Here is a 55,961-nt window from a genome sequence, read left to right on the forward strand (position 1 = left end):
GACGGAAGCGGAAGCTTCCGTCCCCGCCCTCTGCCATGTCTTCTTCGCCGTGCTCCTCCCGTGCCTCCCGCGTCAGGAGCGTGCCGTCGCCCGGCCTTCCGACGGCGTGGGCACGGCGCTCGGCGCTGCCGAGGGTGTGGATTCCCGCGCGGAATCCGGTGTGGATTCCCGCGTAGGGGGCACGGACGGCTCGGGCGTGGGCGACTTCGGCGGTTCGCGCGGCGGGGCGGGGCTCGCTGAAGCCGTGGGCGTGGGGTCGGCGGGAGCGGGGGCCAGCGGAACCGTCGGGCGCGGGGGTTGCGCGGGGGCCGTCCAGTCCAGCGGCAGTGCGATCAGCGCGGCGGCGGCAGCGGTCGCGGCGGCACCGGCCGCGGCGCGCAGCAGACGGCGGCGGGACGCCGCCCCGCGGACCGCCTCGTAGCGGCCCGGCGGCGGGCTCAGACAGTCGCTGCCCGGGCGCAGCACGACCAGCAGCGGATCGTCGTCGTCCCGCTCGAACCACGGATCGTCCCGGTCGCCATGGCCGTCCTCAAGGCGTGTGGTCAAGGCTTCTCCTCAGGTGGACGCGGAGCAGTTCGCGGGCCGCGTGGAGGTCGGCCTTGACGGTTCCTTCCTTGCGTCCGGTCAGCACGGACACCTCGCGGATCGGCATGTCAGCGTAGTAGTGGAGAAGGATCGGCACGCGCAGTCGCTCCGGCAGCGACTGCACGAGCAGGCGTACCGAGGGGTCCGCCTGCTCGGGGTGCGGGCGCACGGCGACCTCCGCGGTGACCCGGCGCACCGCCCGGCGCTCGCGCTCCAGTTTGCGCCAGTGGTCCCGTACGAGGTTGGCCGCCGTGACGTAGAGGAAGCCGCGGGGCTCCTCCACGGACGTCCAGCGGGCCCAGAGCCGGGTGAACGCCTCCGAGGCGATCTCGTGGGCCGTCTCGTCGTCGTCGACGAGCCGGCGGCACCAGCCGGCGAGGCGCGGATACAGGGCGGCGAACAGTTCGGACGCCGCCCTGTCACGGGACCGTTTCAACGCTCTCCATGGTCGTGAGGGTATGCGGGACTCGACGGCACTCAGCCGCTCACTCGCTCAGCTCGGCGAAGGCGATCACGTTGTCCCGGTACTCCTCGCCGACCCGCGGGCCGCCGCAGGTGATGAGTCGCAACTCCGGGCTGTCCACGTCCCCGTAGACGTCGTCCGTCGGGAAGTCGGCCTTCGCCACCGTCCGTACGGCGGTGACCGTGAACTCGGCCGCCGTGCCGTTCTCCAGACGCGCCTCGATCCGGTCGCCCCGGTGCAGCCGCGCGAGGTGGCGGAAGACGCCGTCGCCGTGGGTGCCGACCGTGACATGGCCGAGCAGGACCGACGGCCCGGTCTGACCCGGAGTCGGCGAGTGCCGGTACCAGCCCGCGCGGTCGTCGTCCGTGACGGGCGGTACCTCCACCGTGCCGTCCGAGGCCAGCCCCAGCCGCATCACCGGGGTGTCGACCCCGATGGCCGGGATACGCAGGCCGACCGGGACCGAACGCTCCAGAGGGCGGGGCGACTTCGCGGAGGAGTGCGCGGGTGGCGTCGTGGTCGCGGAACGTGCGGGAGTGCCCCCGTCGTCCCCTTGGGCGGTACCGCCGCCGCCGTTGCCGCAGCCCACGAGGAGTGCGGCCAGCGCGGCGGTGGCGAGGGCGCGCCCGCGGAGCGGAATCACGCCCCGGTCGCCGCCCGCCGACGGCGTACGACGAAGAGGACCGCGCCGCCCGCCACGAGCACGGCACCGGCGCCCGCGCCGATGAGTCCCTCGTCGGTCCCGGAGGACCCCGGCGCCGCCACTCCGGTGTCGGCCGCGCCCTCGGGTACGACGGAGACCTGGCCGTCGGCCGGTGCGGGGGCCGGTGCCTCGGCCGGCTCGCTGGCGGACGGCGTCGGCACCTCGCGCGGTTCGATGCCGGGACTCGGGGCGCTCGCGGCCGGAGGGGCCGAGGGGACCGGGGTGGGGTCGTCGGCGAAGGCGGGCGCGGTGCTCGCCAGTACGGCGGTGCAGGCCAGTGCCACGGCACTGAGGATGGTTCGGCGCATCAGGGGTCGCTCTCTCTCGTCGATCGGCGCGGTGCGTGCCGCACGGGGGTGCGGAGTGGATCGGACGGAGAGACGAGGCGACGGTGAGGCAGGTTGTAAAGAGATGGCAAAGTCGGCGGTCGGCAAGATCGGAGGCTCAGAGGCCTGCGGGCTCGCGGGCTCACGGGCTCGCGGGCTCACGGGCGTGATCGAGTCGGTCCGCTACCGCTGCCGCGTCCGCTTCCGGGCACACGCATGAGGGCCCGCACCTTGCGGTGCGGGCCCTCATGTGTGGTTCGCGCGCGTTACGCGGGAACGATGTTCTCCGCCTGCGGGCCCTTCTGGCCCTGCGTGACGTCGAAGTTGACCCGCTGGCCCTCCTGGAGCTCACGGAAGCCCTGGGTGGCGATGTTCGAGTAGTGGGCGAAGACGTCGGCGCCGCCGCCGTCCTGCGCGATGAAACCGAAGCCCTTTTCGGCGTTGAACCACTTCACGGTACCGGAAGCCATGTCTTTTACTCCTAGGCAGTGCTGGAGGTCCGCACCGTGCGGACCTTCACATCGCTGCGATGATCACCTGCCCGGAAAACCGGTAACACAAATGGCAACCACAACTGCAACTAACGTCCAGCCTAGCACGAAATGCATCGGCCGCACGGGAAAGGAAACGCACGGAAAAGCATCCCCGATTTGCCGCAGGTTAGTTTTTCCGGCGTCCGGCGAATATCTGTTTCGCCGGGGTCAGGTTTTCAGTCGCCGCGCCGTTCTCCGTTCCCGCCGGGCGGCCGCTCGGCCTCGCGGCGGAGCTCCTCGTTCATGCGCAGCGCCGCCTCCAGGTCGTCCTCCAGGCGGACGATACGACAGGCGGCCTCGATGGGCGTTCCCTGATCGACCAGCTCACGGGCGCGCGCGGCGCGGCGCAGTTGCTGGCGCGAGTAGCGGCGGTGCCCGCCTTCCGAACGCGTCGGGCTGATGAGCCTCGACTCACCGAGGGCGCGGAGGAAACCGGGCGTGGCACCGATCAGCTCGGCCGCCCTGCCCATGGTGTACGCCGGGTACTGGTCGTCGTCGAGCCGGTCGGCGGCCTGCGGCCGACCTTCGGCGTTCAGCCTGCTCTCCGGGGGCATGCATACCTTCCTGCGGACCGCTGGGGACACGGCCCGCCGCAGGGAATCCGGTTCCCCCGCACCTGAACTCTAGTCGCGCCCGTCGGATACCTGCCGCGGCGAACGTATATCCGCAGGGTTCCACCGGTCGTGCCGGGGCAGCCGACGGGTTGGTGTCGGCGTGTACCGGCGGTGCGGCCGGGCTCGGGTCCGGGGAGGATCGGACCATCGGACCACCGCTGGTGGCGTGACTGGAGGGGTGACGTGGCGAACGGTGTGGGGCCCGGTGCGCAAGAGGCGGGACGGCGGTGGGCCGCGGAACCGGACTTCTGGCCACGGGTCGCCGAGCAGCTCGGTACCGCCCTGGCCGTGATGGACACGGCCGGGCGGATCGTCGCGGTCAACCGGGCCGCCGAGCTGCTGCTGGACCGTCCGGCGGTGACGATGCGCGGTGCGGACTTCCATGACCTGCTCCACCGGGGCCCGGGCGGCGGCCGGATCCCGCGCGACCAGTGCCCGCTGCTCCAGGCGCTGAACCGGGGCACCGCCGCACGCGGCGAGGAAGACTGCTATCTGCGGGGCGACGGCGGTCTGGCCGCGGTGTCCTGGTCCGCGTCCCCGCTGACGGACGACGGGTCCCCGAGAGGCGTCGCCGTACTGTTCACCGACGCCGACACCGGCCCTGCGGCCGACCGCGGGGCGCGCCGGGAGCGCGCCGCCTACACGAGTGCCCTGGAGGACCTCACCGAGCGGCTGACCCTGGTCTCGGAGATCACGGACGTACTGGGGCAGACGCTGGAGACCGACGAGGCCCTGGCCCGGCTGGGCCGCCTCCTGGTGCCCCGTCTGGCGGACTGGGCGGCGGTGGACCTCCTGATCGACTCCGAGCAGGTCCACCGGGTGGCGGTGACCGGGCCCGCGGGCCGGGACGTGGTGCGGGAGGACTGGCTCGGCCGGCTCCCGGCGACCGGGACGGCGGGCCTGTCGCCGCTGGAGCGGGTGTTGAAGGGGGGCGAGCCCGTACTGCGGGGACAGGCGGGGACGGCCACCGGGCCGGAGTCCCCGCTTGCCGCCGGGCACAGCGACTTCCTGCGGTCCGTGGGCGCGACGTCCGTCCTCACGGTGCCGCTGGGCCCTCAGCGGCAGGTCACCGGCGCCCTGACCCTGGTGCGCACCAACCCGGCGCATCCCTTCGACGCGGGCGACCTGGAGGTGGTGGGCGACATCGGCCGCCGGGTCGGACTGGTCATCGACAACGCGCGCCGGTTCGGGCGCCAGCGCGCCGTCGCCGAGGCCATGCAGCGCAACCTGCTCGCCCCGCTGCCCCAGCCCGGCAGTATGCGGCTGGCCGCCCGCTACCAGCCCGCCCCGGCAGGCTCGCAGGTGGGCGGTGACTGGTACGACGCCTTCGAGCTGAAGGACGGCGCGCTCGCACTGGTCATCGGCGACGTGGTCGGCCACGACCTGACGGCCGCCGCGGGCATGGCCCAGCTGCACGGCATCCTGCGCTCACTGGCCTGGGACCACACCGAGCCGCCCGGCGTCATCGTCGACCGCCTCGACGATGCGCTCCCGGCCATCACGACCGTCTCCATGGCCACCCTCGTCCTCGCCCGGGTGGAAGGCCCGCGCACCGGCCCGTGGGTCCTGCGCTGGACCAGTGCCGGGCACCCACCGCCCCTCCTGCTGACCCCGGAGGGAGACGCGCGTTACCTGGAGGAGGGCCAGGGGCTGCTGCTCGGCGCCCGCCTGGGCACCGACGGCCACCGGCCGGACCCCGCGGTGCCGCTGCCACCGGGGTCCACGCTGCTGCTCTACACCGACGGGCTGGTCGAGGTACCGGGCAGCGACCTGGACACCGGTCTCGGCCGGCTGCGCCGCAACGCCCTCGCGCTCGCCCACGAGCCACTGGAAACGCTGTGCGACGAGGTGCTGGCCCGGATGCCGCCCGGCAGCACCGACGACATCGCCCTCCTCGCCCTGCGACTTCCGGCGCCGTGACGCGGGGCCGGCCAGTGGGCCGCCCGTGGGCGGCGGGCCCGGCCGTATGCCGCACTGCGCCCCACGCGGGGTACGGGACCGGAAAGTACAGCCTGCTGTACCTCGGACCGGGCGGCCCACGGGATCGGCCGGAGGGGCCCGGGTTCCATAGCCTCGGTGGCGGATCGAGAGCGAAGTCCCGGAGGAGGCCGCCATGACGTACCAGGACCCCTGCCGCCTGAGCACAACCCCGCCCCACACCCCCGCCGAGGGCCCGGACGCGGTCTCCAGCGGGGACGTCCTGCGTACGCTGCTGTGGGCCGTCGTCGTGGTCAGCGTGGTCGTCAACACGGTCGCCTCCGTCGCCGGTGCCGGCACCCTGGTGCACCTGGCGTGCGGCGTGGTGACCGTGCTGGCCGCCGGCGCCCTCGCCCTGCGTGGTCTGGGGCGCCGTCGATGAGCACCGCGGTCACGGTCGTGCCGATGTCCTGCCCCGGACTCCGGGGCGCCGGGGTCGGCCTCCCGCCGTCAGGGCCAGACGGTGGCACCCGCCCGGAAGACCTCGGGTTCGCTCTCCACCGGTAGTACGCACACCAGATGTCCCCCGGGCACTCGAAGCACGTGGCACTCCTGCCACCGTGCGATCCGCTCCGCGCCCAGAGCCGTCAACCGCGCGGTCTCCGCCTCGACGTCGTCGGTCTCGATGTCCAGATGGATACGAGGGGCGTCGTCGACCGCTTGGACAGCGGTGACCAGTCCCGGCAGGGCCTGATGGAGGGTGGTGAACTGCGGCTGCGGCGCGAACGGTTCGGCGTCGACGCCGAGGGCCGCCGACCAGAAGTCCGTCGCCCGGGCGGCCTCGGCCTCGGGAGCGTCGATGATGACGGCGTACGCACGGCTCCTGTGCATGTACCGGTCCCTTCCGTCGGGGGTGCGGCTTCTTCGGGTGAGACCGCGACGGGTCAGGCGGGGGCCGTCGTCCACCGCCGCAGCAGGGCCAGTCGCTCGTCCCTGGTCGGGGCGGCGTCCCCGGGCTCGTCCCGGCGCCAGATGAGGAGGTCCTCGACGGGGGTGGAGCCGTCGACGAGGCGGGTGAGGAGGGTGCGGGAGAGGTCGTACTCGTCCGGGGTGTGGATGCCGCCGGGGACGGCGGCCAGGGCGTCGGCCTCGACCGTGCCGTCGGCCCCGGTCTCCACCCGCACCGTGAAGGCGGGCGGCTGTTCGCCGTCACCGGTGACCAGGACGACCAGCGAGTCGAACGCCATCGAGGCCAGCCGTCGCGCCGTGGAGCGCACGGCCACGTCCCGTACGTCGATGCCGCGGACCTCGTCCCAGCCCCAGGACCGGCCCTGGCCGAGCCCGAGGATCTCCACCCGGTCCTTGGCCAGCCGTACCCCGGACGCCGTACCTGTGGGCGCGGCGCCCACGTACACGTGGTCCTCGGTGATCCAGAACAGGCCGACCATGGCCATGAGCGCCTCCCGCAGCGGTGCCGGCCCCGGTGTCGGTGCCGGTGTCGCTGTGGGAGACGCCCATGGTCATGCGGTAGTTCCCCGGGTCACGCCACCGGTGTCGTCGGGCCCACCAGTTCCGTCAGGACGTCCTCCATCGTCACGAAGCCCAGGACCGAGCCGGTCTCGCCGGTGACGGCGGCCAGGTGGCTGTCCTCGGTGCGCAGGGCGGTGAGGGTGTCGTCGAGCGGGGTGTCGATGCGGACCCGCGTGACCCGGTGCAGGGCCGCGCGCGGGAAGGGGCGGTCACGGTCGGTCAGGCCCAGGGTGTCCTTGATGTGCAGGTAGCCGAGGACGGTGCCGCCGGGGCCGGTGACCGGGAAGCGGGAGTAGCCCGCCTCGGCGGCCATGCGCTCCAGCTCCGCCGGGGTGACCGTGTGGCCGACCGTGCGCATCTTCTGGGCCGGGACCAGGATCTCGCCGACCGGGCGGGTGCCCAGCTCCAGCGCGTCGCGCAGCCGCTCGCCGTCGGCCGGGGTGAGCAGTCCGGCCTCGCTGGCGTCGACCACCATGCGGGCCAGCTGGTCGTCGGTGAAGACGGCGTCGACCTCGTCCTTCGGCTCCACCCGCAGCAGCTTGAGGAGCGTGTTGGCGAAGGCGTTGATGCCGAAGACGAACGGCTTCAGCGCCCGGGTGAGGGCGACCAGCGGCGGGCCGAGGACCAGCGCGGTGGTCGCCGGGGCGGCCAGCGCGATGTTCTTCGGGATCATCTCGCCGATCAGCATGTGCAGATAGGTGGCGAGGGCCAGGGCGATCGCGAAGGCGATCGGGTGGACCAGCGCGTGCGGCATGTGGACCGCCTCGAACACCGGCTCCATCAGGTGCGCGATGGCCGGTTCGGCGACCGCGCCGAGGACGAGGGAGGAGACGGTGATGCCGAGCTGGGCCGTGGCCATCATCGCGGAGATGTGTTCCAGGCCCCACAGGGTCATCCGGGCGCGCTTGTCGCCCGTCTTCGCGCGCGGCTCGATCTGGCTGCGGCGCACCGAGATCATGGCGAACTCGGCGCCGACGAAGAACGCGTTGGTCAACAGCGTCAGGGCGCCGATGAGGAGCTGTACGGCGATCATCGGGCCATCTCCCGCTGCTCGTGCTCCGGCTGTCCGGCCGGCACACCGGCCGGCGCGGGCGCGGTGACCCGCAGGCGGTCGGCGCGGTGGTGGTCGATGTCGAGGACGTCCAGGCGCCAGCCCTCCAGGGCGACGACATCGCCCTTGGCGGGGATGCGTGCCAGATGGGTGGCGATCAGGCCGGCCAGGGTCTCGTACGGCCCGTCCGGCGCGATCAGGCCGATGCGGGCGAGCCGGTCCAGGCGGAGCGATCCGTCGGCCTCCCAGGCCGCGCGGCCGTCCGCCCCGGCGGGGGCGGGCAGCAGGTCGGGTATCTCGACCGGGTCGTGCTCGTCGCGGACCTCGCCGACGACCTCCTCCACGATGTCCTCGACGGTCGCCACGCCCGCCGTACCGCCGTACTCGTCGATGACGACGGCCATGGTGCGGGTGGCGCGCATGCGCTCCAGGAGGCGGTCGGCGGGCAGGCTGTCCGGCACCAGGAGCGGCGCGGTGGCCAGCTCGGTGACGGGGGTGACCACGCGCCGGTCCGGCTCCAGGGCCAGGACGTCGCGGATGTGCACGGTGCCGATGACCTCGTCCAGGCTGTCCCGGTAGACCGGGAAGCGGGACAGGCCGGTGGCGTGCGAGAGGTTCGCGGCGTCGGCGGCGGTGGCGTGGGCCTCCAGGGCCTTGACGTCCACGCGCGGGGTCATGACGTTCTCCGCGGTCAGCTCGCTCAGGTGCAGGGTGCGGACGAAGAGTTCCGCCGAGTCCGCCTCCAGGGCGCCCTCCGCGGCCGAGTGCTGGGCCAGGGCGACCAGTTCCTCGGCACTGCGGGCGGACGCCAGCTCTTCGGCCGGTTCCAGGCCGAAGCGGCGAACGAAGCGGTTCGCCGTGTTGTTCAGGTGCCGGATGAAGGGGCCGAACGCGGTGGTGAAGCCGCGCTGCGGGCCCGCGACGACCTTCGCGACGGCCAGCGGGCGGGAGATCGCCCAGTTCTTGGGGACCAGCTCGCCGATGACCATCAGGACGATGGTGGAGACGACCACACCGAGCACGGTCGCCACCGTCGAGGAGGCGCCGCCCAGGCCGATCGCCTCCAGCGGGCCGCGCAGCAGCACGGCCAGCGACGGTTCGGCCAGCATGCCGATGACCAGTGAGGTCACGGTGATGCCGAGCTGGGCGCCGGAGAGCTGGAGGGTCAGGCCGCGGACGGCCTTCAGGGCACCGTCGGCACCGCGTTCGCCGGACTCGGCAGCACGCTCCAGGTCACCGCGCTCGACGGTGGTGAGGGAGAACTCGGCCGCGACGAAGACGGCGCAGGCCAGGGTGAGAAGGAGGGCCAGCAGGAGCAGCAGGACCTCGGTCACCGTGCCACCCCGCTTCCCTCACGCATATACGGCTCACGCGCGTACAGGGGGAACTGCGGGCCGGCCATGGCACGGCCGGTACTGGGAGGCTCCATTACGGAACGAGACTCCTTAACGGGGTCGGCGGGCGCCGGTACCAGCCGGCCGCCCGAGGTTTTCCCACTCATGGTAAAGGACGAGCAAAAGCATGGGGAGTCCCCAAATGTCCTCGGGCCCCTATGCTTCTACCCGCCTGTAGAGAACGGCCGTACGGTTCCGGTTGTTCCCCGCGCGGAAGTGCCCGTACGGACGTGCCCGTACGAACGTGAAGGAGATAACGCCTCGATGGTGTGCAAGCGGCTGCCCGGCTCCCCCGACGTGGGCGGTCCCACGGTGGACACGGTCCTCGACCCGGGCGCCGCCCGGCCCGGGGGCGTGCTGTCGGGCCAGGTCCGGCTCGTCGGCGGCACCGTCGACCACGACGTCGAGCACGTCGCGCTGGAGCTGGTGGCCCGCGTCGAGGCCGGACACGCCAGGGACGACGGGCAGGCCGGGCAGGCCGGGCACGGCGACGACGGGGACGGACGGGGCGAGGGGGACGTCGTCTTCGGCCGGCACACCGTCGGCAGGGCCTTCCGGCTCGCGGCGGGCGAGCACCACAGCGTGCCGTTCACCCTGTCGCTGCCCTGGGAGACGCCGGTCACCGAGCTGGCCGGGCGGCCGTTGGGCATCGCGCTCGGCGTGCGCGCCGAGCCGGCGTGCGCCGGCACCGGCGACCAGGGCGAGTCCGGCCCGCTGACCGTGGCTCCGCTGACCGTGGCTCCGCTGCCCGCCCAGGAGGCCATCCTGGAAGCCTTCGGGCGGCTCGGGTTCGGCTTCCGCTCCGCCGGCCTGGAGTCCGGCCGCATCGGTGGCACCGGGCAACGGCTCCCCTTCCACCAGGAGATCGAACTCACCCCGCCCCCGCCCTACGCCCACCAGGTCAACGAGATCGAGCTGACCTTCCTGGCCGTACCCGGCGCCCTGGAGGTGGTGCTGGAGGCGGACAAGCGCGGCGGCCCGTTCTTCGACGGCCACGACGCCCTCAGCCGTTTCACCGTCCCGCACGAGGGGTCGGCCGGACCCCAGGACTGGAACGCCCTCGTCGACGGCTGGGTCCGGGAGCTGGTGGAGCACCGGGAGTCGTACGGCTCCCACGCCGTGTACGGCCACGAGTCCGGGCGCCTGGCCGGCACCGGGTCCGACACCGGCACCGTCGTGGGGGCGGGGGAAGCCTGATAACTTCTACAGGAATGTAGAAGTCAGCTCCTCCCGACCCGTACGGAGTTCTCATGGCCCTGTGGGACCGCTTCAAGGAGTCCGCGTCGCAGATGCAGACTCAGCTCGTCGCGAAGAAGAACGACCTCAAGAGCGGCGCCTTCCGCGACGCGAGCATGGCGATGTGCGCGCTGGTCGCCGCTGCCGACGGGACGGTCGACGCGTCGGAGCGGCAGCGGGTGGCCCAGCTCATCGCCACCAACGAGGTGCTGCAGAACTTCCCCGCCGACGACCTGCGCCGCCGTTTCGAGGCCAATCTGGACAAGCTGACCGCAGACTTCGCCTTCGGCAAGGTCGGCGTCCTCCAGGAGATCGCCAAGGCGAAGAAGAAGCCCGCCGAGGCGCGGGCCGTGGTCCAGATCGGCATCGTGATCGGCGGCGCCGACGGGGACTTCGACAAGGACGAGCGGGCCGTCGTCCGCGAGGCGTGCTTCGCCCTGGACCTGCCGCCGCACGAGTTCGACCTGTGACGTTCGCCGGTTCTGCCGTAGATTCCGTGCGGGCCCGTGCCGCGGGTCCGCACCGTACGTCCACCAGGGGAGCGCCGTGTTCGGACTGAGCGAGCTCGCGATCATTCTCATCGTCGTCATAGCCGTTCTCGCCGCCAAGAAGCTCCCCGAGCTGACCCGCTCGGCGGGCAAGTCGGCCCGCATCCTCAAGGCCGAGGCCCGCGCGATGAAGGACGAGGAGCGGACGCCGCCGGAGGACCGGGAGGCGCCCCGGGTCATCCAGGGCGAGGCGGTGCGCCGCGATGACGCCGGGGACGGCGGCCCCGGTACGACGCCCGGCGCGCGGGGCACCTCTCAGGGCTGACCGGGCCGGGTGCAGGACGTCCGCCCGCGTGCAGGACGCCCGCCCGGGTTCAGTACGGTCCGCCCGTGTACGAGACGGTCCGCCCGTGTACGGGATGGTCCGCCCGTGTACGGGACGGTCCGCCCCGGTTCAGGACGGGTCCTCCGGCACGGCGGACAGCAGGCTGTGCACGACGGGGCCCGCCGAGCCACCACCGGTGACGCCCTCCTCGACGACGACGGCGACGGCGACGTTGCCGCGGTGGGCGACGAGCCAGCCGTTGTTGTCCTGGTCGTCGGAGACCTCGGCGGTGCCGGTCTTCGCGCCGATCTCCCCGGGCAGGTCGGCCAGGACGTGCGCGGTGCCGTCGGTGACGGTGTCCCGCATCAGCCCGCGCAGCTGGGTGACGACCTCGTCGGGGAGCGGCTCGGTACGGGTCTCGTCCGTGTTCCCGGCGGTGACGGACGGCTGGTGGAACTCGCCGGAGACCGCGGTGGCCGTCACCGACGCCATGATCAGGGGGTTGGCCTGGACCCGGCCCTGCCCGATCATCGACGCCGCCTTCTCCGTCTCGTCCTTGGGCTCCGGCACGGACCCGTCGTACGTCGGGATGCCGATGTGCCACTCCTGGCCGACCCCGAAGTAGGTGCGGGCGACCTCGCCCAGCTCGCCGTCGTCGAGCTTGCCGCGCAGGCTGATGAACGCGGTGTTGCAGGACTCCGTGAAGTCCTTCCGGAAGGTGGCGCCGGGGTACTCGGAGGTCTCGACGTTGTGGAACTCCTTCCCGACCGTCAGGTACTTGGGGCAGTCCACGACGTCGTCGGGCGCGACCGCGTCCTTGAGCAGCAGCGCGGTGCTGGTGACGATCTTCCAGGTGGATCCGGGCGCGTAGGTGCCGGAGGCGGCGCGGTTGAAGCCGCTGGAGGGGGAGTTGGCGAGGGCGAGGACCTCGCCGTTGTCGACGCGCAGGGCGACGAGGGCGGCGTTCTTGCCGTCGGCCTCGGCAAGGGCCTGCTCGGCCGCGGACTGCCAGGTGGCGTCCAGGGTGGTGCGGACGGGCTCGCCGTCCGTCGCCGGGTCGGGCTTCTTGCCGAAGGACGCCTCGGTGCGCACGGTCTCGCCGGTCGCCCGGTCGATCAGCTCGACCGCGCCGCGCGGTCCGCCGTCGGCGCCACCGGCGAGCCGGCCCAGGAGCGGGGTCAGGGACGGGTGGTCGCCGCCCGAGAGCGAGGTGCCCTCGCGGTCGGTGACCTCGGGCGGGGTCGTCTCCTCGCGCTCCAGCCGGAACTTCGCCGTGTCGCTCAGCCGCGGATGGACCAGGGACAGCCGCCAGTCCACCTTCCAGCCCCCGTCGCCCTGTTCGCGCAGCGGCAGTCGCGACTCGTAGGTCCAGGTGCCCAGGCCGGTGATCGGCATCTTCGCGGTGAAGGGGATGTCGAGGGTGCCGTCCTCGGCTTCCTCCCGCACGTCCCGCGCCGCCGTCAGCTCGGGCTTACCGATGTCGAGTCCGGCGGTGAAACTCTGCAGCACCTCCTGCGCCGTGTCGGGACTGGTGGTGCGGCCCGCCGCGCTCGGCAGCCGCCCGGCGGCCCAGTCGGCGAGGAAGGCGCGCGCCTGCTTCATCGCGGCGGGATCGGGGCCGTCGTCGCCGCGTGCGAAGGGTCCGAACCCGGCGGCGTACGAGCCGCCCGCGGCGATCGCGAGTACGACCCCCACCGCGGCGACGGCCCGCACGCCGTTGCGTGGGCCGCGGCGGCGGGGGGAGGTGAGGTAGGGGTCTTCGTCAGGCATCGGGAGGTCCTTTTCCGTCCGTGGCGGGTGTCCGTGGCGGGCTGTGCATGGGGGTGCGTCGTCTCGCGTCAGCGACCGGCGCCTGTGCCTGTGCCGCTGCCGCTGCCGCTGCCGCTGCCGGTGAAGAAGTCGAGGATCGTGTCGGTGGCGTTCAGGGCCTTGCTCGTGGGGCCGAATCCCTTGGGCGGGGGGACCGTCGAGCCCGGCCAGGTGTGACCGGCGTCGTCGACGACGAGCAGTTGGACGGTGGCCCCTCCACCGGTCTCCGGGGCGTTCTTCAGGCTCCAGACGGTGCGGTCGTAGCCCTTCTCGTCCTCCGTGACCGGATCGCCCGCGTCGCCCTCTGCGGCGAACGCCTCCGCGCTGTCCCGGGCCGACAGGCTCGGAAGGATCGGCTCCTCGGGGTCCGGCGGCGGGGAGGGCCAGCCCTTGAGGGGGCGTACGGGGTCGTCGGCGCCGTAGACGACCATGACGGGGACGGGGCCGGTCGGCTCGATGGCGGCGGCGCCCGCGGGCAGCTGTCCGGACACCGAGGCCGCTCCCGCCAGCAGGTCGGGGCGTTGGGCGGCGACGCGCAGCGCCATCGAGCCGCCGTTGGAGAACCCGGCTGCGTAGACCTGCTCGGGGTCGGCCCGCTCGGTGCGTACGAGGTGCTCGACCAGTGCCTCGGTGAAGCGGACGTCGAGGTCCGGGTCCGGGCGCCGCTCGGTCGCCTGCGTGCCCGCCCCCCAGCCGTCGTCGAGGCCCTCGGGGTAGGCGACGAGCATGCCGCGTTCCCCGGCGGCCTTCTCCAGTCGGCTCTTCTCGCGCATCTCCGCCGCGTCGGCGCCGCGGCCGTGGAAGGCGATGACGAGAGGCCTCGGGCCGTCGGCGGCGGCGGTGGGCCGGTGCAGGAGGTACTGGCGGTTGTGGCCGTCCACCCGCAGCTCCGCGCGGACGTCCGGCGCCTTTGAAGCCGTGTCCCCGGAAGCCCGGGAGGGGCTGCTCGCCGCCGGCGCCGCGTCCGGGCCCTCGGAGCCGGTGGCGCAGCCGGCCAGCGGAAGAGCGAGGGCGAGGACGAGCGCGGCGGGCCACCGGCGGAGGCGCGGGGAGAAGCCGGAGGCGGGGCCGGAGGCGGGGCCGGAGGAAGAGTCGGACGCGGGGCCGGAGGAAGAGCCGGACGCGGGGCCGGAGGAGGGATGGGATGAGGAGCCGGGGGTGGGGTGGGAGGCGGGGTGGGAGTGGTCACGGGAGGAGCGCATGACCCGAGGAGAGCAACCCTGTGCGGCCCCTGTCCAAGATTGATATGGATGTCGGTTCGATCAAACCCCGATATGATTACTGGTCGTGGACCTGGTGCGGCACCTGGAGTGCTTCGTGGCTGTTGCAGAAGAGTCACACTTCGGGCGTGCCGCGGCCCGTCTCGGCATGGCCCAGCCACCCCTGTCGCAGCGCGTCCAGCGGCTGGAGAAGGAGCTGGGCGTCCGGCTCTTCGAGCGCACCAGCCGCCAGGTGACGATCACCGAGGCGGGCACGCTGCTGCTCGCCGAGGCCCGCGAGCTGCTCGCCCGCTCCGACTCCTTCCTGGCCGCCGCGCGCCGCATCCGGGACGGCGAGACCGGCCTGCTGCGCGCCGCCCTGTCCCCCGACATCTCCGGCGAGACCGTCGCCGCGCTGCTGGCGGACTTCCGCCGCCGGCACTCCGGCCTGGAACTGGAACTGCACGAGCTGTCCACCGCCCAGCAACTCGCCGGGTTCGCCGCCCACGAGCTGGACGTCGGCCTCATCCACCACCCGTGCGACGTCACCGGCCTGGAGCTGGGCCCGGTGCTGCGCCGCGACCTCGGCGTGCTGCTGCCGCGCGGCGCGGCCGAGGCGGAGTTCGACGAGGTGCCGCTCGCCTCCCTCACCGGTTACGACCTGGTCCTCTTCCCGCGCGCCGGCGCCCCGGCGGTCTACGACGACCTGCTCACCGCCTGCGCCCGGGGCGGCTACACCCCCGCCGCCGTACGGCACGGCCAGGGCGCCAGTTTCGTACGCGGACTGGTGCTGTCGTCCGGGGCCGTCGCCCTCGGCCCACGCGACACCCGGCTCGCCGCGGCCGGTGACGGGGACCTGGTCTGGCGTCCGCTGGCCGGGGCCCCGCTGGCCTGGCGGCACTCGGTGGCCTGGCCCAAGGGGCGCGGGGACGCCGCCGTCGGCGCCTTCGCGGACGCGGCCACGCACGCCCTGCGCACCACGGCCGGCGCCCACTCCGAGGCGCCCGCCCGGCCACTGCACCTTCGCCCGGCATCGGAGTTCTGGCTATGACCGACACCGCGACCACCGGCCGTCTGGACGCGGCCTTCGCCGACGCCGGGGTGACCGGGTGGCTGCATGCCGTGGACATCGACACGGGTGCGCAGGTCGGGGCGGGGCCGGACCAGCCGGTGTGCACGGCCAGTGTCCACAAGGTGTGTGTGCTCGTCACACTGCACGAGCTGGCGGCGGCCGGGGAGCTGGACCTCACCGAGCGGGTCGAGTGCCCGCCGGCCGGACGCACCCCGGGGGCCACGGGGCTCGCGGCCATGCTCGACCCGGTCCGGCTGTCGCTGCGCGACGCGGCGTTCCTGATGATGTCCGTCAGCGACAACACCGCCGCCGACCTGCTGCTGCGCCGGGTCGGTCTGGACGCCGTCAACCGCACCACGGCCCGGCTCGGCCTCACCCGCACGCGGGCGGTGTACGGCTTCGGCGACATGCTCGCCGCGATGCGCGAGGACACGGGTCCGGCCGGAGCCCAGGCACTGGCCGACCCGCACGTCATCGCCCGGCTCCGCGCCCTGGACCCGGCCCGCACCAACCACAGCACCCCGCGCGACATGACCCGCCTGCTGGCCGCCCTCTGGCGGGACGAGGTGTGTCCGCCCGAGTACGGCGCCGCCATGCGCCGCATCATGGGCCTCCAGGTCTGGCCGCACCGGCTGGCCTCGGGCTTCCCCTTCGACGACGTCCACGTGGCCGGCAAGACGGGCAGCCTGCCGACCCTGCGCAACGAGGTCGGCGTCGTCGAGTACCCCGACGGCGGCCGCTACGCCGTGGCCGTCTTCACCCGCACCGCCCACACGGCCACCGTCCTGCCCGCGGCGGACGCGGTGATCGGCACGGCGGCCCGGATCGCCGTGGACGCGCTGCGGGCGCCGTGAGAGGGAAACGGCGGGCGGCGCGGCCTTCGGGCGACGGTGTCGAGGGGTGGGGGCGTCGAGGGGCGGTGTCAGCCGTCGTTGTCGCGCCAGCGCCCGCCGCTCGGGGCCGAGTCGAAGCGGGTCGCCGCCGAGGCGTTGCCGCTGAAGTCGTTGCCGGAGACCCGGCCGCCGGTCCAGGTGGCCTCGTGCGCGATCCACAGGGCGTGGGTCTGGGTGCGCGGGTGCCCGTCGTCCCGGACGCGGTTGCCGTGCACGTACGGGTGGACCACGGCGGCGGCCGCGGTGAGGCCGGTGCGCGGGGCCGGGCAGTCCGGGAGGCGGTAGGTGACGCCCGGCGCGGGGGTGCCGTCGGGCCAGGCCGTGTCCGCGCCGGGACGGCTGGGGGCGAGGGTGAGTTCGGTGGCGGTGTTGCCGGTGACCACGGCGTTTCGGCCGTCGCCGACCGTCAGCTCCTTGCCGCGGTGGCCGCCGGGGGGCCAGTCGGCGTTCTCGTCGGTGAGGGACAGCGGCCCGCAGTGGACGCCCTCGCCGCCCCCGTCCGTCGCCGGCGCGGCGCGGCGGCCGTTGTTCCGGACGCGGTTGCCGAAGATCGCCGGCTCGTGCAGCGGTGCGTCGACGCGGATGCCGTCCAGGGCGTTGTCGTGGATGTCGTTGGACTCCAGGACGATGTCGGTGGCGGGCTCCTGGTCGCCCCCGGCCAGGTTGTGCTGCCAGTAGCCGTACCGCCCGTTGCCGCTGACGCGGTTGCCGCGGAAGGCGTACGGGCCCGGGGTGTTGCCGAGCGCGATGCCGTCCCCCACGTTGCCGTCGATCACGCACCCGGTGACGATGCCGCCGCGTCCGCCGACGCTCGTCGTGCCCTGCGCCGACACGTCGAAGCCGGCGACGTGGTTGCCGAGCATCGTGCAGCCGGTGACCAGCAGGCCGTCGGCGCCCCAGTCGGAGATGCCGTAGCGGTTGTCCTCGGTGTGGCAGGCGGTCACGCGGATGCCGCGGGGCGGGACCCAGTCGTCCTGCTGGAGTTCGAGGAAGATGCCGTTGGTGCCGTTGCCGGTGGCCGTGCAGTCGGTGATCGCCGTGCGTTCGACCGGGCCCCAGCCGCCCACTCCGATCCCGATGCCCGCGCCGCCCATCTTCTCGCCGGGGTCCTGCCGTCCGCACCGCTCGGCCAGCACGCCCTCGACGACGGTGTCCTGGAGGAAGTCGCATCCGAAGCCGGTGGCGGCGGTGTCGTGGATGTACAGGTCGGTGAAGCGCCCGCGCAGCACGTACTGGAGCCCGAGCCCCTTGGCCAGCACCTCGTACTCCTCGGTCTCCACCCGGGAGCCGTCGATCTCGAAGTGGGCGAAGGTGACGTCGGCGATGTGGTTGTCCCGTCCGGCGCCGTGCTGGGCCGTGGTGAACCAGGCCAGCGGTACGGGCCGCGTCGGGGCCCCGGGGTTGCACAGCGCGAAGCAGGTGGCGCCGCGGCCCGCGCCGATCAGCGAGACGCCGCTGCGCCAGAGCACGGGCCGGTCCCGGATCACGTACCGCCCGGCCGGGACCCGCACGGTACGTGGCCGCCCGTCGGCGGCGGTGGCGTCACCCAGGGCGTCCACCAGTTTCTGCAGGGCCGGCCGGTCGTCGGCGGTGCCGTCCCCGACCAGACCGTACGCATGGGCGTCGGCCGTCAACGGCGCGGTCATGGGGCGCTCCTTCCACCGGCGACGTGGGGGCGCGGCGGCGGCGGGCTCGACACCGCCGCCGCCGCGCTGCCGACCGGGTACCAGGCACCGGCCCCTCTCAATCAGGGCGAGGACCAGAGCGAGGATCAGAGCGAGAGGCCACTGGAGCCTACTCGGGCATTCCTGGCGCTTTATCCCATTTGGGGGTACATAATCAGAACATGAGTACGGCAACGTATGAACTGCTGGCCGCGTCCTCGCACGCGCTCAACGTGACGATGGCCTTCATCGGCGGGCTGGTGATCGCCGGCGCGCTGATCTGGGCCGTGCGTATGGGCATGAGGGTCATGGAACGAGAACCGGAACGCCCCCACGCCGACGAGCACGGCAAACTCCCTCCCACCGGCGCCGTCCACGAGGAACGGGAGATACGGGAGCCCGACGAGGTCCCGCTGATCACGGACGGAAGTCCACGGCTCATGCCGTACGAACTCCACCATTCGGGCAGCCGCCGGGGCCAGGACCAGATCCGCCGCCGCTGGCTGCCGGGGTCGAGCGGGTCCTTCGGCGGCGGCGGACCCGGACACGTCTGACCCGGACGACCGCGGATCCGGGCGTGCCGCTGATCCGGGCGAGCCTGATCCGGGCAGGCCGCCGGTCGGCGGACCGCCTGTCCGGGCGGCCCGCACGGCGTGCGGGCGTGCGCGCGAGGCAGGCGACCCCGCGGTGCTGGGGCCCCGCAGTGCCGGGGCCCCAGCGATACGGGCCCCGCGGTACCGGCGCCCCCGCGGGACCGGCCTCCCCCGTCCGGCCGAACGTCGGTGTGCGCGGCGGCGTGCGCGGATCTTCACTGGAGGGGACCCGCGTGCTCTCGCGGGGCGTGTACTCACCAGGTACCTGGAGGCGACATGGCCGGTCAGCGGGTGCTGCGGGCGGTCGGCGTGCTGATGCTCGCGGGCACCGTGCTGGCCGGGTGCTCCGACGGCGACGGCAGCGCCGCCGACGTGCCGTCGGACGCCGGCAGCGCGGCGGCCGACCGGGCCGCGTCGGCCGCCTCCTCGCTGGCCTCCCGGGGCGCGGACGCCGTGGCGTCGGCGACGGCGGAGGCCGGGCGGTGGCTGGAGGACATCCAGGAGGGCGCCGACGTCAAGGGCGACGTGGAACCGGGCGCCCCGAAGACCGACGCCGACGGCCGCACCACCGTCGAGGTCACCGTCAGCAACACCGCCGACTCCACGAAGTCCTTCGCGGTACAGGTGAACTTCACGGACGCCGACGGCAGCCTGATCGACACGGCCGTCGTCACCGTCCCCGACGTCCCCGCCGGAAGGTCCGCGCGCGCCACCGCCCGCAGCACCCACGACCTGTCCGGGGACGTGCGCGCGGTGGTGGCCCGGGCCGTGCGCTACTGACGCCCATGGACGACCCGGACGCCGACGTAGGCGAGGTCACGGGCGAAGGCACCCCCGGTGCCTTCGCGGAACAGGACTACGCGGCCCGCATGGCACGGGCCGCGTACGAGGCCGCCACCCTCGGGCTCGCCGGTGTGCTGGTCACCCCGGGCCCCGACCTGGAGTGGCTGTGCGGCTACCGGCCCGCGGGCGCCACCGAGCGCCTCACCCTCCTCGTCCTCACCGCCGACGCCCAGCCCCGGCTGCTGGTTCCCGGACTGGACCGCCCGGACGCGGAGGCGGCCCCCGGCGCGGGCGCGCTGCGGGTCTTCGAATGGTGGGACGGCCAGAATCCGCACACCGCGGCGGCCGGACTGCTGCGCCCGCACGGCCGGTACGGCGTCTCCGACGGAACCTGGGCGCTGCACCTGCTCTGCCTCCAGCAGTCGCTGCCGCTGGCCACCTACCAGCCCCTGTCCTCCGTACTGCCCATGCTGCGGGCGGTGAAGGACGAGCCCGAGCTGGCCCGGCTGACCGCCGCTGCTGCGGCGGCGGACGCCGCGTACGAGGAGGTCCTCGGGCTGCGGTTCGGCGGCCGCCGCGAGCGCGACCTGGCCGCCGACCTGGCCCGGCTGCTGCGCGAGCACGGTCACAGCCGGGTCGGCCTCACGGTGGTCGGCTCCGGACCCCACGGCGCCGACCCGCACCACCGGGCGGGCGACCGGGTCATCGAGGACGGCGACATGGTGGTCCTGGACTTCGGCGGCCTCAAGGACGGCTACGGCTCCGGCTCCGCCCGCACCGTCCACGTCGGCGCGCCCACGGACGAGGAACGCCGGGTCCACGAGACCGTCCGTACCGCCCAGCAGGCGGCCTTCGAGGCGGTGCGGCCCGGGGTGTCCTGCCAGGAGATCGACCGGGCGGCCCGCGCGGTGATCGAGGCGGCCGGCCACGCCGAGCACTTCACGCACCGCACCGGCCACGGCATCGGCGTCACCGTCCACGAGCCGCCCTACCTGGTGGAGGGCGAGGAGCAGCCGCTCGTACCGGGCATGTGCTTCTCCGTCGAGCCCGGCATCTACCTCCCCGGCCGCTTCGGGGTCCGCATCGAGGACGTCGTGACCTGCACGGAGGACGGGGGCCGCCGGCTCAACACCACGTCGCACGAACTGGCGGTCGTGCACTGATCCGCCGGCCCCGCGGACCCCTGGAGCAGAGGCGGGGGCAGGGGCCGTCTAGAGCCCCAGCCACACCGTCGTGTCCGGGCCCAGGCGGCCGTCGTCCAGGGGCGCGCTGCTCAGCAGCACCTCCCCGGCCGGCAGGTCGACCGTCGCGCCGGAGAGGTTGGTGACGCACCGCCAGCTGTCCGAACGGTCGAACTGGAGAACCCCGGCCGGGACGTCGTCCGCCCAGGTCAGCGCCTCGCCGTCGAGCAGTTTGCGGCGCAGTCGCAGGGCCGTGCGGTAGAGCTCCAGGGTCGAGCCCGCCACCCCGTCCTGGGCCTGGACGGCGTACGACCCGAAGTCCGGCGGCTGCGGCAGCCACGCGGCGCCCGCGCCGAAGCCGTACGACGGCCCGCCCGTCGTCCACGGCAGCGGCACCCGGCATCCGTCGCGGCCCTTGCGGACGTGCCCGGTCTGCTCCCAGATCGGGTCCTGGAGGACCTCGGTGGGCAGGTCGGCCACCTCGGGCAGGCCCAGCTCCTCGCCCTGGTAGACGTACGCCGACCCGGGCAGCGCCAGCATCAGCAGCGTCGCCGCGCGCCCCCGGCGCAGGCCGGCCCGCTCGTCGACGGCCGGCGCGTGACCGCCGGACAGCAGCCAGGCGTCGGTGTCGGTGCCCGGCGGGAGGACCAGGCGGGTGGCGTGCCGGACCACGTCGTGGTTGGACAGCACCCAGGTCGCCGAGGCACCGGCGGCACGGGCGTCGGCCAGGGAGCCGGTGATGACCTCGCGCAGCTCCGCCGCCTCCCAGCGGGCCTGGAGATACTCGAAGTTGAAGGCCTGGCCCAGTTCGTCCGGGCGGGCGTACAGCGCGCGCCGGGCGCCCGGCACCCAGGCCTCGGCCACCGCCATGCGGGGCGGGGTGTAGGCGTCGAGGATCTTGCGCCAGTCGCGGTAGACCTCGTGGACGTCGTCGCGGTCGTAGAACGGGTGGGCGCCGGGGGCGAACTCCGCGAGCGCCGCCTCACTGCTCAGCTCGGGGGCGCCGAGGTCGCGCAGCGGCTCGGTCAGGTCCTTGACCAGCGCGTGCGCGACGTCGACGCGGAAGCCGTCGACGCCTCTGTCGCACCAGAACTTCAGCGTGGTGCGGAAGTCGGCGCGGACCTGCTCGTTCTCCCAGTTCAGGTCGGGTTGCTGGGGCGCGAAGAGGTGCAGGTACCACTGTCCGTCGGGCACCCGCTTCCAGGCGCTGCCGCCGAAGACGGACTGCCAGTCGGTGGGCGGCAGCTCCCCGTGCTCGCCCCGGCCGTCCCGGAAGACGTAGCGGTCGCGGGCCGGGGAGCCGGGGCCCGCGTCCAGGGCCTCCCGGAACCAGGCGTGGCGGTGCGAGGTGTGGTTGGGGACCAGGTCGACGATGACCTTGAGGCCCAGGCGGTGGGCCTCGGCGGCCATGGCGTCGAAGTCGTCCAGGCTGCCCAGGCGCGGGTCGACGTCCCGGTAGTCGTCGACGTCGTAGCCGCCGTCGGCGAGTTCGGACGGGTAGAACGGGCTGAGCCACAGGGCGTCGACGCCCAGGGCGGCCAGGTGCGTCAGGCGCTGGGTGATGCCGCGCAGGTCACCGAGCCCGTCGCCGTCGGCGTCGGCGAAGCTGCGGGGATAGACCTGGTAGATGACGGCCTGACGCCACCAGTTGGGGTCCTTGGACGACAGGTCGGGCGTGCGGGTGGTGCTGCGTACGGTCACGCGGTCTCCTTCGCGATGCGTGCGGGCGACACGAATAGATCTGTCCACATCACCCGAAAAGCGAACCCGTGCGCCCGCGACGCGCCGGGGCTACGAACCCGTGCGCTCGACCGCCCCCAGGTACAGATTCACGTACCGGGCCACGTCCACGTCCAACGCCACGTCCACCAGGGGTTGTTCGCGCGTGCCCGCGTGGAGCTCGGACTCGCCGGGGCGGGCGCGGCGGTCGACGACGGTCTGGCCGCGGGCCGGCCCGGGGGCCAGGGACACCTCGACGGGCAGCCGGCGCGTGGTCAGGCCCTCCGGGTCGATCACCGCGCAGACCGCGCCCGCGTCACCGAGGCCGCCGCCGGGGTCGGACTCGTCGGTGGCCGGGCCGCGGTGGGCGAGCAGCTCACCGGCGAGCCGGGTGCCCGGCTCGGCGCTCGCCCGCAGCCGGCGTACGTCCGGTCCGGGGACGATCACCCGCTCGAACACGTCCAGCCCGTACATCGTGATCGGCACCCCGGCGGTGAGCAGGATCGCGGCGGCCTCCGGGTCGTGCCACACGTTGAACTCGGCGACCGGCGTCGCGTTCCCGGTGGCCACCGCGCCGCCCATGAAGACGATCCGCTCGATGTTGGCGGTGACCTCCGGGTGGGTGCGCAGCAGCAGCGCGATGTTGGTCGCCGGGGCGGTGGGGATCAGGGTGACCGGGCGCGGGGAGGCGAGGATCTCCCGGCGCAGCAGGGTCACCGCGTCCACGTCGACGGGGGCGCGGGTGGGGGCGGGCAGGCCGAGGTCGCCCATGCCGTCGTGCCCGTGCACGTGCCGGGCGGTGCGCACGCCCTCGATCAGCGGACGCTCGGCACCCCGGGCGACGGGGACGTCCGGGGCGCCGGCCTGCTCCAGCACGGTCAGGGTGTTCCGTACGACCCCCTCCACGTCGGTGTTCCCGGCCACGCAGGTGACAGCGCGCAGGTCGAGCCCGGGGTGGCGGACCGCCAGCAGCAGGGCCAGGGCGTCGTCGATGCCGGTGTCGCAGTCGATGATCACCGGAATGGGCTGCCGGCCAGGGGCGGTCGTCACGGCGGGGCTCCTCGGGGTGGCGGGTCGGTGGGTGGCGGGTCGGTGGGTGGCCGGTGGGTGGCCGGTCGGTGGGTGGCCGGTCGGTGGGTGGCCGGTCGGTGGGTGGCCGGTCGGTGGCCGGTCGGTGGGTGGCCGGTCGGTGGTGGCGTGGGCCCCGGCGACCCTACGCGTGCCCACGCGGGCACCTGCGGCTCGGGGGCCGCGTGCCCGGGCCCGGGCGGTGGCGGGCCGCCGCCGGTCCGGTCTGTCGCGGCCCTCCGCCGGTCCGGTCTGTCGCGGCCCTCCGCCGGTCCGGTCTGTCGCGGCCCTCCGCGCGAGGCCGTACGCCCGGTCCCGCCGCGCCTCGTCCACCCCCGCCCCCTCTCGCCCACCGCGCCTCACCCGGACGGCCCGGCACGGTGGTGGTGGGGCGGGGGCGGTGGTGCCGTGGAGGATGTGACCGGTCCCGCACGGCGACGGTCGCCCCGGCCTTCAGGAGGCACCCCTGATGCAGCACGCCGCCCCCGCCGCCCGCCCCGTGCTCGCCGTCACGCTCTCGGCGGCGCTGGCGCTGACGGTGGCGGCCTGCTCCGCCGACGGGCGGGGGACCGACAGGCCGGCCGGCACCACGCCGGCCACCGCGCAGTCCCCGGCCGCGTTGCCGTCACCCGCCGTGCCGCCCGCCCTCACCGGGGGACAGGCGCGGGCGGCCCTGATCACGGAGGCCGACCTGGGGGAGGCGTGGCGACCGACGCGGGGTGCCGCGACCTGGCGGGACGAGGTGCTCAAGGCCACGGCCGAGCGGCCCGACTGCGGCCGGCTGCTGGACGTCCTCTACACCGAGGAACTCTTCGGCGCCGCCACCGCGCCCCGCGCCGTCGTCGCCCTCGACGACACGGCCGGCGGGGCCCAGCTGCACTACCGGATCACCTCGTACCGCGCGGCCGACATCGACCGGGCACTGGCCTGGCTCGCGACGCTGCCGGACGCGTGCGGGCGCTTCACGGCCCGGGCCGCTCGCGGCGCCGCCCGGGTCGTCCGGGTCACCGACGTGACGCTGCCGGAGTCGGGGGACGCCCGGCAGGGCCTGCGGGTGACGGTGAGCACCGAGGACGGCGCCGTCCTCACCCTGGACCTGGTCGCCGTACGCGTCGGCGACGACGCGATCAGCCTCACCAGCGGCGGCCTCGGCGAACCGCCCGACGACGCCGTCCGCACGTCCGTCGAGGTCGGGACTGAGCGGCTGACCGAGGTACGGCGGCAGGGGCGGGCACAGGTCTAGCGGACAGGCGGCCTGACGGACGGACTGACGGCTCGGCGGCCGGACGGACGGGCAGACGGACAGGTGGCCGGGCAGGCGGGCCGATGGCCGGCGCCCGGCGTCCCCCTGTCCCGCCTCACCGGGACGTACGCCTAACCGTCGCGGTCGAAGCGTCGGCGGTGGGTGAGTACGTCACAAGCCACCTCGTGGGCGGTGCGGCCGCGGGCGAACGCGTCGGCGCGCAGGCGGGCCAGGGCCTCGTCGGCGCCGATTCCCAGCTGGGCCATGATCATGCCGACGGCCTGGTAGACCTCGTCGTGGTCACCGGCCAGCTCGTCCAGCCAGGCCGCCCCCTCCCCGCGGGGCAGCGCCATCAGCGCCACCGTCATGACACCGGCCACGAGCCGCGCCAGGCTCAGCTGCGGGCCGGTCAGTCCGCCGGGGGTGTCGCGGTAGAGGTCGAGAGTGCCCAGGCACACGGCGTCGTTGCCGAGCGGCAGGGCGTAGACCGCCCGTACCCCGACCGCTGTCGCCTGCTGGGCGAAGACGGGCCACCGGCCGACGTCCGCACCGGCCGTCAGGTCGCGGGCGAGCACCGGGGCGCCCGACTCGGCGGCGCTCACGCAGGGGCCGTCACCCAGGGTGCTCTGGATCTCCGCCAGGTACGAAGCCCGGTCACCGCTGGCACACAGCCGTACCGGTACTCCCTCGCCGCGCAGCGACGCGCTCGCGCCGGTCACCGGGAGCAGCCGTACGGCCACCCGGCACAGCCGTCCCGGGACCTCGCCCGGCGGGACGCCCCGCACCTCCGCGGCGATCACTTCCGCGGCGATCACCTCGGCGGCGCGCTCCCCGTCCGGAGACCGCCCGGACTCGTCTCTGGGCCGCACGCGCACCGCCTCCTTCACTCACGCGGCCGCAGGGTCGACTACCCGTGCCCGACCAGTGGAAACTCGGGCGGCCCGCGGGTCGTGGCACCGTCTACAGAGGCGGCTGTGCGGGCGCCGGCCCCAGGGTGGTCGTGCCGGGTGCCGTGCGGTGTCCGAGGCCGGTGCGATAGGCGTCGAGGGCCGCCTCCACGCGGCCGGTGCGGCGCAGCAGATCGCCGAGGAGCCGGCACAGGTCGGCCAGGTCGCCGGCGGCTCCGGCCCGCTCCAGCAGGCTCAGGGCACGCACGTAGTGCTCCTCGGCGGCCTCGGTGTCCCGGGCGTCCTCGGCGATGATGCCGAGCAGGCGGTGCGCGCCCGCGGAGTGCACGGCGCCGCGTTCGGAGGAGAGGTCGTCCAGGACGCCGTGCAGCAGTTCGGCGGCCTCCCCGGACTTGCCGCGCCGGTGCAGTACGTCGGCCAGCTCGACGGCGACCTGGCTGCTGTAGAGGGCGGCGCGGGTGATGGAGAGCATGCCGAGGGCCTCCCGCATCTCGGCCTCGGCGCGCCGGAGTTCGCCGTTCTGGGCGCATACGTAGCCGCGCATCCAGTGGCAGTTGGCCAGCTCGGTGCGGAGCTGGAGCGTGCGGTACAGCTCGGCCGCCTTGGCCAGCGAGGCGTCGGCCTCGGCGAGACGGCCCTCGGCGAGCAGCGTGCGGGCGACCGAGCGGTGCATACGGGCCACCAGGGCGGGGTCACCGGCGCTGGGGGCGAGGGAGAGGGCGAGCTCGGCGGCCTGTGCGGCGCGCGCCTGCGCGCCCATGTCCATGTACGGGCCGATGGCGCTGGCGTAGAGCATCAGCAGCGCGTCGGGGTCGTGCAGGCCGCCGCGGTTGAGCTCGTCGAGGGTGGACTCGAGGAGGTAGACGGCGTAGCGGATTTCGCCGGCGAGGTAGTGGGCGAGGGCGCGTCCGCGCAGGGCGGGGACACGGGCGGGCAGCGGGGCTCCGGCGTCGGCGAGGCACTGCTCGGCCCGCTCGAAGTAGCTCCGGCCGGTGACCAGTTCGCCGGTCTCCACCGCGCACTCCCCGAGGCCCAGCAGCGCGGCGGACCGCTCCTCGGGCAGCTCGTACGCCTCGGCCTCGGCGAGCAGCTCGGCGTACTGCCCGGCCGCCCGTTCGGCGCCCTCGGTGGCGAGCGTGCGCTGCGCCTCGGTGAGCCTCAGCCGCAGGTCGGTGGCGAGCCGCGCCGGACGCCCGGTGGCCAGCTCCTCGTAGCCGACGCCGAGCCGCTCGGCGAGGTGCCGCAGCGCCTCGTCGGAGGGGCGGACGCGGCCGGCCTCCAGGGTGGAGATGTAGGCGGGCGTGTAGGCCGGTTCCGCGAGCTGGCGCTGGGTCATCCCGCGCTCGGCCCGCAGCCGCTGCACCCGGCGCCCGATGACCTCCCGGCCGTCACGGTCCCCCACTGCCAACTCCCCCTGTGGCTCTTGCCGTTCCACTCCCACGGCTCTAGGTTAAACCGCGGGTTAAGCGCGCTTAACAGCGCTTGGCGCCATTCCCGTCCCCTCCGCAGAAGGACGCCGTGCCCGGACGCGCCCGCACCACCGAACGTTACGCCAGAGCCCTCGCCGCCGCCGTCGTCGCCGTGGCCTGCCTGCTGCTGGCCGCGAACGCGGGACCGACGGACACGGCACACCCGCCGGTGCCCGCACCGACGGAGGACATCACCTCGGACAGGGACTCACTGGCCACGGTGGACCCCTAGCGGCGCGAACCGGGCAGGAAGTGACTCGGCCCTGCCGGGAGCGGGACCGGGACCGGACCGGGACCCACCCGGGACCGGGACCGGGCCAAGACCGGGACCGGACCGGGTCAGGGACCGGACCGGGTCAGGGACCGGACCGGGTCAGGGACCGGACCGGGCCAGGATCAGGGACCGGGCCAGGATCAGGGACCGGGCCAGGATCGAGGCGGAGGCCGGGAGCGGGACCGACCAGGCCGGGCCAGGGGCCGGGATCGGGGCGGAGGCCGGGTCCGGAAGGGGTCCGGGCGGGTCCGGGCGGGTCCGGCTCAGCCCTGGGTCTGCAACCGGCTCAGTTCCCGCCGCACATGGTCCAGCGCGCCCTCGCGCGGGCCGGGCACCCGGCCCCGCAACGCGGCGAGCGCCGCACCCAGTTCCCGGGCCCGTCCGGCGTCGCGGACCTGCCCCCACTGGTGATGGGCCCGGTCGACGGCCGCCTCCACCGCGGGCGCCTGAGGCGGCTGCCCCGCGCCCAGGCGGGCCTCGGCCACCGTCAGCCACGCCCGGCAGCTGCGCGCCGGATCCCCCGCGAACATCGCCAGGTCGGCCCGGACCTCCGTCCAGTGCAGCGCGTCCTCGGAGGCGGGCCCGTGCGCGTCGGCGGCGGCCCGCTCGTGCCGGGCGGCGAGCGCGTCGGCGTCCGCGTGCCGCCCGGACTGCACGGCGGCGGCGATGACCGCGTGCGGGTCGCCCGCCACCGGCCCGGGCGCCGTCAGTACCAGGTCCGGACCGGCGTGCCCGCCGCTTCCCGTCCCGTTCCCCGCGCCCTCGGCCGCGCCCCGGGCCAGCGCCTGCTCGTGCAGCTGGTCCGGCGGCGGCCGGTGCCCGCTGCGCAGGATCGTCGCGACGGCACGCATGTACGACGGCGTGGCCACCGTCCGCCGCGAGGGCGGCGGTGCGATGCGCCCGTAGACGGCGTTGTTGCGCCCGGAGTCCAGTGGGTTCGCCCGCAGCCACTGCCAGGTCTCCTGGTCGGCGTGCAGGTCGAGCAGCAGCGTCGTCGCGCCGCTCGGCCGCAGCCGCAGTTCCTCGCGGATCCAGTGCCAGGGCAGGGCGGTGTAGCGGACGGTCGCCGGTGTCGTGCGGGCCAGCGCCAGATGCGGCAGGCGCTGACGGCGGTCCAGCTGGAGCTGCCCGGCGACGTAGACGGTCAGCGGCCCGGGGGCCGCCGCGGCGGCGCGCAGCCGGGTGAGGACGGCCTGCGGCTCCAGCGGGTCGGCGAGCTCGACCACGTTCGCGGTGTCGGTTCCGGAGAGCACGGCGGGCGGCACGGCCGCGAGTACGGGAAGCACGGAGGCGGCGTCCACCAGGCACCCCCGGCCCACGGGCGACGCCGCGAGCAGCAGCACGGTTCCGGGCATGTCCCCTCCCCCTGTCGATCACGTACCGCAGCACCGTAACCGCTGCGGCTGCGACGCGGGGCACTCAGCCGCCCGTTGTCCCTCTCCGGCGACGTACCGCGAAGACCGTGGTGTCGTCGGCCACCCGCCCCCGGCAGTGCCGCAGCGTGCCGTCCCGTACCAGGGTCACCAGCCGCTGCGGCGCGGTGCTCCGAGGGTCGGCGGAGAGGGCGCGGGAGACGTCCTCGGCGTGCTGGTAGAAGCAGCCCTCGGGGTCGCGGGCCTCGGTCACCCCGTCGGTGACCAGCAGCAGTGTCTCGTCCGCGGCGAGCGCCAGCCGATGCACCGACGGCACCTGCCGGCCGGGGACGAGGTCGCCCATGCCCAGCGGCAGCCCGCCCACGACCGGCAGGTACCGCACCCCGCCGGGGCCGACCGCCAGCGGGGGTTCGTGGCCGAAGACGACGACGTCCACCGCGTCCGGCAGTTCCTCCGAGAAGCCGACCAGTACGGCGGTGGCGAAACGGTCGCCGTCGGACCGGCCGAGGGCCGCGGTGTGCGCGCGGTGGCGCACCATACGGATCTCCAGGCGCTCGGCGACCGTCGCGAGGTCCGGCTCGTGGTAACCGGCCTCGCGGAAGCTGCTGAGCAGCGCGGCCGCCGCCTCCACCGCGCCCAGCCCCTTGCCCTGCACATCGCCTACGAGGACGCGGGTGCCGTGCGGGCCGGGCTGGATGTCGTAGAAGTCGCCGCCGACGCGGGCCTCGGTGTCCGCGGAGAGGTAGACGGCGGCGTGGTCGAGGCCGCCGAAGCCCACCGGGAGCGGGCGCAGCACGGTGCGGCGCGTGGTGTCGGCGATGTCCCGCATGTGCAGCATGCGCTGCTCGCCGCCGACCCGGAGCGCGGTGGCCAGCACGGCGATCAGCCCGCCGAGGACGACGAGGATCAGCCCGGGGAGCCCGGTCTCGTCGCGGTGCTGCCAGGTGGTGTCGGCCAGGACGTAGACGCCGACGGCGACCACCGCGTACGCGGCCGTGGTCCACACCCCGCAGATCGCGGCGGCCGCGCCGGGCACGAGCACGATCCAGGCGATGATCTCGAACGCGCCGGTGGTGATGTCGGTCGCGGTGATACCGACCAGCAGGAGCAGCGGGAACAGCCAGGCGACGCTGTGGCCGCGCACGCTGAGCAGCTCGTGCCGGGACACGGCGTCGCCCCGGCCGGCGGCGTGGACGAGCCGGCCGAACAGCCGCCACCGGCCGCGCACCGGCCTGCGGTCGCGACCCCTCACGGGGCCCAGCGAAACACGCGTCCCCACGGCCCGCATCCTGACTTGCCGGTCGGCCTGACCGGGTGTGCCCTGGTAGACGGGGGCGAGGCGAGAGGAGTGCTCTCATGGCTCACGCGGTACCGACAGGCGGACCGTCCACCCGCGCACCGTCCACCGGCACGGGCATGCGCGGGCGTCCGAGGACGCCCGATGTCTTCAGCGAGCGGACCCACCTGGTGGCCAGGTGGACGCTGCTCGTCGCGGCCGGGCTGGTGTACGGCTACTGGGCCGCGTCCATCCACCGCTTCGGCGGCCCCATCACCGGCTGGAACGTGCTCCTCGGTCTCCTGAGCACGCTCGGGTTCATCGTGCTCTACGCCGTGGTCCGGGCCGTGGGCCGACGGCTGCCGCGCGAAGGTCACGCGGTGCTGTGGGGCGCGTTCGCGGGCAGCGCGCTGGGCTTCCTGTACGCGCAGAGCGGCGTCGCCATGTTCACGTGCGTCCTCGTGTCCCTGCTGGTCGGGGCGGGGGTGGCCGGGGCCATGTTCTACCGCTACTACACCCACGAGGACGCACGGGGACTCCGCGTCACCTGACGGCCCGCGCGACCGGGACGGGAACGGCACCGCACGCCACGGCCGGTGGAGGGCGACGGGCGGTACGCGGCGCCACCGGCGGTAGGCGACCACCGGCGGTACGCGGCGCCACCGGCGGTACGCGGCGCCACCGGCGATAGGCGACCACCGGCGGCGCGCGCTCGCTCGCCCGGGGCCGCCCGCCACCGGGCGTGGCGCCCGTTCGGTTCGTCCCGGGGGCCATATGCAGTCACGCCGGTCGCCCGGCCCGCTCCCGGCGCCTTGCCTGGGAGGGTGCCCCCACGTCTTCGGAGCGCCCTCTCGGCCGTCCTGATCGCCCTCGCCTGCCTGGCCGTACCGTTCGGCACGCTGGCGGGCTGGGTGGCGTACGGGCTGACCGACCCCGGGCGGTACGTCGCCGCGACGGCGCCGCTCGCCGACGATCCGGACGTACGGGACGCGGTCGCCGACGCGGTGGGCGACGGGGTCGTGGAGGAGGTCGCGGCCGGCCCCCTGAACGATGCCGTGCGGCTCTTCGCGCAGGACGCGGCACGGTCGTTCACCCGGACCGAGGCGTTCCGGGAAGGCTGGGACGCGGCCAACCGCGCCGTCCACGGCGCCGTGCTGCGCGCCCTGCGGGACGACCGGGCGGCCGGCCGCGCGGTCACCGTCGACCTGGCCCCCGTCACCGCCCGCGTCAAGGACCGGCTCGCCGAGGACAACGTGCCCTTCGCGCGGCGCATCCCGGTCCGGCACACCGCGGTCACCGTGCTCCCGGCCCACCAGGCGGACCGGCTCAGGAAGGGCTACCACGTGCTCGACGTCGCCGCCTTCTGGCTGCCGCTCGCCGCCGTCCTCTTCGCGGTGACCGGCATCGCCGTCGCCGCCCGCCGCCGACGCGCCCTCACGGCCGCCGGGATCGGCACCGCCCTCGGCGGGGCGCTGCTCGTCCTCGCCGTCGTGGTCGGCCGCCGGCTCACCGTGACCGAACTCCCCGACGCGGTGGAGGGCGCGGTGGACGGCCCGGCCGCGGGCGCCGTCTACGACGCCCTCACCGAGACCCTGCGCACGGCCTCCTGGCTGCTGGTCGGTCTCGGCCTCACGGTCGCCCTGGCCTCCTGGCTCACCGGCCGGTACGGACATCTGCTGCGCCGCCGCCGGGCACCCGCGGGAGCCCCCGCCGACCCGGCGCCGACCAGGCCGACGCGGGCCCGGTTCTGAGAGAGAGCGGAGCGCCGCTATTCCCTTGGCCGTGTCCGTGGCCCGGCGGCTGAGGTCGCCGACCATGTCCGAGACAACGACCCCGTGGCGCCCCACCGGTCCCGAGGAGCTGGCCCTGGTAGAGGCCTCCGACCGAGCGGTCGGCACCGGGTTCCTGGAGCGCTGTCCGGTCCGCCGGGCCGGCGGCGAGACGATCCTTGAGCTGTGGGTTCCGGCGGCGGAGCTGGAGGAGTTCAACCGGTACATCGTGGGGCGCATCGAGGTGGTCCGGGAGTTCCACGCGCGGGCGTAAAGCCCGTGCGCAACTTTCGGCACCCGTCGTCCGTCTTTGAGGGAGGGTGCGCCATCGCGCAGGGCGGGCACCGCGCGGGACGGTCCCGCAGGCAGGCACCACGCAGGCCGATACCGCGCACGCCGGCGCCACACGGGCAGGCGTCGCACAGGCAGGCGTCACAGGCAGGCACCGCACCCGCGAGCGAAGGACCGGGACTTGAACACGGACACCGACACGGCGACCGGTGAGTGGGCGGGCTCCCGCGAGCGGCCGACCGCCCGCCGCACCGGGCGGCGGTTCGGGGCCTGGTGCGCGGGGCTGCTGTTCGCCGGGGTGAGCGTGGTCGTCGGCTGCCGTGTCGCCGACACCGACGGCGTCACCCCCGTACCGCAGCTGCTCGCCTTCCTGCCCTGGCTGCTCGTGCCGACCGGCGCCGCGCTGCTGCTGACGCTGCTCGCCCGGTGGTGGACCGGCGCGGTGTGGGGTGTGGCGCTGCTCGGGCTGCTGGCGTGGTTCATCGAGCCGTACGGCAAGACGGGCGACCCCGTCGGGCTGCCCGTCACCGAGCTGAGCGTACTGACCTCGAACGTCGAGTTCGGGCAGGGCACCGGCGAGCTGATCTCCGCCGTCCGGCGCGAGAAGCCCGACATCGTATTCGTACAGGAGTGCGAATACGCGTGTGACGCGGCGCTGCGGCGCGACCTCGCCGCCGACTACCCGCACCGGCAGGCCGTCGAGGGCGGCGGCTCCGAGGGGTCCGTCATCCTGAGCGCGTTCCCGCTCAAGGCCACCCCCGGCGTCCCCGGCACCATGGGCATGCCCGGCGCCGTCGCCGACGTGCGCGGCCACGCCGTACGGCTCCAGCTCGCCCACCCGATGCCGCCGCTGCCGGACCAGGTCGGCCTGTGGCGCGAGGAGCTGGACGCCCTGCGCGACGTCGCCGCCGAGGCCCAGGGCAGCGGGACCCCCACCGTCCTCGCCGGCGACTTCAACGCCTCCCAGGACCACGCCGCCTTCCGCCGCATCATCGACACGGGGCTGCGCGACGCGGCCCGGCTGTCCGGGGACGACCGTACGGTCACCTGGCCGGCCCGGACCGCCCCGGCGTTCGGCGTGCAGATCGACCACGTCCTGGTGTCGGAGGACTTCACCGCACGCCGCGCCCGGTTCCTGGACCTGGCGGACACCGACCACCGCGCCCTGGTCGTCGACCTCACGCTGCACAGGGCCGGCTGACACCGGCCCCGTGCGCGAGGGGCGCTCAGACGCCGATGTCGCGGCCGTCCGCGCGCCACACCGCCACGACCGCCGGGCGTACGAGCTTGCCGGGACCGTCGGGCCAGGCGCTGGCCGGCTCCTCCACGGAGGCGCCGTCGACCTCGCCCGGGTGCTGCACGGCGACCAGCACACGCCGGTCCTGGATGAGCGGGCCGCAGGTCTCCGCGCCGTTCGGCACGGTCAGGAACTGCTTCAGCTCACCGCGCCGGTCGCCCTTCGTCGCGACGCCGAAGAGGCCGTCGTGGGTGCCGAGCGCGTTGCCGTCGGTGGACAGCCACAGGTTGCCGTGGTCGTCGAAGGCGACGTTGTCGGGGCAGGAGATCGGGCTGACCCGGTCCTTCGGGAAGCCCGCGAAGTAGGTCGCCGGGTCCTCCGGGTCACCGGCGACGAGGAACAGCGACCAGGCGAAGGTGGTGGCGTCGGCCCGGTTCCAGCGCTCGGTCAGCTCCAGGACGTGGCCGTGCTTGTTGCTGTTGCGCGGGTTGGCCTCGTCCGGGCCCGCGTATCCGGACTTGCCGCGGTTGGAGTTGTTGGTGAGGGCGACGTACACCTTGCCGGTCGTCGGCGAGGGCTCGATGTCCTCGGGGCGGTCCATCTTCGTGGCGCCGACCTTGTCACCGGCGAGCCGCGTGAAGACGCAGACCTCCTCGGCGCTCATGCCGTCGACGTGCGAGACGGCGCCGTCCTCGGTGGCGGTGACCAGCGGGATCCAGCGGCCGCCGCCGTCGAACTCGCCGTCGGCCGGCAGCTTGCCCGTGCCGTCGATCTCCATCGCCGGGGAGTCGCCGCTGAGCTTGGCGACGTACAGGGTGCCCTCGTCGAGCAGCGACAGGTTGTGCTCGCGCGCCCAGCGGCTGCTGCCGTGCCGCATCCGCTTGCTGCCGACGAACTTGTAGAAGTAGTCGAACCGCTCGTCGTCGCCGGTGTAGACGACCGGGCGCCCGTCGTGGGTCAGCCGCACGGTCGCGCCCTCGTGCTTGAAGCGGCCGAGCAGGGTGTGCTTGCGGGGCGTGGAGTCCGGGTCGTACGGGTCGAGCTCGACGACGTACCCGAAGCGGTGCGGCTCGTTCGGCTCCTGGGCGACGTCGAAGCGCTTGTCGAACCGCTCCCACTTGCGCTCGGTGGCGCCGGTGCCGATGCCGTAGCGCTTGTCCGTGGCCCGACTGCTGTTGGCGAAGTACTGGTTGAAGTTCTCCTCGCCGTGCAGCGTGGTGCCCCACGGGGTGGTGCCGCCGGCGCAGTTGTTGAGGGTGCCGAGCACCTTGCGGCCACTGCGGTCGGCGGAGGTCTTCACCAGGTCACAACCGGCGGCGGGCCCGGTCAGCCGGAACTCGGTCGTCGCGGTGATGCGGCGGTTCAGGCGGTGCCGCGTGACGGGCGTCAGCTTCCCGCTCCGGCGCTCCTCCTCCACCACCACGGCGGACAGCCCGTGCGCGGCCCAGGCGATCTCGACCTGCTCGCGGGTCGGGTTCTCGGGGTCGTAGCCCCGGAACATGAGCACCTCGTCGGTGTACTCGTGGTTGGCGACGAGGACCTGCCGGTCACGCTCCCCGCGCAGCGGCAGCAGGGCGAGGAAGTCGTTGTTGTAGCCGAACTGACCGGCCTGGGCCCTGGCCGTCTGGCGCTCCGGGTCGAAGTCGGGAGCGCCGCGCAGGATGGGCTCGCCCCAGCGGATCACGACGTCCTGCCGGTACCCCTCCGGGACGGTGACGGCATCGTCGGTGTTGGGCGCCACGGGCGTGAACCGCAGCCCGCGCGCGCCCTTCGACGTGGACGGTTTCCCGTGCCCGTGCCCGTGTCCGTGCCCCCTGCCGGTGACCGGCGCGGCCTGCGCCGACGGCGCCCCCGCCACGCCCACGGCCCCGGCACCCGCCGCGGCGACGGTGACGACGGCCGCGGCCCGCATCATGGAACGGCGGCTGAGCGCGCCGGCGATGACATCACCGACGTACTCGTTGGAACTGGTGTTGGGCACCTCGTGGAAGCAGGCGTCACCACACCGGAAACGGCAGGTCATGGCGGACCGGCCGCCGGGATGCGAACCGGACGGCGTTCCGATCAACGGCAGCAGCTTGCGCACGTGTTCTCCCCTGAGAAGCCCTTGGATGCCCTTGGTGTCAGCGTGACCGTAGGTGCACATACGTGCGGGAGACGGGCGTCGCGGTGAACGGTGAGTGAACCCACGGAAGCCGGAGGGGAATTGCCGCGGCGTCTTGATCCCTCCTTGACGCGCCCGTGCTTTCGTGGCAGACCCTGCACAAGATCACAAGCCGGGGCCGCTAACCTTACGTGTCCGTCCTGGCCAGGGATTGACGGCATCAACTCACGCGAAGGGTTGCGCACATGGGCATTCTCACTCTCCTGCGGAACGCGTTCGGCCGGTCACGCAAAGAACGGACCGCCCAGGCGGAGGGTGCGACGCAGGAGACGGCACCGCCGGCCATCGCGCCGGAGCCGAAGCTCCCGTCCCAGCCCACCGCACCCCAGGAGCCGGCCCCGGCCCGGGAACAGACCGCACCGGCGGAACCGGCTTCGGTCCCGGAGCAGACCGCGGCGCCGGAGCGGACGGAGGCCGCCGACCCCGCTCCCAAGGCGGCGGCCCAGGTCCCCGAGCCCCGCTCGGAGGCCCCCTCGGACGAGCACGAACTCGTCAAGGCGGCGTTCGCCAACATCACGGTCCCGAAACCGACGGAGACCCCGGACGAGACCCCGGCCGAGCAGGCCTCGGCCGCCCCGGAGGCGGAGGCGCAGCCCGAGCCGGAACCGGAACCGGCCCCCGAGCCCGAGCCCGAGCCCGAGCCGGAACCGGAACCGGAACCGGAGACGACCCCGGAGCCCGCAGCCGCCGACGACGAGAAGGCCCCACAGGGGCCACCCGCACCCGACAACGAACCCGGCACGGGTGGTGCGGGTGGGAACACAGGTGCCGAAGGCGAAGCCGAGGCCGAATCGAACCCCCGGCCGGAGGCCCCCGCCGAGACCGAATCGAACCCCCGGCCGGAGGCCCCCGCCGAGACCCCGAAACCGGCGACCACCGCAGCCCGCGTCCGCTCCCGCGCCCCCGGCCTCGCCACCGCCTACAAGGCCGCCGCCACCGCCCTCAAGAAGCACGGCCTCACCGGCACCCGCGCCAAGGTCCACCTCGTCCTCGACCGCTCCGCCTCCATGCGCCCGTACTACAAGGACGGCTCCGCCCAGGCCCTCGCCGAGCAGACCCTCGCGCTCGCCGCCCACCTGGACCCCGAGGCCACGGTCCACGTCACGTTCTTCTCCACGGAGGTGGACGGCACCGGCGACCTCACCCTCGCCGACCACGAGAACAAGATCGACGAGCTGCACGGCGCTCTCGGCCGGATGGGCCGCACCAGCTACCACGCCGCCGTCGAGGCCGTCCTCGCCCACCACGGGAAGGAAGCCCCCGGCACCCCCGCCCTGGTGGTCTTCCAGACCGACGGCGCCCCCGACGCCAAGACCCCCGCCACCCAGTCCCTCATGGACGCGGCGGCCGACCACCCGGACGTCCACTTCTCCTTCGTCGCCTTCGGAGACCCGGAGAACAAGGCCTTCGACTACCTCCGCAAGCTCAAGACGGGCAACGCCTCCCACTTCCTCGCCGGCGAGACCCCCAGGGAGCTCACCGACAAGGAGCTCTACGAGGGCGTACTGGCCACCTGGCGCCCGTAGGACCCACGGGGGGCGGGCAGGGGACGATCACCCTGTCCGCCCCCCGAAACGCGTGTGAGTCGATCTCCATCCGACCAGTAGGATTTCGACCATGGCGGCCACTGGAAACGAGAAGCAGGGGGCGAAGGCGTTCTACGTCTCGACCCCCATCTACTACGTCAACGACGCTCCTCACCTGGGCCACGCCTATACGACCGTCGCAGGCGACGTGCTCACCCGCTGGCATCGCCAGCGCGGCGAGAAGGTGTGGTACCTCACCGGCACGGACGAGCACGGTCAGAAGATCATGCGCACGGCCGAGGCGAACGGGGTCACCCCGCAGGCCTGGGCCGACAAGCTCGTCACCGAGGCCTGGAAGCCCCTGTGGGAGCACCTCGACATCGCGAACGACGACTTCATCCGCACCACGCAGAAGCGGCACACCGACCGCGTCCAGGAGTTCGTGCAGGACCTGTACGACAAGGACGAGATCTACAAGGGCGGCTACGAGGGCCCGTACTGCGTGGGCTGCGAGGAGTACAAGCTCCCCGGCGAGCTGCTCGACGGCGAGGGCGAGTACGCGGGCCAGAAGCTGTGCCCGATCCACAAGAAGCCGGTGGAGATCCTCAGCGAGGAGAACTACTTCTTCAAGCTGAGCGCGTACAGCGAGAAGCTGCTCGCCCACTACGAGGCCAACCCGGGCTTCATCCAGCCCGAGTCCGCGCGCAACGAGGTCGTGAACTTCGTCCGCCAGGGCCTCCAGGACCTCTCCATCTCCCGCTCGACCTTCGACTGGGGCGTACCGGTCCCCTGGGACGACAAGCACGTCATCTACGTGTGGGTCGACGCCCTGCTGAACTACGCCACGGCGGTCGGCTACAACGAGAACCCGGAGAAGTTCGAGTCGACGTTCCCCGCCGACGTGCACCTGGTCGGCAAGGACATCCTCCGCTTCCACGCGATCATCTGGCCGGCGATGCTGATGGCGCAGGGCCTGCCCCTGCCCGGCAAGGTCGCCGCGAACGGCTGGCTGATGGTCGGCGGCGAGAAGATGTCGAAGTCCAACCTGACCGGCATCAAGCCGCAGGACCTGACCTCGCACTTCGGCGTGGACGCGTACCGCTGGTACTTCCTGCGCGCGATCGCGTTCGGCCAGGACGGCTCGTTCTCCTGGGAGGACTTCTCCGCCCGCTACACCAGCGAGCTGGCCAACGACTACGGCAACCTCGCCTCCCGCGTCGCGGCCATGGTCGGCAAGTACTTCGGCGGCGCGCTGCCGGCCTCGGCGGCCGACGGTGACGCGGAGAAGGCGATCCACGACGGCCTGACCAGGGCCGTCACGGAGGCCGACCGGAAGATCGGCGAGGAGCTGGACTTCCAGGGCGGCATCCTGGCCGTCTTCGACTTCGTGAAGCAGGTCAACGGCTACATCACCGAGCAGGAGCCCTGGAAGGTCGCCAAGGACGACTCGCCGGAGGGCAAGGCCCGCCTGGCGACGATCCTCTACACGGCCGCGGAGTCGCTCCGCGCGGTGGCGGTCCTCCTCAACCCGATCATGCCGGACACCTCCCAGAAGCTCTGGGATTCCCTGGGCGCCGAGGCGTCCCTGGGCGCCCTCGCGGACCAGAAGGTCCAGGACGCGGCGGACTGGGGCCGACTGCCCGCCGGTGCGACGGTCACCAAGGGCGCGGTGCTCTTCCCGCGTCTCGAGGAGAAGCCGACCGCGTAACGCGCTCGCTACAGCACGGGCCCGGGAGAAGGCAGACCTTCTCCCGGGCCTTCCGTTTTGCGAAGATCGGACGAGCACACCGGCTCACGAGGGGGCACCAGCCATGGCACTGTTCGGCAACGCGCACAGCATCAACCCGGCCCAGGCGCAGCAGGACTACGCGCGTCTGCTCGGCCACGGCGAGCAGATCCACGCCGCCTACCTGCTGATCCGCGACACCATCCTGCTCACCGACCGGCGCCTGATCCTGGTCGACAAGCAGGGCATCACCGGCAAGAAGACGGAGTACCACTCGATCCCGTACCGCAGCATCACGCACTTCTCGGTCGAGACGGCCGGCCACTTCGACCTCGACGCCGAACTGAAGATCTGGCTCTCGGGCTCCCAGACCCCCATCGAGAAGACCTTCACCAAGGGCGTCGACATCTACGAGGTCCAGGCGATCCTGACCCAGTTCGTGGCCCGCTGACGCGAGCACCCTGCCCAGAGCGAACGATTCTCCGGTCCCCGAACGAGTGAATGCTCCGGCATATGCCGGATACTCCTGCCAGGACCGCAGTTAGCTGGCGCTCATGGTCAAAGCAACACACGAGGCCTCCCACCGGCTCTTCCAGGAGCACCCGGAAGCTCTCGCGCCTGTCTTCGAGGCACTGGGGCTTCCGCCGCCCTCGAAGGACGACTTCGACGAGCTCTCCCCCGACGCCACCGAGATCCGGCCGATGGAGCGCCGTGTGGACACGGTGCTCAGGTTCGCGCCCGACATGGGGGAGAACTTCGTGCTCGCCCTCGAGTCGCAGACCAAGAAGGACCCCGACAAGGCGAGGAGCTGGGCGTACTACGTCGCGTACCTGTGCGCGAAGTACGACCTGCCGGTCGTGCTGGTGGCGGTCTGCCGGGACCGTGCCACAGCGGCGTGGGCCGCGGGGCCCTTCGAATGCGGCGTGGCCTCATGGCCGACCCAGACCACCCGGCCGATCGTCCTGGGGCCCCAGACGGTCCCGGAGGTGACCGACGAGGCAACGGTGGCCCGGCGCCCCGCCCTTGCGGTGCTCTCCGCCATCGTCCACAGCGAGAGCCGCCGTGCGCCCGCCATACTGGAAGCCGTTGCCCGCGGGCTGTTGTCCTTCGAGCCGGACATCACGAAGTACTGGTTCGAAATGGTGGAGGTCGGTCTGGAATCCACTCCGACCAGGGAGAATTGGAGAAAGCTGATGCAGGACGTCATCACCCACTTCCCGGGACACCGGACGCTGTTCGAGGAGAAGTACCTCGAGGGCAGGGCCGAAGGAAAGGCCGAGGGAAAGGCCGAGGGCGAGGCCCGCGGTGAGGCCAAGGGCGTCCTGCGGGTACTGGAGGTGCGTGGCCTCGTGATCACTGACGCCGTCCGTGAGCGCATCCGCACGTGTTCCGACCTCACCCTCCTCAACGACTGGCTGGACCGCGCCGGCACAGTAGGGCGAGCGGAGGACCTGTTCGCCCCGGAGACGGGCCACCCGGAGCTCCGGGAGGATGCCTCGTAAACCGAGCGACCGCCCCTTCCGCGCCCCGGCCCCTGGTCGCTGCCGCGACTGCCCGGAGCGAGCGGGTCTACGTCGTTCAGATCACCTACGACGAGGGCCCGGCGCGGGATCGATCTCGATCCCGCGCCGGGCCCTCGGCCGTGCCGTGCCGTGCCGTCGGCGGACTACTTCGGCTGCGGCTTGCGCACCGTCAGGTGCAGTTCGCGCAGCCGGGTCTCGTCCAGCTCGGTGGGCGCGCCCATCATCAGGTCCTGGGCGTTGCCGTTGAGCGGGAAGGCGATGGTCTCGCGGATGTTGGGCTCGTCGGCGAGCAGCATGACGATGCGGTCGACGCCCGGGGCGATGCCACCGTGCGGCGGGGCGCCGAAGCGGAGCGCGCGCAGCATGCCGGCGAACTCGCGCTCGACGGTCTCCGCGTCGTAGCCCGCGATGGCGAAGGCCTTGAGCATGATGTCCGGCTCGTGGTTCCGGATGGCGCCGGAGGACAGCTCGACGCCGTTGCAGACGATGTCGTACTGCCAGGCGAGGATGTCCAGCGGGTCCTGGTTCTCCAGGGCGTCCATGCCGCCCTGCGGCATCGAGAAGGGGTTGTGGGAGAAGTCGATCTTCCCCGTCTCCTCGTCCTTCTCGTACATCGGGAAGTCGACGATCCAGCAGAACCGGAAGACGTTCTCCTCGAAGTGCCCGGCGCGCTTGGCGGCCTCGACCCGCACCGCGCCCATGATCTTCGAGACCTCGTCGAACTCGCCGGCGCCGAAGAACACCGCGTGGCCGGGGGCCAGGCCGAGCCGCTTGGTCAGCTCCGCGACGTTCTCCTCGGTGAGGAACTTCGCGATCGGGCCGGTCAGCGAGCCGTCCTCGCCGACGCGGACCCAGGCCAGGCCCTTGGCGCCCTGCGTGACGGCGTAGTCGCCGAGCTGGTCGAAGAACTTGCGGGACTGGCCCGCCACGTCCGGCACCGGCAGCGCGCGGACGTGCTTGCCGGCGAAGGCCTTGAACTCCGAGCCCGCGAAGACGTCGGTGATGTCGACGAGCTCCAGCTTGGCGCGCAGGTCCGGCTTGTCGGAGCCGTACTTCAGCATGGCCTCGCGGAACGGGATCCGCGGGAAGGGGGAGGTGACCTCGCGGCCGTTGCCGAACTCCGTGAACAGCTCGGTCATCAGCCGCTCGACCGGCTGGAAGACGTCCTCCTGCTCGACGAAGCTCATCTCGACGTCGAGCTGGTAGAACTCGCCCGGCGAACGGTCGGCGCGGGCGTCCTCGTCGCGGAAGCAGGGCGCGATCTGGAAGTACCGGTCGAAGCCGGAGATCATCAGCAGCTGCTTGAACTGCTGCGGCGCCTGCGGCAGCGCGTAGAAGCGGCCCGCGTGCAGGCGGGAGGGGACGACGAAGTCGCGGGCGCCCTCGGGGGAGGTGGCGGTGAGGATGGGCGTCGCCATCTCGTTGAAGCCGAGGGCCACCATCTTGCTGCGGATCGAGGAGATGACCGACGTACGCAGCATGATGTTGCGGTGCATGCGCTCGCGGCGCAGGTCCAGGAAGCGGTACTCCAGGCGCCGCTCCTCGTTGACCCCGTCCTCGGCGTTGATGGTGAAGGGCAGCGGCTGGGCGGCGCCGAGCAGCTCGACCTCGCCGACCTCGACCTCGACCTCGCCGGTGGGCAGGTCGGGGTTGATGTTGTCGGCGCCCCGGGAGACGACCTTGCCGTCGACACGAACGGTCGATTCCTTGGTCAGTTTGTCCAGCGCCTCGTACGCCGCGGTGCCCGGACGGGCGACGAGCTGCGTGATGCCGTGGTGATCGCGCAGATCGATGAAGAGGATGCCGCCCAGGTCGCGCCGATTGTGCAGCCAGCCACTCAGTCGGACGTCGGTGCCGACGTCAGAGGAGCGGAGCTCGCCGCAGGTGTGGGACCTGTACCGATGCATCGTCGTTCATCCAGCCTTCGTGGATCGGGGATGGTGTTCCGCGTTTCACGTGAAACAACCCCAGCGTGAAACAACCCCCAGCGTACCGGCCGGGCACGGCTGTCCTCCTCCCCATTGCCGCGACGCGGGCCCGGGAGCGAGCGGTGGCAGTGTCCGATCACCTCTTCCTACAGTGGATGAATGCGCACTGGTGAGCCCCTGCCCGAGGTGGGGGAGGTCCTTGCCGCCCTCGCGACCGGTCTGTGGCACTGGGACACCGCCGCGGGGACGGTCACGGTCGACGCGGAGGCGGCCCGTCTGCTCGGGCTACCCCCGGAACGGGCGACGCTCACCGAGGCCCAGGTACGGGCCCGGCTGCATCCGGTGGACTGGAACGAGATCACCGGAGTGGTCCAGCTCGCCGTCGCCGAAAGCACCCTCGCCGAGGTCCGGGTCCGCATCATGGACGAGCGGGGCCACATCGTCCGGATCGTCCGCAGCCGCTCCAAGCCGTCGTTCGACCCCGTGCACAAGGCGTACGAGCTGATCGGCACCCTCCAGGAGGTCGCCGAGCCGACCCCGGGCACCCCCGCCGGGCGCAGCGCGGTCACCGGCGACTGGCGCCGCTCGCGGGAGGCCTTCCTGCTGGACGCGGGCCGGGCACTGGCCGAGGCGCGGTCCACCGAGGAGGTACTGCGGGTCGCGGCGGGCCTGTCGATGCCGGGGTTCTCCCCGGACGGGCTGGCGGTCTTCGGGGTCTCGGGCGACCGTCTGACGGTCATCGGCCACCACGGACAGCCGCACAACGACATGAACCCGTTCGTGAACATGCCGCTGGAGACGGACTACCCGGCCGCCGAGGTGGTCCGCACCGGCCGCGCCGTCTACCTCTCCTCCCCCGAGCAGTACCGGTCCCACTACCCCCTCACCTGGCCCCTCGCCGAGCGCTTCGGCCGCCGCTCCTGGGCCTTCCTGCCGCTGACCGTGGCGGGCCGCCCGATGGGCGCCTGGATGGCGGCCTTCGCCTACCCGGTCGCGTTCACGCCGGACGAGCGGTCGGTGCTGACCACCGTGGCGCGGATGCTGGCGCAGGCCCTGTCCCGGGCGGGCGCCGCCGAGACCCAGCGGGAGCTGACCGACGGGCTGCAGCGCACCATGCTGCCCGTGCTCGGCCCGGAGATCCCCGGCATGGGCGTCGCCGCCCGCTACGTCCCCACCGGCGGCGGCCTCCAGGTCGGCGGCGACTGGTACGACATGATCCAGCTGCCCGGGGGCCGCTTCGCCCTGGTCATCGGCGACGTCCAGGGACACGACGTACGCGCGGCCGGGCTGATGGGCCAGCTGCGTATCGCCCTGCGCGCCTACGCCGCCGAGGGGCACCGCCCCGACGCGGTGCTCGCCCGTGCCTCCCACTTCTTCCACGGCCTCGCCCAGTCCGGCGACGACCCCGGGGACATGCGCTTCGCGACCTGCTACTACGCGGAGGTCGACCCCGCGACCGGCACCGTGGAGAGCGCCCGCGCCGGGCACCTGGACCCGGTCGTACGGATGGCGGACGGGACGGCGCTGATCCTCGCCACGGCGGGCGGGCTGCCCCTCGGCATCGACCCGGACTCCGACTACCCGATCACCCGGCTGGCCCTGGAGCCCGGGGACACCCTGATGCTGTGCACGGACGGTCTGGTCGAGACCGGCGGCCACGATCTGCAGACCGGCTGGCACCGCCTCCGCGTCATCCTGGAGGAGCACGACGGCGGCCTGGAGGAACTGGCCGACGCGCTGGTCCAGGCCGTCCACGGACCCTCCTCGCACCACACCACCGGCCCGCTGGCCGACCGGCGGGAGGACGACATCGCCCTGCTGCTGCTGTGCCGGCAGGGCGAGGGCTGCGGCTGCGGCGACAGCACCGTGGCCCGCGCCCCGGTACGCCGCACGATGCTGACGGTCGCGCAGGCCGAGCCCGCGCGGATCGCCACCGCCCGGCAGCATCTGCGTGACCTGCTGCACGACTGGCCCAGCGAGGAGCAGCGGGACGCCGCGGTGCTCCTGCTCTCCGAGATGCTGACGAACGTCCTGGTCCACACCGACACCGACGCCCTGCTGGTCGCCGAGGTCGCCGGGGAGCCGGGCTCGCGGCAGATCCGGGTGGAGGTCACCGACAGCGGCGACGACCTGCCGCACAAGCGCCGGCCGGGGGAGATGGCGTCCTCCGGACGCGGCCTGATCCTGATCGAACTGCTCGCGGACGCGTGGGGCGTCGCCCCGCGCGGCAAGGGCAAGAGCATCTGGTACGAGGTCTACGAGTCGGCGGGGCCGGAGGACGGTCCCGGAGACGGCCGTGGCGGCGGCCCCGTCGGCGACCCCGAGGCCGCGTAACGCGCCTGGAGTTCGTGGACGACGCCGAAGGCCGCGGCCGTGAGGGGGACGGCGAGGAGCATTCCCAGGATGCCTGCCACCGACGCCCCCGCGGTCAGGGCCAGCAGCACGATGGCCGGATGCATGTGCACGGTCCGGCTCTGGACCATCGGCTGGAGGATGTGCCCCTCCAGCACCTGCACGGCCAGGACGACCCCGAGGGCCCACAGCGCGATGACGAACCCCCGGTCGGCCAGCGCGACCAGTACGGCGACGGCTCCGGAGATGAAGGCGCCGAGGTAGGGGATGTAGGCGCCGACGAAGACCAGCGCGCCGAGCCCGATCGCGCCGGGGACGCGGAGGACGAGCAGCCCGACGGTGATGCAGGTCGCGTCGATGAGGGCGATGAGGGTGGTGCCCCGCATGAAGCCCTCGACGGCCTCGAAGGCCCGCCGGGCCATCGCCTCGACCATGTCGGCCCCGCCGGGCGGGGCGACGGCGCGTACCGTGCCTGCGGCCCGGTCGGAGTCGCGCAGGAAGAAGAAGACGAGCAGCAGGGCGAGCACGGCCATGGCGATCATCTCGCCGACGACGCTGATCCCGGTGACCACGCCCGAGGCGGCCGTACCGCCGAACTTGCCGAGCAGTTCCCGCGCGTTGGACGCGATGTCGTCCAGCGAGGTCCCGGCCGCCCCGAAGTGGTCGGCGATGTCCTTCGCGGCGTCCCGGAGCGAGGCGATGATCTGGTCGCCGGTCTCGATGAGCGCGGACACCACGATGTACATGGCTCCGCCCACCACGGCCACGACGGCGACGCAGGTGAGCCCGGCGGCCAGCGACCGCTGCACGTGCGCCTTCACCAGCCACCGGTGCAGCGGTCTGAGCAGGGCGGTGCCGAGCAGCGCGAGCAGCGCCGGCGTCACCGCGGTGCGGAACTCGACGCAGAGCCGGATCGCCACGTAGACGACACCGCTGGCGAGCAGGATGACGGCGCACCAGGCGGCGAACCGACGGACCGGACCGGGAAGCAGCTGCACGCTCCCAGCCGATCACGCACCGGGCGGGCTGTCCTGCGTGGACGGCCCGCCCGGGTTACGCGGTACCGGCACGGCACCCTGTCGGCACATGAGCGAGTGCCGGCACGGCACCCCGTCAGCGCGGGACTCCGTCAGGCGTCCGGTCCCGCCGCCGACATGCCGTGCACGGCCGGGACGGTGCCCAGGCGGCCCTTCTGGAAGTCCTCGAAGGCCTGCTGGAGCTCTTCCCGGGTGTTCATGACGAACGGCCCGTAGTGCGCCATCGGCTCGCGGATCGGCTGCCCGCCCAGCAGCACGACCTCCAGGTCCGGGGTGTGGGAGTCCTGCTTCTCGTCCGCGCGGACGGTCAGCGAGCCTCCGGCGCCGAAGACGGCGGTCTGCCCCAGGTGGACCGGACGCCGCTCGGCGCCCACGGAGCCGCGGCCGGCCATCACGTACGCCAGGCCGTTGAACTCCTCCCGCCAGGGCAGGGTGACCTCCGCGCCCGGCGCGAGCGTCGCGTGGACCATCGTGATCGGCGTGTGCGTGATGCCGGGGCCCTCGTGACCGTCCAGCTCACCGGCGATGACCCGCAGCAGCGCGCCGCCGTCGGGGGAGGTGAGCAGCTGGACGCTGCCACTGCGGATGTCCTGGTACCTGGGGGCCATCATCTTGTCCCTGGCCGGCAGGTTCACCCACAGCTGGAGGCCGTGGAAGAGCCCGCCCGACATGACGAGCTGCTCCGGCGGCGCCTCGATGTGCAGCAGACCGGAGCCCGCCGTCATCCACTGGGTGTCGCCGTTGGTGATGGTGCCGCCACCGCCATTGGAGTCCTGGTGGTCGAATATCCCGTCGACGATGTAGGTGACGGTCTCGAAACCGCGGTGCGGGTGCCAGGGCGTTCCCTTCGGCTCCCCGGGCGCGTACTCCACCTCACCCATCTGGTCCATCATGATGAACGGGTCGAGATGGCGGTAGTTGATCCCGGCGAACGCGCGGCGGACCGGGAAGCCCTCACCCTCGAAACCGCTGGGCGCGGTCGTGACGGTGAGCACGGGACGTGCGACGGCGTCGGCGGGCGCGGATACACGGGGCAGCGTCAACGGGTTCTCGACGGTCACTGCAGGCATGTCGGTACCTCCTCGGGTACGCCCACTTTAGTTGAGCGTTGAACTTCTTGCCACCTGGAACCGAGAAAGCCCGGAGGGCATTCCCTCCGGGCTCGCGGCGTCGGCGGCCGGTCGGCCACCCCTCAGGCTCTGACGCCTAGCCGTACATGCGGCGCATCGCGAAATCGACCATCTGTTCGACGGCTTTCGCGTCGAACACCATCCGGTGCTCCCCCTCCATGTCCAGCACGAAGCCGTAGCCGGTCGGCAGCAGGTCGATCACCTCCGCCCCGGTGATCACGAAGTACTTCGACTCCTTGCCCGCGTACCGGCGCAGTTCCTTGAGGCCGGTGAACATCGGGATCACCGGCTGCTGGGTGTTGTGCAACGCGAGGAAGCCCGGGTTGTCGCCGCGCGGGCAGTAGACCTTCGAGGTCGCGAAGATCTGCTGGAAGTCCTCGGCGGACATCTGGCCGGTGGTGAAGGCGCGCACCGCGTCCGCGAGCGAGGGCGGGGACGGCTCGGGGTACAGCGGCGGCTGCTGCCCGTACCCGCCGGACATCCCGCCGGACATCGGCTGCTGCGGCGGGGCGTACTGCTGCTGCTGTTGGCCCGCGGTCTGGTCGTAGCCGTACATGCCGCACAGAGTAACGAGTAACGAGTCACAGATGTCCGGCTCGGGGTTGCTTCTTATTACCGACGGGTAGCATCATCGTAGCTACTACTCGGTACGTGTAGTTGGTATGTGTACAGATGCGAGGAGTCAGTGCCTCGCCGATCTCTCAACGGAGCCGTCGCCATGGGGCACTACAAGCCGAATCTCCGGGACATCGAGTTCAACCTCTTCGAGGTGCTCGGCCGCGACAAGCTGTACGGCACCGGCCCGTTCGCGGAGATGGACACGGACACCGCCAAGAGCGTCCTGGAGGAGCTGACCCGCCTCTCGGAGAACGAGCTGGCCGAGTCCTTCGCCGACGCCGACCGCAACCCGCCGGTCTTCGACCCCCAGACCAACACCGCGCCGGTCCCGGCGTCCTTCAAGAAGAGCTACCAGGCCTTCATGGACTCCGAGTACTGGCGGCTCGGCCTGCCCGAGGAGATCGGCGGCACCACCTCCCCGCGCTCCCTCATCTGGGCGTACGCGGAGCTGATCCTCGGCGCCAACCCGGCCGTGTGGATGTACTCCTCCGGCCCCGCCTTCGCGGGCATCCTCTTCGAGGAGGGCAACGAGGCGCAGAAGCACATCGCGTCCTTCGCCGTCGAGAAGCAGTGGGGCTCCACCATGGTCCTCACCGAGCCGGACGCCGGCTCGGACGTCGGCGCCGGCCGCACCAAGGCGGTCCAGCAGGAGGACGGCTCCTGGCACATCGAGGGCGTCAAGCGCTTCATCACGTCCGGCGAGCACGACATGTCGGAGAACATCCTCCACTACGTCCTCGCCCGCCCCGAGGGCGCCGGCCCCGGCACCAAGGGCCTGTCCCTCTTCCTCGTCCCGAAGTACGAGTTCGACTTCGAGACCGGCGAGCTGGGCGAGCGCAACGGCGTCTACGCCACCAACGTCGAGCACAAGATGGGCCTGAAGGCCTCCAACACCTGCGAGATGACCTTCGGCGACCGCCACCCCGCCAAGGGCTGGCTGATCGGCGACAAGCACGACGGCATCCGCCAGATGTTCCGCATCATCGAGTTCGCGCGGATGATGGTCGGCACGAAGGCGATCTCCACCCTCTCCACGGGCTACCTCAACGCCCTGGAGTACGCCAAGGAGCGCGTCCAGGGCCCCGACCTGGCCAACTTCATGGACAAGTCGGCCCCCAAGGTCACCATCACGCACCACCCGGACGTCCGCCGCTCCCTCATGACGCAGAAGGCGTACGCGGAGGGCATGCGCGCCCTCGTCATGTACACCGCATCCGTCCAGGACGAGATCCAGGTCAAGGAGGCGGACGGCGAGGACGCGACCACCGAGCACGCCCTCAACGACCTGCTCCTGCCGATCGTCAAGGGCTACGGCTCGGAGAAGGCCTACGAGCAGCTCGCCCAGTCGCTCCAGACCTTCGGCGGCTCCGGGTTCCTCCAGGAGTACCCGATCGAGCAGTACATCCGCGACGCCAAGATCGACACCCTGTACGAGGGCACCACGGCGATCCAGGGCCAGGACTTCTTCTTCCGGAAGATCGTCCGCAACCAGGGCGCCGCGCTGAACTCGCTCGCCGAGGACATCAAGAAGTTCCTCGCCCTCGGCACCGGCGGCGAGGAACTGTCCGGCGCCCGCGAGCACCTGGCCAAGGCCGCCGTCGAGCTGGAGGCCATCGTCGGCCTCATGCTCACCGACCTCGCCTCCACCGAGCAGGACGTCAAGAACATCTACAAGGTGGGCCTCAACACCACCCGCCTGCTGATGGCGTCCGGCGACGTGATCGTCGGCTACCTGCTCCTCAAGGGCGCCGCCATCGCCGCCGAGAAGCTGCCGACCGCGTCCGCCAAGGACGTCTCCTTCTACACCGGCAAGATCGCCGCGGCGAAGTTCTTCGCCGCGAACGTCCTGCCCGGCGTCACCCTGGCCCGCAAGACCGCCCAGGGCGTCGAGCTGGACCTGATGGAGCTGGACGAGGCCGCCTTCTAGGACCGGCCGGGGTCCCTCCACCAATTCCACACACCCTGACGAGGGCCCGCTCCCGCCGCACGGGAAGCGGGCCCTCGCACGTCGTTAAGGTGAACCCCATGAGCGCACCCTCCCGCTTCGACCGCGGCCACACCGACGACCTGATGTCCTTCCTCGCGGCCGGACCCACGCCGTACCACGCCGTGGCGAGTGCCGCCGAGAGGCTGGAGAAGGCCGGTTTCCGGCAGGTCGCGGAGACGGACGCCTGGGAAGGGACGACCGGCGGCAAGTACGTGCTGCGCGGCGGCGCGATCGTGGCCTGGTACGTCCCCGAGGGCGCGGCCCCGCACACTCCCTTCCGCATCGTCGGCGCGCACACCGACTCCCCCAACCTGCGCGTGAAGCCCCGCCCCGACACCGGGGCGCACGGCTGGCGCCAGGTCGCCGTGGAGATCTACGGCGGCCCCCTGATGAACTCCTGGCTCGACCGCGACCTGGGCCTGGCCGGCCGGCTCACCCTGCGCGACGGCACGACCCGCCTGGTCGACATCGACCGCCCGCTGCTGCGCGTCCCGCAACTCGCCATCCACATGGACCGCAACGTGTCCGCGGAGGGCCTCAAGCTCGACAAGCAGCGCCACCTCCAGCCGGTCTGGGGCCTGGGCGACACCGTCCGCGACGGCGACCTGATCGCCTTCCTGGAGGACGAGGCGGGGCTCAGCCGCGGCGAGGTCACCGGCTGGGACCTGATGACCCACTCCGTGGAGCCCCCGGCGTACCTGGGCCGCGACAGGGACCTGGTGGCCGGGCCCCGCATGGACAACCTCCTGTCCGTGCACGCCGGCGTGGCCGCCCTGGCCGCGGTCGCCACCTCCGGCGCGGACCTCCCGTACATCCCGGTCCTGGCCGCCTTCGACCACGAGGAGACCGGCTCCCAGTCGGACACCGGCGCCGACGGTCCGCTCCTCGGCAGCGTGCTGGAACGCTCGGTCTTCGCGCGCGGCGGCTCGTACGAGGACCGGGCGCGTGCCTTCGCCGGCACCGTCTGCCTGTCCTCCGACACGGGCCACGCCGTCCACCCCAACTACGCGGAGCGGCACGACCCGACGCACCACCCGCGCGTCAACGGCGGCCCCATCCTCAAGGTCAACGTCAACAACCGCTACGCCACGGACGGTTCGGGCCGCGCGGTGTTCGCCGCCGCCTGCGAGAAGGCGAACGTCCCCTTCCAGACCTTCGTCTCCAACAACTCCATGCCGTGCGGCACGACCATCGGCCCGATCACCGCTGCCCGGCACGGCATCAGCACCGTCGACATCGGCGCCGCGATCCTCTCGATGCACAGCGCCCGGGAGTTGTGCGGCGCGGACGACCCGTACCTGCTGGCGAACGCGCTGGTGGCGTTCCTGGAGGGCTGAGCCGGGAGCCGGCCCCCGAGCGCGCTCCGGCCGGAACACCCCCGCACCGCATGGGTGTTCCGGCCGGGGGTACCCGCACGGAACCGGATCGACCGGATTCCCGGAACCGACCGGATCTACAGGGAGGCGACACTCATGGGCCTCGGCGGGTGCATCATCCTCATCGCCGTGGGAGCCATCCTCACGTTCGCGACCGACTGGGACATGCAGGGTGTGAACCTCGACCTGGTCGGTGTCATCTTCATGATCGTCGGCCTGATCGGTGTGGCGACGTTCAGCAGCATCGCCCGGCGCCGTCGCGTCGTGATGCCGCCGACGACCCCGGTCGTCGAGGAACGGCCCCACCACCACACCCGGGACGGCTACAACAACGGCTACGGCGCCTGAGCCCCACCGGTCCGCGTGCCGGGCCCCCGCCGGCGCCTGCCCGCCGGCTCACGTCAGCGCGTGCCCCGTCGTCGCGTCCACATGGGCGGGCACCTCGTCGTGCCGGTCGCCCACGGTCGACGTCCCCGTCGGTTCGAGGAGCAGGATCGCGGCGGGGACGGGGGCGTACGGCTTGTGCTCGGTGCCGCGCGGAACGGTGAAGACCGAGCCCTTGGGCAGGACGACCGTACGTTCGCCGCCGGGTCCGCGCAGAGCGATGTGCAGTTCGCCGTCGAGCACCAGGAAGAACTCGTCGGTGTGGTCGTGCACGTGCCAGACGTGCTCGCCCTCGACCTTGGCGATACGGACGTCGTAGTCGTTGAGGGTGGTGACGATGCGGGGGCTCCACCGCTCGGAGAAGGACTCGAGGGCGGAGGCGAGGGAGACGGGTTCCTGTGACATGACGCCATCGTGCGGGGCGCCGTGCCCGCCGGACGAGTGCTAGAAATCGCACATGCCGCAAGGATCCTCTCAGCAGCCTCGCCCGCACCGGGTCGCCGTGATCGTCGACGAGGGCACCAATCCGTTCGAGGTCGGCTGTGCCACCGAACTGTTCGGCCTGCCGCGGCCCGAGCTGGGGCCGGCCGAGCCGCTGTACGAGGTGTCGCTGTGCGGGCCGGCGCCCGCGATCCGGATGAACCACGGGTTCTTCACGCTCGCCGACGTACCCGGGCTGGACACCGCCGACCGGGCCGACACGCTCGTCGTCCCCGGCCGGCCGGACAACGTCGTACCGCGCGGCCCCGCCGTCCTGGACGCCATCCGGCGCGCGCACGCGCGTGGCGCCCGCGTCGTCAGCCTCTGCACCGGCAGCTTCGCACTCGCAGAGGCCGGGCTGCTGGACGGACGGCGGGCGGCCACGCACTGGCTGTGGACGGACTCCTTCCGCCGGCTGCACCCCAGGGTGCTGCTGGAACCGGACGTGCTGTTCGTGGACGAGGGCGACATCCTCACCGCCGCGGGCAGCGCGGCCGCGCTCGACCTCGGGCTGCACCTCTGGCGCCAGGACCACGGCGCCGAGATCGCGGGCGCCGTCTCCCGGCGGCTGGTGTTCGCCGCGCACCGGGACGGCGGGCAGCGGCAGTTCGTGGAGCGGCCGGTGCCGCACGTGCCCGACGAGTCGCTCGCGCCCCTGCTGGAGTGGGCGCAGGAGCGGCTGGGCGAGCCACTGACCGTGACGGACCTCGCGGAGCGCGCGGCGGTGTCACCGGCGACCCTGCACCGGCGTTTCCGGGCCCAGCTGGGGACGACGCCGCTCGCCTGGCTGACGGCCGAGCGCGTGACCCTCGCCCGGCGTCTGATGGAGCGCGGGGAGCGGCGGCTGGACGTGGTGGCGGCCCGCAGCGGGCTGGGGACCGCCGCGAACCTGCGGGCGCGGCTGCGGCGCGAGACCGGGCTCAGCCCGTCGGCCTACCGGCGGCGTTTCGGCCCGGGCGTGGGGGAAGCGATCACAACATGAGATTCCTCGTGTACGACCGGCTCCTCGGCTTCGGTGACGACTACTGGATCGAGGACGACAACGGCGACAAGGCCTTCCTCGTCGACGGCAAGGCGATGCGGCTGCGGGACACCTGGGAGCTGAAGGACGCCCGGGGGAACGTCGTCATCGGCATCCACCAGAAGATGCTCGCCCTGCGGGACACGATGGTGATCGAGCGGGGCGGTGAACCGCTGGCGCGGATCAGGCGCAAGCGGCTGTCGCTGCTGCGCAACCACTACCGGGTCTCCCTGGCCGACGGCACCGAGCTGGACGTCAGCGGCAAGGTGTTCGACCGGGAGTTCGCCATCGAGTACGACGGTGAGCTGCTGGCCGTCGTCTCCCGGCGGTGGCTGACCCTCCGGGACACCTACGGCGTCGACGTCGTCCGGGACGACGCGGACCCGGCCCTGCTGATCGCGCTGACGGTGTGCGTGATCCACCTGGCGGAGAAGGAGCGGGAGAAGGCGGGCGAGGGGGAGACGGAGGGGGACTGATCCCCGGGACTGATCCCCGGAACTGATCCCCGCCCCCTCCTCCGCTGCTACCGCCGCGGCGTCCGGAGTCCCAGCGCCCGGTCTTTCAGGGCCGGGAACTGCTCGCGGGTCCGCGCCACCTTCGCCGGGTCGAACTCCACCGTGAGGATCTCCTCGTCCGCGCCGGCCTCCGCCAGCACCTCTCCCCACGGGTCGACCACGATCGAGTGACCGGCCTGCGGAACTCCGGCGTGCGTCCCGGCCGTTCCACACGCGAGGACGAACGCCTGGTTCTCCACCGCCCGTGCCTGTGCCAGGAGCGTCCAGTGGGACCGGCGGCGCTCCGGCCAGCCCGCCGGGACGACGAGCGTCTCGGCGCCGTCGTCGACCAGGCCGCGGAAGAGTTCGGGGAAACGGAGGTCGTAGCAGGTCGCCACGCCAAGGGTCGTCTCGGGCAGACGGACCGTCACCAGATCGCCGCCCGCGCCCATCAGCACGGCCTCGCCCTTGTCGAAGCCGAACCGGTGGATCTTGCGGTAGGCGGCGGCCAGGTCACCGGAGGGGGAGAAGACGAGAGAGGTGTTGTAGAGCCGGCCGTCCGAGGCACGCTCGGGGACGGACCCCGCGTGCAGCCACACGCCCGCGTCGCTCGCCGCCTTCGCCATCGCCTCGTACGTCGGGCCCTCAACCGGCTCGGCCGCCGCGCCGAACTCCTCGAAGGCGAACGCGCCCGTGGTCCACAGCTCCGGCAGTACGACGAGATCGGCGCCCGCCTGCTCCCGTACCAGCGACGCCGCCCGGCGACGGCGCGCTTCCACTGATTCATCAGCGTTCACGGCGATTTGGATCAAAGAGGCGCGCACGCTACCACCGTCCTGCCATTCGGGCCGTCCCCAAGGGTGTCCACACAGCCTACGATCGTCACACGAAAGCACTGCCGGGGTACCGCACGGCAGCGTAACTTAGCGTCTCAACACGCCCACTGACCGCCGCCACCTCCCACAGGCACCGCCGCCGAAACAACCGCCCGTGTACCGACCGCCCGAGGGGTCCCGTTCCGTGAGTCTGCATCCCACCCTCCAGCCCTACGCCGACGCCTGGACTCACTCCATCGAGGCGATAACCGAGCTGGTCCAGCCGCTTGTGGAGGCAGAGTGGAACCGCCGCACCCCCTGCCCCGGCTGGTCGGTGCGCGACGTCGTCTCCCACGTGCTGGGTCTGGATTCCGAGATGCTCGGCGACCCTCGCCCCATCCACACGCTCCCGCGCGACCTCTTCCACGTCACCAACGATCACCAGCGCTACATGGAGATGCAGGTCGACGTCCGCCGCCACCACACGGCGCCGGAGATGACGGCCGAGCTGGAGTACATGATCATCCGGCGTAACCGCCAGTTGCGGAACGAGTCGCGGGACCCCGGCACGAAGGTGCGCGGCCCGCTCGGCACCGAGCTGACCCTGGAGGAGGCGATGCGCCGGCACGCCTTCGACGTGTGGGCGCACGAGCAGGACCTGCGCGCGACCCTCGGCCGGCCCGGCAACCTCGACTCCCCCGGCGCGCACGTCGCCCGTGACGTGCTGCTCGCCGAGCTGCCGGATGTCGTCGCCGAGCGCGCCCAGGCGCCGCGCAGCTCCGCCGTCGTCTTCGACGTCCACGGCCCGGTCGAGTTCCTGCGCACCATCCGCGTCGACATCCAGGGCCGCGGAACCCTGGAAACGGCCCCCGCCCTCGGCCCCGCCGCCACCCTCACCCTCGACTGGGAGACCTACGTCCGCCTGGCCTGCGGCCGCGTGACCCCGGCCGCGGCGGCGGACCGCATCAAGACGGAGGGCGACCAGGACCTGACGGCGGCGATCCTGCGCAACTTCACGGTCACTCAGTGACGCCGGTGAGTATCCTCAGCCCGTCCGGCGTTTGAGGACGAGGCCGTCCAGGCCGAAGCGGGGGTCTGGGGGCGGCAGGCCCCCAGCCCGGCCGGCACCCACGCCGGGTGCCTACACAGGCACGTGCACCGTCTCCACCCGGCTCGCCACAAGCCGCTCCCGCTCCCTGCGGGCCGCCCGCTTCCTCAGCCGCAGGATCTGCGACACCCCGACCGCCTGGAGCACGAACACCGACGAGAAGGCCACCGTGTAGTCGTCCCCGGTCGCGTCCAGCAGCACCCCGACCGCGAACAGCGTGGTCATCGACGCCACGAAGCCCCCCATGTTCGTGATCCCGGACGCCGTCCCCTGCCGCTCCGGCGGATTCGCCGGCCGCGCGAAGTCGAAACCGATCATCGACGCCGGACCGCACGCGCCGAGCACCGTGCACAGCACGACGAGCAGCCACATCGGCGCGTGGTCGGCCGGGTAGGCGAGCGTCGCCGCCCACAGGAGCGCCGTCGCGCCCACCGTGCCCAGCGCCAGCGGCAGCCTGGCCGCGTGGTGCCGGGCGATGATCTGGCCGTAGACCAGGCCGACCGTCATGTTGGACAGCACGACGAGGGTGAGCAGCCCGCCGGCCGTGGCCCGGGACAGACCCTGCGCGTCGACCAGGAACGGCATCCCCCACAGCAGCAGGAACACCATCGCCGGGAACTGGGTGGTGAAGTGCACCCACAGCCCGAGCCGCGTCCCCGGCTCCCGCCAGGACGTTGCGATCTGCCGCCGTACGTACGCGGCCCCCTGGTGCGGCAGCGGCTCCGGCTCGTGTCCCTCGGGGTGGTCCTTCAGGAACAGCAGCAGGAGGACGAAGACGACCACGCCCGCCAGCGCGCTGCCCGCGAACGCCGCCGTCCAGCCGATGCCGTGCAGCAGCCGGGCCAGGACCAGGGTGGAGACCAGGTTGCCCGCCATGCCGACCAGCCCGGCGAGCTGGGCGACCATCGGCCCGCGCCGGGCCGGGAACCAGCGGGTGCCCAGCCGCAGCACGCTGATGAACGTCATCGCGTCCCCGCAGCCGAGCAGCGCCCGCGAGGCGAGCGCCATGCCGTACGACGGGGAGAAGGCGAAGCCCAGCTGCCCGACCGTGAACAGCACGACGCCGATGCCCAGCACCTTCTTCGTGCCGAGCCGGTCGACCAGCAGGCCGACGGGTATCTGCATACCGGCGTAGACCAGCAGTTGCAGGATGGAGAAGGTGGACAGGGCGGAGGCGTTCACGTGGAAGCGGTCGGCGGCGTCGAGGCCGGCCACACCCAGGGACGTACGGAAGATGACGGCGACGAAGTAGACGGAGACGCCGACGCTCCAGACGGCGATCGCCCGGCGGCCGCCCGGGGGTACC

At 73.0% G+C, this 55,961-nt stretch carries 54 protein-coding genes (1 of these 54 running past the window's edge); 27 read left to right on the plus strand and 27 right to left on the minus strand.

Features of this window, described 5'->3' with window-relative positions:
- Window positions 1-72 precede the first annotated feature (72 nt).
- The 6 genes from QC283_RS27070 to QC283_RS27095 form a co-directional block, all read right to left on the minus strand.
- Window positions 73-546, minus strand: a complete 474-nt coding sequence (locus QC283_RS27070; RefSeq protein WP_279564314.1) for a hypothetical protein — start codon at window positions 544-546, stop codon at window positions 73-75.
- Complete coding sequence (locus tag QC283_RS27075; protein ID WP_003975205.1) at window positions 530-1,021, minus strand: RNA polymerase sigma factor; 492 nt, start codon at window positions 1,019-1,021, stop codon at window positions 530-532. Before QC283_RS27075 ends, QC283_RS27070 begins: the two co-directional genes overlap by 17 nt.
- A 49-nt stretch (window positions 1,022-1,070) precedes the next feature.
- A complete protein-coding gene (locus QC283_RS27080; RefSeq protein WP_279564315.1) occupies window positions 1,071-1,691 on the minus strand; it encodes a class F sortase in 621 nt (206 codons plus the stop codon).
- Window positions 1,688-2,059 (minus strand): sortase-dependent protein, encoded by a 372-nt coding sequence (locus tag QC283_RS27085; RefSeq protein WP_279564316.1) that lies wholly within the window; start codon window positions 2,057-2,059, stop codon window positions 1,688-1,690. The genes QC283_RS27080 and QC283_RS27085 overlap by 4 nt, the downstream gene beginning before the upstream one ends.
- A gap of 284 nt (window positions 2,060-2,343) precedes the next feature.
- Window positions 2,344-2,547, minus strand: a complete 204-nt coding sequence (locus QC283_RS27090; protein WP_003975194.1) for a cold-shock protein — start codon at window positions 2,545-2,547, stop codon at window positions 2,344-2,346.
- A 239-nt stretch (window positions 2,548-2,786) separates the two neighbouring features.
- Window positions 2,787-3,164 carry a MerR family transcriptional regulator gene (locus QC283_RS27095; protein ID WP_279564317.1) on the minus strand — a complete coding sequence of 126 codons (378 nt, stop codon included), beginning with the start codon at window positions 3,162-3,164 and terminating at the stop codon, window positions 2,787-2,789.
- Window positions 3,165-3,407: 243 nt separating this feature from the next.
- On the opposite strand from QC283_RS27095, the gene QC283_RS27100 reads away from it, so the two are divergent.
- Both QC283_RS27100 and QC283_RS27105 read left to right on the plus strand, forming a co-directional pair.
- Window positions 3,408-5,144, plus strand: coding sequence for a SpoIIE family protein phosphatase (locus QC283_RS27100; RefSeq protein WP_279564318.1), 1,737 nt, complete (start codon window positions 3,408-3,410; stop codon window positions 5,142-5,144).
- A 193-nt stretch (window positions 5,145-5,337) separates the two neighbouring features.
- Window positions 5,338-5,583 carry a hypothetical protein gene (locus tag QC283_RS27105; protein ID WP_279564319.1) on the plus strand — a complete coding sequence of 82 codons (246 nt, stop codon included), beginning with the start codon at window positions 5,338-5,340 and terminating at the stop codon, window positions 5,581-5,583.
- 68 nt (window positions 5,584-5,651) lie between these two features.
- On the opposite strand, the gene QC283_RS27110 is transcribed toward QC283_RS27105, so the two are convergent.
- From QC283_RS27110 to QC283_RS27125, 4 genes are all read right to left on the minus strand, one after another.
- The gene (locus QC283_RS27110) at window positions 5,652-6,032 is read right to left on the minus strand and encodes a VOC family protein (RefSeq protein ID WP_279564320.1); all 381 of its coding nucleotides are present in this window, start codon (window positions 6,030-6,032) and stop codon (window positions 5,652-5,654) included.
- A 53-nt stretch (window positions 6,033-6,085) separates the two neighbouring features.
- Window positions 6,086-6,595, minus strand: a complete 510-nt coding sequence (locus QC283_RS27115) for a hypothetical protein (protein ID WP_279564321.1) — start codon at window positions 6,593-6,595, stop codon at window positions 6,086-6,088.
- 86 nt (window positions 6,596-6,681) lie between these two features.
- Window positions 6,682-7,704, minus strand: coding sequence for a hemolysin family protein (locus QC283_RS27120; RefSeq protein WP_279564322.1), 1,023 nt, complete (start codon window positions 7,702-7,704; stop codon window positions 6,682-6,684).
- Window positions 7,701-9,056: a hemolysin family protein gene (locus tag QC283_RS27125; protein ID WP_279564323.1), complete on the minus strand. Its 1,356-nt coding sequence runs from the start codon at window positions 9,054-9,056 to the stop codon at window positions 7,701-7,703. Before QC283_RS27125 ends, QC283_RS27120 begins: the two co-directional genes overlap by 4 nt.
- Before the next feature lie 324 nt (window positions 9,057-9,380).
- Here QC283_RS27125 and QC283_RS27130 point away from each other — a divergent pair, with 324 nt between their 5' ends.
- The 3 genes from QC283_RS27130 (at window position 9,381) to QC283_RS27140 (ending at window position 11,165) form a co-directional block, all read left to right on the plus strand.
- A complete protein-coding gene (locus QC283_RS27130) occupies window positions 9,381-10,313 on the plus strand; it encodes a sporulation protein (RefSeq protein WP_279564324.1) in 933 nt (310 codons plus the stop codon).
- 53 nt (window positions 10,314-10,366) lie between these two features.
- The gene (locus QC283_RS27135) at window positions 10,367-10,822 is read left to right on the plus strand and encodes a tellurite resistance TerB family protein (RefSeq protein ID WP_279564325.1); all 456 of its coding nucleotides are present in this window, start codon (window positions 10,367-10,369) and stop codon (window positions 10,820-10,822) included.
- A 76-nt stretch (window positions 10,823-10,898) separates the two neighbouring features.
- A complete protein-coding gene (locus QC283_RS27140; protein ID WP_279564326.1) occupies window positions 10,899-11,165 on the plus strand; it encodes a twin-arginine translocase TatA/TatE family subunit in 267 nt (88 codons plus the stop codon).
- A gap of 129 nt (window positions 11,166-11,294) precedes the next feature.
- Here the strand turns inward: QC283_RS27140 and QC283_RS27145 are convergent, their stop codons facing one another.
- Window positions 11,295-12,935 (minus strand): penicillin-binding transpeptidase domain-containing protein, encoded by a 1,641-nt coding sequence (locus QC283_RS27145; protein WP_279564327.1) that lies wholly within the window; start codon window positions 12,933-12,935, stop codon window positions 11,295-11,297.
- Window positions 12,936-13,003: 68 nt separating this feature from the next.
- Window positions 13,004-14,176, minus strand: a complete 1,173-nt coding sequence (locus QC283_RS27150; protein ID WP_279564328.1) for an alpha/beta hydrolase family esterase — start codon at window positions 14,174-14,176, stop codon at window positions 13,004-13,006.
- 85 nt (window positions 14,177-14,261) lie between these two features.
- Between QC283_RS27150 and QC283_RS27155 the strand changes: the two genes are divergently transcribed.
- Both QC283_RS27155 and QC283_RS27160 read left to right on the plus strand, forming a co-directional pair.
- Window positions 14,262-15,224, plus strand: coding sequence for a LysR family transcriptional regulator (locus QC283_RS27155; protein WP_279564329.1), 963 nt, complete (start codon window positions 14,262-14,264; stop codon window positions 15,222-15,224).
- Window positions 15,221-16,099 carry a class A beta-lactamase-related serine hydrolase gene (locus tag QC283_RS27160; RefSeq protein WP_279564330.1) on the plus strand — a complete coding sequence of 293 codons (879 nt, stop codon included), beginning with the start codon at window positions 15,221-15,223 and terminating at the stop codon, window positions 16,097-16,099. The genes QC283_RS27155 and QC283_RS27160 overlap by 4 nt, the downstream gene beginning before the upstream one ends.
- A gap of 68 nt (window positions 16,100-16,167) precedes the next feature.
- Here QC283_RS27160 and QC283_RS27165 read toward each other — a convergent pair whose 3' ends face one another.
- Complete coding sequence (locus tag QC283_RS27165) at window positions 16,168-17,784, minus strand: right-handed parallel beta-helix repeat-containing protein (protein ID WP_279564331.1); 1,617 nt, start codon at window positions 17,782-17,784, stop codon at window positions 16,168-16,170.
- Between the two features lie 200 nt (window positions 17,785-17,984).
- Between QC283_RS27165 and QC283_RS27170 the strand changes: the two genes are divergently transcribed.
- The 3 genes from QC283_RS27170 (at window position 17,985) to QC283_RS27180 (ending at window position 20,341) form a co-directional block, all read left to right on the plus strand.
- Window positions 17,985-18,356: a DUF6479 family protein gene (locus QC283_RS27170; protein ID WP_279564332.1), complete on the plus strand. Its 372-nt coding sequence runs from the start codon at window positions 17,985-17,987 to the stop codon at window positions 18,354-18,356.
- Window positions 18,357-18,671: 315 nt separating this feature from the next.
- On the plus strand, window positions 18,672-19,175 hold the full coding sequence (locus QC283_RS27175; protein WP_279564333.1) for an FxLYD domain-containing protein: 504 nt from the start codon (window positions 18,672-18,674) through the stop codon (window positions 19,173-19,175).
- A 5-nt stretch (window positions 19,176-19,180) separates the two neighbouring features.
- Entirely contained in the window at window positions 19,181-20,341 is a 1,161-nt protein-coding gene (locus QC283_RS27180) for a M24 family metallopeptidase (RefSeq protein WP_443032697.1), read from the plus strand.
- 48 nt (window positions 20,342-20,389) lie between these two features.
- On the opposite strand, the gene QC283_RS27185 is transcribed toward QC283_RS27180, so the two are convergent.
- Window positions 20,390-22,060 (minus strand): glycoside hydrolase family 13 protein, encoded by a 1,671-nt coding sequence (locus QC283_RS27185; RefSeq protein ID WP_279564334.1) that lies wholly within the window; start codon window positions 22,058-22,060, stop codon window positions 20,390-20,392.
- A 90-nt stretch (window positions 22,061-22,150) separates the two neighbouring features.
- Complete coding sequence (locus QC283_RS27190) at window positions 22,151-23,128, minus strand: nucleoside hydrolase (protein WP_279564335.1); 978 nt, start codon at window positions 23,126-23,128, stop codon at window positions 22,151-22,153.
- Window positions 23,129-23,615: 487 nt separating this feature from the next.
- Between QC283_RS27190 and QC283_RS27195 the strand changes: the two genes are divergently transcribed.
- On the plus strand, window positions 23,616-24,389 hold the full coding sequence (locus tag QC283_RS27195) for a hypothetical protein (RefSeq protein ID WP_279564336.1): 774 nt from the start codon (window positions 23,616-23,618) through the stop codon (window positions 24,387-24,389).
- Window positions 24,390-24,520: 131 nt separating this feature from the next.
- On the opposite strand, the gene QC283_RS27200 is transcribed toward QC283_RS27195, so the two are convergent.
- Both QC283_RS27200 and QC283_RS27205 read right to left on the minus strand, forming a co-directional pair.
- The gene (locus QC283_RS27200) at window positions 24,521-25,258 is read right to left on the minus strand and encodes a GAF and ANTAR domain-containing protein (RefSeq protein ID WP_279564337.1); all 738 of its coding nucleotides are present in this window, start codon (window positions 25,256-25,258) and stop codon (window positions 24,521-24,523) included.
- 91 nt (window positions 25,259-25,349) lie between these two features.
- On the minus strand, window positions 25,350-26,699 hold the full coding sequence (locus tag QC283_RS27205) for a helix-turn-helix domain-containing protein (protein WP_279564338.1): 1,350 nt from the start codon (window positions 26,697-26,699) through the stop codon (window positions 25,350-25,352).
- 116 nt (window positions 26,700-26,815) lie between these two features.
- Here QC283_RS27205 and QC283_RS27210 point away from each other — a divergent pair, with 116 nt between their 5' ends.
- Window positions 26,816-26,998, plus strand: a complete 183-nt coding sequence (locus QC283_RS27210) for a hypothetical protein (protein WP_279564339.1) — start codon at window positions 26,816-26,818, stop codon at window positions 26,996-26,998.
- Between the two features lie 305 nt (window positions 26,999-27,303).
- Here QC283_RS27210 and QC283_RS27215 read toward each other — a convergent pair whose 3' ends face one another.
- Together QC283_RS27215 and QC283_RS27220 are read right to left on the minus strand one after the other, a co-directional pair.
- Window positions 27,304-28,395, minus strand: a complete 1,092-nt coding sequence (locus QC283_RS27215) for a hypothetical protein (protein ID WP_279564341.1) — start codon at window positions 28,393-28,395, stop codon at window positions 27,304-27,306.
- A gap of 64 nt (window positions 28,396-28,459) precedes the next feature.
- Complete coding sequence (locus tag QC283_RS27220) at window positions 28,460-29,701, minus strand: PP2C family protein-serine/threonine phosphatase (RefSeq protein WP_279564342.1); 1,242 nt, start codon at window positions 29,699-29,701, stop codon at window positions 28,460-28,462.
- A gap of 68 nt (window positions 29,702-29,769) precedes the next feature.
- Here QC283_RS27220 and QC283_RS27225 point away from each other — a divergent pair, with 68 nt between their 5' ends.
- The 4 genes from QC283_RS27225 (at window position 29,770) to QC283_RS27240 (ending at window position 32,950) form a co-directional block, all read left to right on the plus strand.
- On the plus strand, window positions 29,770-30,240 hold the full coding sequence (locus tag QC283_RS27225; RefSeq protein WP_279564343.1) for a hypothetical protein: 471 nt from the start codon (window positions 29,770-29,772) through the stop codon (window positions 30,238-30,240).
- 273 nt (window positions 30,241-30,513) lie between these two features.
- Window positions 30,514-31,440: a hypothetical protein gene (locus tag QC283_RS27230; RefSeq protein WP_279564344.1), complete on the plus strand. Its 927-nt coding sequence runs from the start codon at window positions 30,514-30,516 to the stop codon at window positions 31,438-31,440.
- A 64-nt stretch (window positions 31,441-31,504) separates the two neighbouring features.
- Window positions 31,505-31,732, plus strand: a complete 228-nt coding sequence (locus QC283_RS27235) for a hypothetical protein (RefSeq protein WP_279564345.1) — start codon at window positions 31,505-31,507, stop codon at window positions 31,730-31,732.
- 198 nt (window positions 31,733-31,930) lie between these two features.
- Complete coding sequence (locus tag QC283_RS27240; protein WP_279564346.1) at window positions 31,931-32,950, plus strand: endonuclease/exonuclease/phosphatase family protein; 1,020 nt, start codon at window positions 31,931-31,933, stop codon at window positions 32,948-32,950.
- 25 nt (window positions 32,951-32,975) lie between these two features.
- Here QC283_RS27240 and QC283_RS27245 read toward each other — a convergent pair whose 3' ends face one another.
- Window positions 32,976-35,072, minus strand: a complete 2,097-nt coding sequence (locus QC283_RS27245; protein ID WP_279564347.1) for a PhoX family protein — start codon at window positions 35,070-35,072, stop codon at window positions 32,976-32,978.
- Window positions 35,073-35,335: 263 nt separating this feature from the next.
- Between QC283_RS27245 and QC283_RS27250 the strand changes: the two genes are divergently transcribed.
- The 4 genes from QC283_RS27250 (at window position 35,336) to QC283_RS27265 (ending at window position 39,904) form a co-directional block, all read left to right on the plus strand.
- Window positions 35,336-36,676: a VWA domain-containing protein gene (locus QC283_RS27250; protein WP_279564348.1), complete on the plus strand. Its 1,341-nt coding sequence runs from the start codon at window positions 35,336-35,338 to the stop codon at window positions 36,674-36,676.
- A gap of 91 nt (window positions 36,677-36,767) precedes the next feature.
- On the plus strand, window positions 36,768-38,384 hold the full coding sequence (gene metG / locus QC283_RS27255; RefSeq protein WP_279564349.1) for a methionine--tRNA ligase: 1,617 nt from the start codon (window positions 36,768-36,770) through the stop codon (window positions 38,382-38,384).
- 103 nt (window positions 38,385-38,487) lie between these two features.
- Complete coding sequence (locus QC283_RS27260; protein ID WP_279564350.1) at window positions 38,488-38,853, plus strand: PH domain-containing protein; 366 nt, start codon at window positions 38,488-38,490, stop codon at window positions 38,851-38,853.
- Between the two features lie 103 nt (window positions 38,854-38,956).
- On the plus strand, window positions 38,957-39,904 hold the full coding sequence (locus QC283_RS27265; RefSeq protein ID WP_279564351.1) for a hypothetical protein: 948 nt from the start codon (window positions 38,957-38,959) through the stop codon (window positions 39,902-39,904).
- A 164-nt stretch (window positions 39,905-40,068) separates the two neighbouring features.
- On the opposite strand, the gene aspS is transcribed toward QC283_RS27265, so the two are convergent.
- Complete coding sequence (gene aspS, locus QC283_RS27270; protein ID WP_279564352.1) at window positions 40,069-41,832, minus strand: aspartate--tRNA ligase; 1,764 nt, start codon at window positions 41,830-41,832, stop codon at window positions 40,069-40,071.
- Window positions 41,833-42,012: 180 nt separating this feature from the next.
- On the opposite strand from aspS, the gene QC283_RS27275 reads away from it, so the two are divergent.
- On the plus strand, window positions 42,013-44,187 hold the full coding sequence (locus tag QC283_RS27275) for a SpoIIE family protein phosphatase (protein WP_279564353.1): 2,175 nt from the start codon (window positions 42,013-42,015) through the stop codon (window positions 44,185-44,187).
- On the opposite strand, the gene QC283_RS27280 is transcribed toward QC283_RS27275, so the two are convergent.
- From QC283_RS27280 to QC283_RS27290, 3 genes are all read right to left on the minus strand, one after another.
- Complete coding sequence (locus tag QC283_RS27280) at window positions 44,109-45,203, minus strand: AI-2E family transporter (protein WP_279564354.1); 1,095 nt, start codon at window positions 45,201-45,203, stop codon at window positions 44,109-44,111. The genes QC283_RS27275 and QC283_RS27280 overlap by 79 nt on opposite strands.
- 131 nt (window positions 45,204-45,334) lie before the next feature.
- Window positions 45,335-46,312 (minus strand): pirin family protein, encoded by a 978-nt coding sequence (locus QC283_RS27285; protein ID WP_279564355.1) that lies wholly within the window; start codon window positions 46,310-46,312, stop codon window positions 45,335-45,337.
- Window positions 46,313-46,448: 136 nt separating this feature from the next.
- The gene (locus QC283_RS27290; protein ID WP_019324792.1) at window positions 46,449-46,928 is read right to left on the minus strand and encodes an SseB family protein; all 480 of its coding nucleotides are present in this window, start codon (window positions 46,926-46,928) and stop codon (window positions 46,449-46,451) included.
- 162 nt (window positions 46,929-47,090) lie between these two features.
- Here QC283_RS27290 and QC283_RS27295 point away from each other — a divergent pair, with 162 nt between their 5' ends.
- The 3 genes from QC283_RS27295 to QC283_RS27305 all read left to right on the plus strand — a co-directional run bounded on the left by QC283_RS27295 (window position 47,091) and on the right by QC283_RS27305 (window position 50,701).
- Window positions 47,091-48,917, plus strand: coding sequence for an acyl-CoA dehydrogenase (locus tag QC283_RS27295; RefSeq protein WP_279564356.1), 1,827 nt, complete (start codon window positions 47,091-47,093; stop codon window positions 48,915-48,917).
- Between the two features lie 98 nt (window positions 48,918-49,015).
- Window positions 49,016-50,314: a M18 family aminopeptidase gene (locus QC283_RS27300; protein WP_279564357.1), complete on the plus strand. Its 1,299-nt coding sequence runs from the start codon at window positions 49,016-49,018 to the stop codon at window positions 50,312-50,314.
- 135 nt (window positions 50,315-50,449) lie between these two features.
- Entirely contained in the window at window positions 50,450-50,701 is a 252-nt protein-coding gene (locus tag QC283_RS27305) for a DUF6458 family protein (RefSeq protein ID WP_279564358.1), read from the plus strand.
- Window positions 50,702-50,749: 48 nt separating this feature from the next.
- On the opposite strand, the gene QC283_RS27310 is transcribed toward QC283_RS27305, so the two are convergent.
- Window positions 50,750-51,142, minus strand: a complete 393-nt coding sequence (locus tag QC283_RS27310; RefSeq protein ID WP_279564359.1) for a cupin domain-containing protein — start codon at window positions 51,140-51,142, stop codon at window positions 50,750-50,752.
- A 52-nt stretch (window positions 51,143-51,194) separates the two neighbouring features.
- Between QC283_RS27310 and QC283_RS27315 the strand changes: the two genes are divergently transcribed.
- Together QC283_RS27315 and QC283_RS27320 are read left to right on the plus strand one after the other, a co-directional pair.
- Complete coding sequence (locus QC283_RS27315) at window positions 51,195-52,199, plus strand: helix-turn-helix domain-containing protein (protein WP_279564360.1); 1,005 nt, start codon at window positions 51,195-51,197, stop codon at window positions 52,197-52,199.
- The gene (locus QC283_RS27320; RefSeq protein ID WP_279564361.1) at window positions 52,196-52,714 is read left to right on the plus strand and encodes an LURP-one-related/scramblase family protein; all 519 of its coding nucleotides are present in this window, start codon (window positions 52,196-52,198) and stop codon (window positions 52,712-52,714) included. Before QC283_RS27315 ends, QC283_RS27320 begins: the two co-directional genes overlap by 4 nt.
- 47 nt (window positions 52,715-52,761) lie before the next feature.
- Here the strand turns inward: QC283_RS27320 and QC283_RS27325 are convergent, their stop codons facing one another.
- On the minus strand, window positions 52,762-53,556 hold the full coding sequence (locus QC283_RS27325; RefSeq protein WP_279564362.1) for a carbon-nitrogen family hydrolase: 795 nt from the start codon (window positions 53,554-53,556) through the stop codon (window positions 52,762-52,764).
- A 196-nt stretch (window positions 53,557-53,752) separates the two neighbouring features.
- Between QC283_RS27325 and QC283_RS27330 the strand changes: the two genes are divergently transcribed.
- Complete coding sequence (locus QC283_RS27330) at window positions 53,753-54,577, plus strand: maleylpyruvate isomerase family mycothiol-dependent enzyme (protein ID WP_279564363.1); 825 nt, start codon at window positions 53,753-53,755, stop codon at window positions 54,575-54,577.
- Between the two features lie 111 nt (window positions 54,578-54,688).
- On the opposite strand, the gene QC283_RS27335 is transcribed toward QC283_RS27330, so the two are convergent.
- On the minus strand, window positions 54,689-55,961 hold the 3' portion of the coding sequence (locus QC283_RS27335) for an MFS transporter (RefSeq protein WP_279564364.1). The gene runs 56 nt beyond the window's last position; only the last 1,273 of its 1,329 coding nucleotides appear in the window; its start codon lies beyond the right edge, outside the window; its stop codon occupies window positions 54,689-54,691.

The organism is Streptomyces sp. DH41, assembly GCF_029813785.1.
In the GTDB taxonomy this organism is placed as follows: Bacteria; Actinomycetota; Actinomycetes; order Streptomycetales; family Streptomycetaceae; genus Streptomyces.

Excerpts from the sequence above, each read along its gene's own strand:
- QC283_RS27310 (WP_279564359.1), bottom strand. The coding sequence starts at position 51,142 with ATGTCACAGGAACCCGTCTCCCTCGCCTCCGCCCTCGAGTCCTTCTCC.
- QC283_RS27195 (WP_279564336.1), top strand. The coding sequence starts at position 23,616 with ATGCAGCACGCCGCCCCCGCCGCCCGCCCCGTGCTCGCCGTCACGCTC.
- QC283_RS27105 (WP_279564319.1), top strand. The coding sequence starts at position 5,338 with ATGACGTACCAGGACCCCTGCCGCCTGAGCACAACCCCGCCCCACACC.
- QC283_RS27110 (WP_279564320.1), bottom strand. The coding sequence starts at position 6,032 with ATGCACAGGAGCCGTGCGTACGCCGTCATCATCGACGCTCCCGAGGCC.
- QC283_RS27085 (WP_279564316.1), bottom strand. The coding sequence starts at position 2,059 with ATGCGCCGAACCATCCTCAGTGCCGTGGCACTGGCCTGCACCGCCGTA.
- QC283_RS27265 (WP_279564351.1), top strand. The coding sequence starts at position 38,957 with ATGGTCAAAGCAACACACGAGGCCTCCCACCGGCTCTTCCAGGAGCAC.
- QC283_RS27295 (WP_279564356.1), top strand. The coding sequence starts at position 47,091 with ATGGGGCACTACAAGCCGAATCTCCGGGACATCGAGTTCAACCTCTTC.
- QC283_RS27180 (WP_443032697.1), top strand. The coding sequence starts at position 19,181 with ATGGACGACCCGGACGCCGACGTAGGCGAGGTCACGGGCGAAGGCACC.
- QC283_RS27150 (WP_279564328.1), bottom strand. The coding sequence starts at position 14,176 with ATGCGCTCCTCCCGTGACCACTCCCACCCCGCCTCCCACCCCACCCCC.
- aspS (WP_279564352.1), bottom strand. The coding sequence starts at position 41,832 with ATGCATCGGTACAGGTCCCACACCTGCGGCGAGCTCCGCTCCTCTGAC.
- QC283_RS27275 (WP_279564353.1), top strand. The coding sequence starts at position 42,013 with ATGCGCACTGGTGAGCCCCTGCCCGAGGTGGGGGAGGTCCTTGCCGCC.
- QC283_RS27120 (WP_279564322.1), bottom strand. The coding sequence starts at position 7,704 with ATGATCGCCGTACAGCTCCTCATCGGCGCCCTGACGCTGTTGACCAAC.
- QC283_RS27215 (WP_279564341.1), bottom strand. The coding sequence starts at position 28,395 with ATGCCCGGAACCGTGCTGCTGCTCGCGGCGTCGCCCGTGGGCCGGGGG.
- QC283_RS27160 (WP_279564330.1), top strand. The coding sequence starts at position 15,221 with ATGACCGACACCGCGACCACCGGCCGTCTGGACGCGGCCTTCGCCGAC.
- QC283_RS27090 (WP_003975194.1), bottom strand. The coding sequence starts at position 2,547 with ATGGCTTCCGGTACCGTGAAGTGGTTCAACGCCGAAAAGGGCTTCGGT.
- QC283_RS27300 (WP_279564357.1), top strand. The coding sequence starts at position 49,016 with ATGAGCGCACCCTCCCGCTTCGACCGCGGCCACACCGACGACCTGATG.
- QC283_RS27250 (WP_279564348.1), top strand. The coding sequence starts at position 35,336 with ATGGGCATTCTCACTCTCCTGCGGAACGCGTTCGGCCGGTCACGCAAA.
- QC283_RS27175 (WP_279564333.1), top strand. The coding sequence starts at position 18,672 with ATGGCCGGTCAGCGGGTGCTGCGGGCGGTCGGCGTGCTGATGCTCGCG.
- QC283_RS27170 (WP_279564332.1), top strand. The coding sequence starts at position 17,985 with ATGAGTACGGCAACGTATGAACTGCTGGCCGCGTCCTCGCACGCGCTC.
- QC283_RS27115 (WP_279564321.1), bottom strand. The coding sequence starts at position 6,595 with ATGGCCATGGTCGGCCTGTTCTGGATCACCGAGGACCACGTGTACGTG.
- QC283_RS27145 (WP_279564327.1), bottom strand. The coding sequence starts at position 12,935 with ATGCCTGACGAAGACCCCTACCTCACCTCCCCCCGCCGCCGCGGCCCA.
- metG (WP_279564349.1), top strand. The coding sequence starts at position 36,768 with ATGGCGGCCACTGGAAACGAGAAGCAGGGGGCGAAGGCGTTCTACGTC.
- QC283_RS27235 (WP_279564345.1), top strand. The coding sequence starts at position 31,505 with ATGTCCGAGACAACGACCCCGTGGCGCCCCACCGGTCCCGAGGAGCTG.
- QC283_RS27290 (WP_019324792.1), bottom strand. The coding sequence starts at position 46,928 with ATGTACGGCTACGACCAGACCGCGGGCCAACAGCAGCAGCAGTACGCC.
- QC283_RS27315 (WP_279564360.1), top strand. The coding sequence starts at position 51,195 with ATGCCGCAAGGATCCTCTCAGCAGCCTCGCCCGCACCGGGTCGCCGTG.
- QC283_RS27095 (WP_279564317.1), bottom strand. The coding sequence starts at position 3,164 with ATGCCCCCGGAGAGCAGGCTGAACGCCGAAGGTCGGCCGCAGGCCGCC.
- QC283_RS27130 (WP_279564324.1), top strand. The coding sequence starts at position 9,381 with ATGGTGTGCAAGCGGCTGCCCGGCTCCCCCGACGTGGGCGGTCCCACG.
- QC283_RS27320 (WP_279564361.1), top strand. The coding sequence starts at position 52,196 with ATGAGATTCCTCGTGTACGACCGGCTCCTCGGCTTCGGTGACGACTAC.
- QC283_RS27260 (WP_279564350.1), top strand. The coding sequence starts at position 38,488 with ATGGCACTGTTCGGCAACGCGCACAGCATCAACCCGGCCCAGGCGCAG.
- QC283_RS27165 (WP_279564331.1), bottom strand. The coding sequence starts at position 17,784 with ATGACCGCGCCGTTGACGGCCGACGCCCATGCGTACGGTCTGGTCGGG.
- QC283_RS27220 (WP_279564342.1), bottom strand. The coding sequence starts at position 29,701 with ATGCGGGCCGTGGGGACGCGTGTTTCGCTGGGCCCCGTGAGGGGTCGC.
- QC283_RS27285 (WP_279564355.1), bottom strand. The coding sequence starts at position 46,312 with ATGCCTGCAGTGACCGTCGAGAACCCGTTGACGCTGCCCCGTGTATCC.
- QC283_RS27305 (WP_279564358.1), top strand. The coding sequence starts at position 50,450 with ATGGGCCTCGGCGGGTGCATCATCCTCATCGCCGTGGGAGCCATCCTC.
- QC283_RS27135 (WP_279564325.1), top strand. The coding sequence starts at position 10,367 with ATGGCCCTGTGGGACCGCTTCAAGGAGTCCGCGTCGCAGATGCAGACT.
- QC283_RS27225 (WP_279564343.1), top strand. The coding sequence starts at position 29,770 with ATGGCTCACGCGGTACCGACAGGCGGACCGTCCACCCGCGCACCGTCC.